The sequence below is a fragment of the uncultured Shewanella sp. genome (genome assembly GCF_947491715.1).
GTDB lineage: Bacteria > Pseudomonadota > Gammaproteobacteria > Enterobacterales > Shewanellaceae > Shewanella.
This window is the reverse complement of the sequence record NZ_CANLKR010000010.1, coordinates 57,672-115,342: the sequence shown is the minus strand read 5'-3', so window position 1 is coordinate 115,342 and position 57,671 is coordinate 57,672. Positions and strand designations below refer to the sequence as shown.

Sequence of the window (57,671 nt, the reverse complement as noted above, 5' to 3'; positions counted from 1 at the left end):
TTCCAGAAATTGAAAAGTTTGATCGTTTACCTGAACCCAGAGCCGATGGCCCCAGTGCCTTTGTTTCCATCATGGAAGGTTGCAGTAAATACTGCTCTTTTTGTGTGGTACCTTACACGCGTGGTGAAGAGGTCAGTCGTCCACTGGATGATATTATTCTTGAAATCGCTCAGCTTGCCGCTCAAGGCGTGCGTGAAGTGAATTTACTGGGGCAAAACGTTAACGCTTATCGCGGCGCCACCCATGATGACGATATTTGCTCTTTTGCTGAGCTATTACGTTTCGTCGCTGCCATCGATGGTATTGATAGACTGCGTTTTACCACCAGCCACCCCATTGAATTTACTCAAGATATTATCGATGTTTATGAAGATACGCCAGAACTGGTCAGCTTCTTACATTTACCAGTACAATCCGGTTCCGATCTGATTTTGACCCAAATGAAACGCGGCCATATGGCCATTGAATATAAATCCATTATTCGTCGTTTACACAAGGCCCGTCCCGGTATTCAGATTAGCTCTGATTTCATTATTGGCTTCCCAGGCGAGTCTAAGCAAGATTTTGCCGATACCATGAAGCTCATTGAAGATGTCGGCTTTGATCACAGTTTTAGTTTTATCTACAGTGCACGTCCAGGCACACCCGCATCAGATTTACCCGATGATGTGAGCCTCGAAGAGAAAAAAGAGCGCTTAGCCATCTTACAAGATCGCATCACACAACAGGCCATGCGTTATAGCCGGAATATGTTAGGCACAGTACAGCGTATTTTAGTTGAAGGTCCGTCAATTAAGAATCCAATGGAGCTTCGAGGAAGAACAGAAAACAATCGTGTCGTTAACTTTGAAGGCCAACCTAAGCATATTGGTAGCTTTGTGGATGTCGAAATTGTTGATGTATACACCAACTCATTGCGTGGCAATTTTATTCGCGGCGAAGATGAAATGGACTTACGTCGTGATTTACATCCCAGCGATATTTTAGCAAAACATAAGCAAGATGATGATTTAGGCGTAACACAATTCATTCCGTCATAAATATCCTCTTAAGTGATTAGAAAGGCAGCATCTTAATGCTGCCTTTTATTTTTCACCGCATTTGAGCCTAAAATAAGGTTAGCATTTCTGCCCATAGGCTCGTAAACTAATAGAATGACAATCAGTATTTGGAGTAATTTTTGTCAAATAAGTTAACGACTCTCAACTTGTACCTAGAACCCGCTGAAACACGTCGCCTTGCCTCACTTTGTGGCCCTTTTGATGACAATATCAAGCAATTAGAACGCCGGATCGGAGTTGAAATCAACTACCGTGATAACCATTTTCAAATTGTCGGTTTGCCCAAAAACTGCTTAACGGCCAATAATCTTCTCAAAGACTTGTACATAGAAACTCAAACCGTTAAAGGCAGCACACCGGACCTTGAACCCGATAGAGTCCATATTGCCATTCAAGAAGCCGTAGCGTTAGAGTTCGAGGCACCAAGTGATGATAAATCCCTGTATATCAAAACCAAACGCGGCGTGATCAAACCCAGAAACCCCAATCAAAGTGACTATGTCTCCCACATTAATGGACACGATATTACATTTGGTGTGGGTCCTGCAGGCACAGGTAAGACCTATCTCGCCGTAGCCGCTGCCGTGGATGCATTAGAACGCCAAGAAGTCAGGCGCATTCTATTAACTCGCCCAGCAGTAGAAGCCGGCGAAAAACTGGGGTTTCTGCCAGGGGATCTCAGCCAAAAAGTCGATCCATACCTTCGTCCTCTCTATGATGCTTTATTTGAAATGCTCGGATTTGAAAAAGTCGAACGCTTAATTGAGCGCAATGTCATTGAAGTGGCGCCATTAGCCTACATGCGAGGTCGAACCCTCAATGATGCTTTTATCATTTTAGATGAAAGTCAAAACACCTCAGTGGAACAAATGAAAATGTTTCTCACTCGTATCGGCTTTAATTCAAAAGCGGTAATCACTGGCGATATCACTCAGGTCGATCTGCCGAAACATCAAAAGTCTGGTCTACGCCATGCCATTGAAGTCTTAAGCCAAGTCGAAGAAGTCAGCTTTAACTTTTTCCAAGCAAAAGATGTTGTCAGGCACCCCGTTGTTGCCCGTATTGTCGAAGCGTATGAAGAGCATGAACTCAAACGTCAAAAACCTCAAGATACCAAAGACCACCAACATCAGTTGCAGGAAGTTAAACACAATGAGTCTTAACCTTATCCTCGACAGACAAATTGCGCTTGAAGACACATCAAACCTTCCCAGTCAAACGGAATTAAATTCATGGGTCACCGCTGTACTTGAAGGGCGTATGAATGAAGCCGAACTCACCATACGCATCGTTGACAACGAGGAAAGCCAACAACTCAATCATGATTATAGGGGCAAAGATAAACCGACGAATGTGCTGTCTTTCCCTTTTGAAGCCCCTCCAGAAATAGTCCTGCCGTTATTGGGCGATTTGATTATTTGTGCCCCAGTCGTAACACAGGAAGCCAAAGTACAAGATAAGACTTTGCAAGCACATTGGGCTCACATGGTTGTACATGGTACTCTTCATCTGCTAGGGTATGACCATATTGATGATGCCGACGCTGAAGAAATGGAGTCAATAGAGACTCAAATCATAACTCAGCTAGGCTTTGCAAACCCTTATCAGGAGCTGTAATAGACTCAAATGAGTCAGAGAAATACTATGAGTGATGACATCCCCCCGAGTACAAACGCCCCTAAGAAACGTTGGCTAGATAAAGTCAGTCAATTATTCCAGGGCGAACCACAAAACCGTGAAGAACTTGTCGATGTGATTAACGATGCAGAGCAGCGCGAAGTGATCACTGAAGACACGCGAGAAATGATTGAAGGCGTACTTGAGGTATCAGATCTTCGAGTAAGAGATATCATGATCCCACGCGCACAAATTGTGAGTTTAAACATAGATAATTCTGTCGAGGAATTGCTGTCTACAGTGATCAGCTCCGCTCATTCACGTTTTCCTGTTGTGAATGATGACAAAGATCATATTGAAGGCATATTATTGGCTAAAGACTTACTCAAATACGGTTTTAAAAATAATGAAATCCCGTTTACCTTAACACAAGTGATCCGCCCAGCTGTGGTGGTTCCCGAAAGTAAACGAGTCGATGTATTACTCAAAGAATTCCGCTCCCAACGTTACCATATGGCCATTGTTGTCGATGAATATGGCGGCGTATCAGGGCTCATCACCATTGAAGATATTTTAGAAGAAATTGTCGGCGAGATTGAAGACGAATTTGTACATGAATCCGCCGAAGAAACTGAAATACGCCAAGTGGCCAAACATGTTTACATGATTAAAGCATTAACACCTATTGATGATTTTAATGGTAAGTTTAATACCCACTTTAGTGACGAAGAATTTGATACTGTAGGTGGTTTAGTTTCACATGCTTTTGGGCATTTGCCCGCAAGAGATGAAAAGATTACCATTGATAATATTGAATTTAAAGTGGTCAGTGCAGATACACGAAGGCTTATTCAACTGAGTGTAAAACTCCCTACATCCAATATTGAAGAAAAAGTCACTTAACGCTTCTCTTCTATTTAAGTATCACTATGAGGCTAGCATGCTGAATACATTTCGGGCGTTAGCCCATCATTCTATCGGAAGGCTGATCTTAGCCTATCTTGCAGGTGGCGCCACCGCTCTGGCGTTCGCCCCTTATTTTTTATGGCCTGTTTATTTTATCGCCCTCACTTTTGTCTTGCACCAAAGTCAGCATTTATCCGCAAAATCCGCTTTTACTTACTGGTTAAGCTTTGGTTTTGGCTGCTTCTCCGTCGGGATCAGTTGGGTTCATGTCAGCATGGATCATTTTGGGGGACTCCCCATTATTGCCTCTCTAGCGCTCATGGCGCTACTAGCGCTCTATTTAGGCCTCTACGCAGGATTAACAGGCTATTTACTGCAAAAAATAACTCCTCATACCAGCATCTTACGTAATCTCATTTTGTTTCCAGCGCTATGGACGTTAACAGAGTGGGCAAGAGGCTGGGTACTCACAGGCTTTCCTTGGCTATGGGCAGGTTACAGCCAAACCCAAGGCCCACTAAAAATGCTCGCCAGTGTCATTGGCACACTAGGGCTCAGTTTTATCATTGCACTGCTGAGCGGCGCCTTAGCATTATGCATACAAAAACGTTGGAAAAGCATTGCCATTTTAATACCTGTGATCGCACTTTGTACTTGGCTTTCCATCAATAACTCAGCAATTTCCCCCACCCATAAAACCGTGAATGTGGTCTTAGTACAAGGCAATATTCCACAAAGTATGAAGTGGGAACCTGAAGCACTGTGGCCAACCATGCTTAAATACATGGATCTCACTCGCCCAGAATTCAATCCTATTGGGAATGTGTTTGATGTGAAGGAGCAAACGCCAAACACTAATACCCAGCCAGCGGCAAACGATGAGAATGACAAAAAAGAGACCCATGCCGATCTCATTATTTGGCCTGAAGCGGCGATCCCAGCACCTGAATATCTGGTTGAAGATTTTCTCACTAATGCCAATCGCGTTGCGAACTTGAACAACAGCGCCATCCTCACAGGGATTATTAGCCAACAAGGGGAGGACTTTTATAACTCGCTCATTGTGCTAGGTAATCATAACAACAAAATACAATCTCAGGCCGATTACCAAGGCAATGGTATCAATGAATATAAAAAGCATCATTTATTACCCATTGGCGAATTTGTACCTTTTGGCGCATTGTTAAGACCACTGGCACCGTTTTTCAACTTACCTATGTCTTCGTTTGCGCGGGGAGATTATCGTCAACCCAACCTCAAGGCCCTAGGTTACGATATTTTACCCGCTATTTGCTATGAGATTGCCTTTCCAGAACAAGTCAGAGCCAATTTTAGCAATAATACGGATTTACTGCTGACCATCTCTAACGACGCTTGGTTTGGACGCTCTAACGGCCCATTACAGCATATGGAAATGGCCCAGATGCGGTCGGTTGAATTAGGTCGTCCGCTGTTAAGAGCCACCAATACTGGCGTCACTGCGATCGTGGATGAAAAAGGCGTGATCACAAAAGAACTGCCTCAATTTGAAACTGGTGTATTAACCGCTAAAGTGCCCTTATTCACCGGCATGACCCCTTTTGCTAAATGGGGGGAATGGCCAATATTATTGCTCAGTGGGCTCTTCTTTATGATTGCACTGGTACTTCGAATTAAACAAAAAGAAGCTTAATCGTCATACACCCAAGTGAAATGAAAGTGCGAGTTTCACTTGGGTATTAGTCCTTTTCTCGCTGCCACTCATTACAGTATTAAAAAGGTTGATCCACTATCATCTGAACTTGCCCGCCCTCTTCTGACGTCGCAAAATCCATTCGTACCAGCATACCATTGACAAAGGCACGCATACCAACCCCCGCATTCCAACGCATATGCGAATGCAAGGTTTCTATCTCCCATTTGGGTGCCACACGACCCAATTCGGCAAAAACAGCCCATTGCCAGAAAGGAATTTTTAAACGATTAATCAATGGAATATGAGGAAAAGGATTCCACTGTGGGATCACTCGATATTCAACTTGATAATCAATCGCAGCCTTATCTTCGAAACGGTTCGCATTATAACCGCGAAAACGATCCCAGCCCCCTAAGCTTAATCCAGAGAAAGGAGGTGGCCGTTTAAACACGGTTTGCCCATTAATGACTGTCGTCTCATCCCAAGTGGGAATATCCAATGTCCATACATCAAATGCTAAAACACGCTGCTGAAAAAAATCACTCGCACCTAAACTCACGTATTTTGAAAAAGACGCTTCAATTGCAGACCATTCAACTGAATCACTTAAATTGCCCCAATCATGTTTAAATTCAGCTTGTAAGGTATAACCTCGACTGGGATTTATCGGCCAATCTCGATTATCAATATAAAACCCAAACCCCATTCCTGAAGTCGCAAACTCACCAATACCTTTTAAATCTTCTTTGCGATAAAATGGCCTAAGCTGTAAATAACTCCGCCCCGATACAAAGGGGTTCCACGACTCACCACCGCTGGCAGTCTCAGGTACTAAAAGCGCCCCATCTATTTCATAACGATCAATAATTTGTTTTTTACCATTTCCTATTGGTAACAAGTAATCTAGATTTAATCGATACCATTGATCGTCAGCACTAATGCCAATATAGTCATTTTCACTGGAGTCATTTGTACGATCAGTATAATAATCAACATCTCCCCAATGGCCCGCGAGTACTTTCATTTCTAAAAATAAGCGTCGATAAATCTGCACATCTTCGATTTGAAAATACGCAATTCTAGAATCATTACTCGAATATATAAAATTAGCAAAAGCAGTCGTTTGAGGTTGAAAAATCCCTTGACTGGCTAATACAACACCCGCAGTTGCAGATGTGACTTGACTATAATAAGGGTAAGGAATAAAAAAGTTTTTTTTCCCTAAGGTATTTGCCATACTGCCTTTCGCACCGATAACCTCATCGGCATTGTTAACTTGTATTGTTTCTTCGGCTTGGCAAGTAAAACAGCAAGCCGCCACCAATAGGTAACAATATTGATTCATACAAATTCCTTTTTATCTCTTCCCCCTTACTATCTTTAAACACAGTCCTCACATCAAGGGAGCATTGTTTTATGAGTAAACAACACATTATAAATATACCTTTGGCAGCCCTTTTATGGCGTTAACGCCTCACGGTAAAACTCATCATTATCACACTCTGGGCAATCAGGAATAAGACCTGGAAATTCAATGTACATTTTATGGCCACATGCGGTACACGCCAAGCAGCCTTGAGCAATGATCTCACCACTTTCATAAACACCTTGATGCTGAAAATCTTGTGTCAGCTCAGCCCATTCAAGCTGACTACGATCAGTTATTTCACTTAACCAATGCCAAAAAGTATTTTTGGCGGCAATGACAAAAGGACTATGACTCAAATCCGCATCATTCTTTTCCTGTAAAAAACTCGCAATATCTCTTTTTAAAAATTGTTCGACTAAAGCAAGCTCATCTTCCTTAATTTGTGCTTTCAGCGCCAAATATTCTTTACACTGTGACACTTCTTTAAATAATGTCTTGATAGTCATACTGTTATCATGTTCATGTTCCTTTTTTACATGTTCAAATAATTCAGCATATAGCTTTAATAACGCCTGACTTCGCTCACTCATAATAAATACTCCTCACATGATCCTTTTTAATAATGCACTTCTGGTTTATTCTATGCCCATATTTTACCCGCGCGACAATAGCGCTAGTTCCAATAATAGGCGGCATGGCCGGAAAATGATTGATGCAAGAGCAATATAATCCTTCAGCAGTTGAAGCAAAAGTGCAAGAGCACTGGAAAAATACCAAAACATTTGAAGTGACTGAAGACGAGAACAAAGAAAAGTTTTATTGTCTTTCAATGTTCCCTTACCCTTCTGGTCGCCTGCATATGGGCCATGTACGTAACTACACAATAGGCGATGTTGTTGCTCGTTACCAAAAACTACAAGGCAAAAATGTCCTTCAGCCTATTGGCTGGGATTCATTTGGCCTTCCAGCTGAAAATGCAGCGATAAAGAACAGTTCAGCGCCTGCACCTTGGACTTATGAAAATATCGACTACATGAAAAATCAGCTTAAAATGCTAGGTTTTGGCTATGACTGGAGCCGAGAAATAGCCACTTGTACACCAGAATATTATCGCTGGGAACAATGGTTTTTCACCAAATTATACGATAAAGGCTTAGTCTATAAAAAAACGGCTTCCGTGAACTGGTGCCCAAATGATGAAACGGTTCTAGCCAATGAACAAGTCATTGATGGCTGTTGCTGGCGTTGTGATACGGAAGTTGAGCAAAAAGAAATTCCTCAGTGGTTCATCAAAATTACCGAATATGCGGATGAGTTATTAAGCGATATCGATAAGCTTGAAGGCTGGCCTGAGCAAGTTAAAGCCATGCAGCGCAATTGGATTGGCCGCAGTGAAGGCATTGAAATGACCTTTCAAGTGGAAGGGCAAAATAGCAGCTTCGACATTTATACCACGCGTCCCGATACCGTAATGGGTGTGACTTATGTGGCAATTGCTGCCGCTCACCCATTAGCATTACAAGCAGCCAAAGGTAATGCCGAGCTCACCGCATTTATTGAAGAATGTAAAAATGCGGGTACCACAGAAGCCGAAATGGCCGTTATGGAGAAAAAAGGCGTTGCAACAGGCCTTAACGCTATTCATCCATTAACGGGCGAAGCCGTCCCGATTTGGGTGGGTAATTTTGTATTAATGAATTACGGTACGGGTGCAGTAATGTCTGTCCCCGCTCACGATCAACGTGACTATGAATTTGCCCATAAATATGGCATCGATATCAAAGGTGTCATAAAGCCCAACGAAGGCGAGCTTGATCTCAGTGAAGCCGCCTTTACTGAAAAAGGCATTTTATTTGACTCAGGTGAATTTAATGGACTGGATTTTCAAGCGGCATTTGATGCCATCGACGCCAAACTAACCGCAGAAGGTAAAGGAAAACGCCAAGTTAACTTCCGTTTACGTGACTGGGGAGTTTCTCGCCAACGTTACTGGGGAGCGCCTATCCCTATGGTCACGCTAGCCGATGGCAGTGTTGTTCCTACACCAGAAGATCAGCTACCCGTTGTTTTACCTGAAGATGTTGTCATGGACGGCATACAAAGCCCCATTAAAGCTGATAAGGAATGGGCAAAAACGCAAGTTAATGGTCAAGATGCACTACGTGAAACAGATACCTTTGATACCTTCATGGAATCCTCTTGGTATTATGCGCGCTATTGTAGTCCCCATGCTGATGCCATGCTCGATCCTGCAAAAGCCAACTACTGGCTACCGGTTGATCAATATATCGGCGGAATTGAACATGCTTGTATGCATTTACTTTACTTCCGTTTCTTCCATAAATTATTGAGAGACATTGGCCTTGTGGACTCAAATGAGCCCGCTAAGCGCTTACTGACTCAAGGGATGGTGTTAGCGGATGCGTTTTACTACACCAACGAAAAAGGGGCGCGTATATGGGTAGCCCCAACGGATGTCACCACCGAAACCGATGATAAAGGCCGTATTATCAAAGCCACTGACAGTGAAGGCCATGAGCTGGTTTACACTGGCATGAGCAAGATGTCCAAATCAAAAAATAACGGCATCGATCCTCAAGCTATGGTTGAAAAGTATGGCGCTGATACTGTGCGCCTCTTTATGATGTTTGCATCACCGCCAGAGTTAACACTTGAATGGCAAGAATCTGGTGTAGAAGGCGCACATCGTTTTATTAAGCGTTTCTGGAAACTTGCCCACGATCATATTAGTCAAGGTCCAAGCGTTACACTTGATGTGGCTAGCCTTAATGCCTCACAAAAAGCACTGCGCCGTGAACTGCACAAGACTATCCGTAAAGTTGGCGATGATCTAGGCCGTCGTCAAATGTTTAATACCGCGATTGCTGCAGTCATGGAGCTAATGAACCACCTGCAAAAAGCACCGCAAGACACAGAACAAGATAGAGCCTTGATGACCGAAGCCCTATCAGCACTGGTTCGCCTACTTTACCCGATCATTCCTCATGTTACATTTAACTTATGGAATGAATTAGGGCATACTGACGATATTGAAAATGTCCTTTGGCCTGAAGTTGACGAAGCTGCACTAGTAGAAGACAGTAAACTCATTATTGTTCAGGTTAACGGTAAACTACGCGCTAAAATCACTGTTGCAGCTGATGCAGATAAAGAAACTGTTGAAGGTTTAGCCATGAAGGAAGAAGGCGTGATCAAGCATACAGACGGAAAAACAGTACGCAAGGTGATTTTTGTTCCTGGAAAATTACTTAATATAGTTGCCAATTAATATAAAGTAGAAAGTCATTTAAGCTCATGCTTTAATTGATTTAAATAAACAAGCCAAGCCCATTGCAACATCAAATTCAATCGGCTTGGCAATTTGACTCTAGTAATAACCCATACAGCTATTGTTAATTTAGCTTTTAGCATCCATTATTGTTTCACAACAAATAGGACTTAACGCTATTATTGATACTATCAAGCATAGCTAACGAAGGAATAATCATCACTCCTATGCTCATTAAACGCATCATTACAACCATTTTTTCATTAATTATCCTACTAAGTGCAGGTTGTGGCTTTCGCTTGCAAGGTAACTATCAATTACCCACGCAGTTAGAAACCCTGAGCCTAACCAGTCCAGATCAATACAGCGAATTAACTCGGTTAATGAAAGAGAGACTACGCCTCAATCAAGTTAATCTTGTTCCACCTGCAAAAGATGTGGCCACATTACGTATTATTAAAGATTCACTTGAGCGTATGGTGTTATCAGTCTACCCAACGGGTAGCGTTGCTGAATACGATCTCACCTATACCGTATTTTACGCAGTACAACTTCCCGATGAAGAATCTCAGCCTTTCACCGTTGAAATTCATCGTGAATACTTAGATAATCCCAGTGCAGCACTCGCCAAAAGCCGAGAACGAAGCCTGTTGCTAAAAGAAATGAGAGTACAAGCCGCTGATCAAATCATACAACAGCTCTCTAGCATTGAAAGCAATTGATTTAAGCTGTAAAAATGGCGTATACCCGCAACTGAATAAGCCGACAATCAAGCCAGAGACCACTATGCTCTGAGCAGTATGAGACCCTACCAATGAGAGTTTACCCGGATCAAATTAATAAACATCTCTCACCATTAAAACAATGTTATATGGTGTTTGGTGATGATCCTTGGTTGTGTGAAATCACACGCAGTCAGATATTACAAAAAGCCAAAAGGCAAGGTTTTGATGAAACCATTCAATTAACTCAAGACAATCAATTTAATTGGGAAGAGCTACATGAGCAATGGCATACATTAAGTCTATTTTCTAGCCGCAGGATCATTGAACTGACTCTTCCACAAGTCAAACCTGGTGCACAAGGTAGTGCCATGCTGCAATCTGTGCTTAAGGCACCCAACCCAGATATTTTATTGTTACTCATAGGTCCTAAGCTGGCCATAGAGCAAACAAAGAGTAAATGGTTCAAATTCCTCGATGAAAATGGCATATTTATCCCTTGTCTAACACCTGAAGGACCACAATTTCAACGTTGGCTAACCGAACGTATTAACCATTTTCATCTGCAAATGGATAGTGATGCACAAAAAATGTTAACCAGCCTTTATGAAGGTAATTTATTAGCAGCAGATCAAGCATTACAACTACTCACTCTTCTCAGCCCAAATCAAGCCATTGACAGCCAACAGCTTGAACAATATTTTGTCAATCAGTCCCGTTTTAGTGTTTTTCAACTCATCGATGCCCTTTTATATAATAAACAAACAAAAGCACAGCACATACTCGTTCAGCTCAAGGCTGAAGGCATTGCCTTGCCAGTTGTGTTATGGCACCTATTTCAAGAGCTCAGCAAATTATCACAATTAAAAGCCGCCCAAGAGGATAAAAAGTCATTACAAGCCCTATGGGGACAGCTGCGTATTTGGGATAAGAAAAAATCGGCTTATCAAGCAAGCTTATCTCGACTGTCAGTCCCTCAAATCGATCATTTATTGGTAAAAACATCGGCATTAGAAATAAAACTAAAACAGCAAGGCCATGAAGATTGGGTTGCGTTAAGTCACCTGTGTTTATTATTTGATCCCCAAGCTCACTCCCATTTAGCCCATATAAAAATATAGTGTTTATATTGTTAACCTTAATATTATGGATAATCTTTTTTAGGAAAAATTTATGCACATAGGCATACTAGGCGGCACCTTTGATCCCCTTCATTTTGGACATATTCGCCCAGCACAAACGGTACTTAATGCATTAACACTTGATGAGATTTGGTTTATGCCAAATCATATTCCTCCCCATAAAGAAAAAACAGTCGTCACGACGCAAGATAGACTTAATATGGTCTATCAAACATGCCTCACCTTAAATCAATTCAAACTCTGCGATTTAGAAGCCAAACGTGAATCCCCTTCTTACACTGTCACTAGCCTCAGTCAGTTAATCAGGGCTTATCCTGAACATACATTTTATTTTATAATGGGGATGGACTCTTTTTTATCCTTGCCTCAATGGCACCAATGGAAGCGACTGTTCACTTTATGTCACCTCGTGGTTTGCCAGCGCCCTAATAGTAATTTAACTGAAAATGATCAAATATTTATTGAATATAAAAAGCGCTTATCTACAACAATCAAACCCCAACAAAAAAATGGACTCATTTACCATGTTGATATAGAGACTCAGCCTTACTCTTCAAGTGAAATTCGTCAACAAATTAAACAAAACATCATAGATGATTCAGCTATGCCAACACCTGTTTGCCATTACATCAAAACACATCACTTATATCAATAATATGATTAACAGTATTATAAAACCTAATAATTAACATAAATTAACTATATAAAACATCCATATCATAAACTGGCTTAGACTATAAATAAAAATTAAATCAAATCACGAAATAGCTAATGTTTGACAGAATTAAAGATAACTCAAACATGAAAATCACACTCATGAACAATAAATATGCTTCATCATTATGTTATATTGATATAAATGAAACCATCATGATCGATGTTTAATGCAATATGCATTGAATCAGAGTATATAAAGCATTACTCTTTCTGTACTTTAGATGGTGCTTTCATCAAAACGCCATTTTAAATATTCAATCTCAATGCTATTCCAAGAAGTATTTATATTTTGTCTATGTTTGACTGTATATACCTGATATTAATTTTATATTGAGATCATCAACCAGTGATTTCATCCTGTTGATACTACTCACAAATTACACGAAATAGTCAAGTATTCAGTACAAACATAGAAGACAATAGTCTTGAGAGCACATCGACATATCAAAAGATCAACTCTAATAGAGATGAGGTAACCCCCTTTCTCTATTCATTGCAGGGGAATGAGATGAGCGAAAACGGTCAAACAATAGCAGATACCACAGAAGACACTCAAAACACCGAAGATGAAACCACCACAGAAGACACTCAAAACACCGAAGATGAAACCACCACAGAAGATGGAAGTGGGGAAGAAGAAAGCAGCGAAAGTGAAGAAGAAAGCAGTTGGCAAGAACATAAAGATAAAACAGAGAAATCACTACTCGGATTAAAAATTGAGGTTGAAAATAGCAACACCACCGTTTTTGGTGATGAAACACTTCATATTTTTGGCAACGAAGCCAAAACCGTTCTAGGCGCTGAGGAATGGTATACTTTTGGCCTTGATATGCGTTTAAGAACGGGTGGCGCACTGGAAATTGATGTGGCTGAAGCAACCCTCAGTATCGGTGTTAAAAGTGGTGAGTTTGTCATTGAAGATGGTAAAGTGGTGTCAGAAGAAACAAAATTTGCCGCTGAAGTGACTGAAGTTATGGAGTCTAAAATCCATGCTATCGATGAAAATATTGAATTTAACAATGCTCTTATTCGCAATAATGTCAGTGAACTGGGCCTTATAGATAGCCAGGTCAGCACAATAAACGATCGCATCGATGTCACTGATACCTATTTAAATACAACGGCAACAAAATTAGAAGCTGTTGAAACAAAATTAGAAACGATTGATACTGGGTTGGAAGATATAGCCAACCGCGTTTGTACCGCTGGCGTTGTATTAAATGAATATAGTTCTGAACTCAATAATGGTGGTGTGTCACTTCAAGACGTAGGGCTTATCATGATGGGCTAGAAAATACTGCACACCTATACGTTCACATCCTCTTAGGCAATCACTTATCATCCTATGAATATTGATAAAGCCTAAATGGATGTGGGCAATTTAATCATCACCTCATATGACACAAGATCTTTCCATTCTAAATCCAACAATAAAACAATAAACAACTAAGGGAAGTATTCCATTTTAAGCTAAGATTAAATTCCCCCAGAATAAAATCATAAAACTAAACTGGTAAATAGATTTTAATGGATTGGAAGTGGATAAAAGATATGGTTCAGGGAAAAGAGACCGGTTATTTCCAGCGCACTACCGCAATAATGATTATCACAGTACTCAGTAAATATATAACGGTTTATGCCTTTAATGTTGGGCTCGCTCGCCTACTTTCTCTTGAAGATTATGGTGATTATAAAGTTGCAGAAACCTTTGTTAGCCTTGCCAGCATTCCTATAGTAATGGGAGTTGCAGGAGCCGCTGTCAAATTTTTACCCATCGCTTTTAAAGAGTCCAATCTCGAACTTATTTAGACATACACCCGTTTTTTCCTCATTACCGTCTTGACGCTTTCGTTTCTCTTAGCGATAGCAACAACAGCCAGTTCATTTTCACCTTTATTATACTGAGTATCATGGTTAAACGGCATTTAGGGGGTTATCCTTGGTCTAAGGCAAAATAGCCTCAAAACTCATCCTTAATATCGCCATTCCTTGGATAATTTGCTCATCACTCGCAGTCAAAGGAACGAGTAATCGTATCACATTACCAAAGGTTCCACAGGAGAGCAAAATTAAGCCTCGCTCCCTCGCTTCAATCAAGATTTGACGACAATAATCAGCCTTAGGAACTCCATCCTCCATTAACTCAAAAGCCACCATTGCCCCTAAACCACGAATATCTGCAATTTGCGGATTAATCGTTTGCATTTGCACTAAAGACTGCTTCATCATAGCGCCAATCTCATAAGAGCGAGACAGTAACTTTTCTTGCTTAAATACCTCCATCACCGCAAGCGCTGCAGCGCAGGCTATGGGATTACCGCCATATGTGCCACCCAAACCACCAGGTTGAATGCAATCCATAACTTTGGCCCTTCCCGTGATCCCAGATAAAGGAAAGCCACCCGCAATGGATTTAGCAAAAGTACAAATATCGGCGCATACTCCCATTTGCTCCATCGCAAAAAAAGTCCCTGTACGGCCAGCCCCCGTTTGCACCTCATCCGCAATAAGCACTATCCCTTCTCGATCACATAACGCTCTCAAACGTTGCATAAATGCGGGACTTGCAACATAAAAGCCCCCTTCTCCTTGTACTGGCTCAATAATAATAGCCGCAATGTCACTTGCCGCCGCATCATTTTTAAAGATCCGTTCAATGGAAGCTATAGCATCATCTTCTGACACACCATGTAAAGCACAAGGAAATTCAGCTCGATAAACAAAACTAGGCATCAAACCCATACCTTCACTATAAGGATTGACTTTACCCGTTAAGGCTAATGCTGCTAACGTACGTCCATGATAAGCAGAAGTAAATGCAATCACTCCCGCACGCTGAGTATAAGCACGCGCCACTTTAACTGCATTTTCAACCGCTTCAGAACCACTATTAAATAGGGCTGTTTTTTTATCAAACTGACCTGGCGCTAATTCATTCACTTGTTCACATACTTGAATATAAGACTCGTAACCAATTACCATAAAACAGGTATGTGAAAACCTGTCTAATTGTGCCATCACCGCCTGCTTAACTGTAGGATGCATATGCCCAGTATTGAGTACCGCAATCCCCCCTGAAAAATCGATAAACTCTCTCCCTTCCACATCCCATATTGTCGAGTTTTCCGCCCGTTCGACGTAAAAAGGGTGAATTTGAGCGACTCCATTAGCAACCGCCTTTTTTCGACGAGAGTTCAATTCATCATTGGTCATATTACAATCCTTAGTGGTTGCTAAACAGACATGCAAATATATTTTATTTCAAGATATTCATCTATCCCATGCTTTGAGCCCTCTCTACCCAGTCCTGATGACTTTATCCCACCAAATGGAGCAACTTCAGTTGAAATAAGCCCTGTATTTACGCCCACCATGCCATATTCCAAAGCTTCTGCAACCCGCCAAACAAGGGAAATATCACGCCCATAAAAATACGCCGCTAATCCAAATTCTGTATCATTGGCTTGATGGATCACATCATCGATATCACTAAATTTAAACAAAGGAGCAATGGGCCCAAATGTTTCCTCTGTTGCAAACAACATACGACCATCAACATGAGTCAAAACACAAGGGGATACAAAGTTTCCACCTAAATCAATTGCATCATGTGTTTGTACATGTTTAGCCCCTTTAGCCAGAGCATCGTTAATATGGTGCTTAACTTTCTCAACGGCCGCTCTGTTAATCAAAGGGCCAATTGTCACACCCTCCTCGGTCCCAGCTCCCACTTTTAATTTAGTCACAGCAGCAGCAAATTTTTCAACAAAAAGATCATAGACTCCCTCTTGAACATAGAATCGATTAGCACACACACAGGTTTGTCCAGCATTACGATATTTTGCAATCATTGCCCCTTCAACAGCCGCATCAATATCCGCATCATCAAACACAATAAAAGGTGCATTCCCTCCCAATTCAAGAGACATTTTCTTAAGCGTTGGCGCACATTGCTGCATTAACTTCACCCCCACGGGCGTCGACCCCGTAAAAGACAGTTTTCTTACATTTGAACTCATACAAAGTCGCTGACCAATCTTAATTGAATCACCTGTTACCACATTAAAGACGCCTGCAGGTATACCCGCTCTATGAGCAAGCTCCGCGAGCGCTAACGCCGTTAACGGTGTATCCGGCGCAGGTTTCACCACCATAGTGCAGCCCGCTGCTAAAGCAGGAGCAGCTTTTCTCGTGATCATAGCCGCAGGAAAGTTCCAAGGCGTAATGGCAGCTGTCACACCAACGGCTTGCTTAATCACAATCAAACGTTTATCAACTTGATGACCCGGTATCGTTTCTCCGTAAACTCGCTTAGCCTCCTCAGCAAACCATTCAATAAAAGAAGCCGCATAATCCACCTCTCCTCTTGCCTCTGCGAGCGGCTTTCCCTGCTCAGTTGTCATCAATAATGCTAAATCTTCTTTATGCTCGATTAATAGTGAAAACCAAACTTTTAATTTTATGCTCCGCTCTTGGGCGGTCAACACCCGCCAAGAAATTAGCGCATCAGTTGCAGCATCTATTGCTCTTTGTGTTTCCACTTCTTCCATAATGGGCACATGCGCGATAACCTCATTATTTAATGGATTCACTACGGATTGACGGTTTTTATTATCTGCATCCTGCCAAAAACCATTGATATAGCATTGCTCACGCAACAATTTTGGATCACGTAATTGCACAAGTTTCTCCTTAAGTGAATAATCAATATAGCTTAGCTCAAACCCACCTAAAACGTATTAATTGAATGTCCATAACGAGAAATAGAGAGAGGGTTAAGAACAAAAAAGCCCGATATTTTTTGTAGACACTTTATCTGATTAAGATACTCTGTATATACTCAAATCATTTAAAAATGTCGCTCGATTATATTCAATAAATAACGCCAAACAGACGCTAATACAGTAAACAACATGATAAAGTCAAAAGGAAACGACAATGACCCTTACCATACTAAAAATTGCTTTTGTTTTACTTGGAGTCTCCCTTATTTACTTACTGATCTTTAGTGGTAAGAAAGGGTTAGTTTTATTCGAAATGCACTTTAAAGAAGGTCGCCTAACATCCCACAAAGGTAAAATACCAGAAAAATTCGAGAAAGAATGTCGCAGCATGGCAAAATCAGAAAAACTCACTTGCACCATTCGATGTGAGCGGTTAAACAGTGTTAGGCTACACATTTCAGCCAATGTCAGTAGTGCTACCAGCCAAAAAATAAGAAATTTATTTCCTTTTGAGTATTACGACAAAAAACAAGTCGATCATAGTAAAAAGTCGAGTTAACTAAAGATTGTTGATAAAGTGCTCTGCAGCCCATTAAAACGCATAACGAAGCTTTAAACTCTCCGGATGAGGGTTTAGGTACACTTGATTTTCAATATAATCACTAGGGTGCTCTCTTAAATAGTGATTAATCAGAGTAATCGGCACAAGGATAGGCTGCAGACCTTGGTGATATTTCAAGATCATTTCACTCAACTCTTTCTTTTGCTCTTTCGTTAAATGCTTTTTAAAATAACCTTGTATATGTTGTAACACACTCGTATGGTTTTTACGTGTCGCCTTAATTTTCAAGATATCCATAAACCTTGCTAAGTAAGTCTGGGAAAATAAATCAATATCTTTGGGTATATCCGATAATAAAGGACCCAATAAACGATAATGCTTAGGACTATGTGCCATCAATAGGTATTTATACCGAGAATGGAATGCAATGAGCTTATGTTTAGTTAATCCAGATAAATGCATACAGCACCAATCATGGTAGGCATAGATACGAGTAAAAAAATTCTCACGGATCCTCAAATCGTGTAACCGCCCTTCTTCTTCCACGGGTAAGTATGGATATTTATCCATTAAAGCACGAGCAAAAACCCCCACACCCACTTTACTGCCATTATTACTGCCCAATTGATATTCAATCACGCGCTCCATTCCACAAGTGGGCGACTTAGCACATAAAATATAGCCTCCTAAAAAACCCAGTTGCTCCACTTTATTCTCGCTAAACTCAATCAGCTTATCGGTGACATCCAGACTCGCATCTTGACTTCGAACATAAAGATTTTCATTGTCTCTGATTAATCTAATCGACTTTCTCGGCGCCCCCATGCCTATGGCCATTTCGGGACAAACAGGCACAAAATCAAAGTGCGGCTTAAGCTCTTTTTTACAATATTGAGAAGCCTTATGACCGCCATCAAAACGCACTTTCTCACCTAATAAACAAGCGCTAATACCAATTTGAATTTTTTCTGGATTGAAGACCATACTCACTACTCCTACTCAGTCAATTCCCCCTCAAAGCATAGCGTTAATATCCGCTTATTTCCCTGCCAAACAAAAAAGACCCGAATAAACGGGCCTTTAAAAGCTCAACACTAAACTGAATTTACTCAACTACTGTTGCGTGTTTTGCAGCAAATCGCTCTAAGCCCCAAACTAATAAAATACCCGCTAACATGGCCACGAATGCCCATAACATCAGTGCATTTTGGCCCGTTAATTGTTCAAACTGCATAGGTGATAAGTTACGCTCGACCAAAGCAACCATGTCACCTTTAGAATTCTCGCGCCAAGTTAACGTTTCTTTCCAAGGCCAAATTTTACCTAATGTACCTAACATGAGTCCCGTTAAGAACACCAAGGTTGCATCATGATATTTACGTAGTAATAAAGAGAGTAAATGACTAAAACTCAATAAGCCGACCACAGCGCCTGATATAAAAGTGAGCATCACAGAAATATCAAAGTTTTTAACGGCGCCTAACACACCACTGTATAGACCTAATAATACAAGAATAAAACTACCTGAAATACCGGGTAGCAACATAGCCGTAATCGCAATACAGCCCCCTAAAAAAATATTAAAGCGAGTCAATTCCAACGCCACAGGGTTAATCATAGTGATCCCCCATGCAACAGCAACACCAAGAACAAATAATACAAAACGTGCCACGGAAAAACCTTGCACTTGTTTTAGCATATGCACGACAGAGATTAAAATCAGCCCAAAAAAGAAAGACCATACAGGAATGGGGTGAGTCACTAATAAATAAGAAATCACCTTGGCTAATGTTAATATGCTGGTTAATATTCCCGCAAACAAACACAATAAAAAGGGCCCATTGATATGAAGAAAAGCGGCTTTAATTCCCTTATGTCTAATCACACTGAAAAGTGAAAAGTTAATACTACGAATACTATTAAGCAAGGTATCTAGGATACCTGTGATAAACGCAATCGTCCCCCCCGAGACACCCGGCACAACATCTGCAGCCCCCATGGCAAGGCCTTTTAAATAAGTAATGAGGTATTTCACTTTTTATCCTTACAATAAACTGATTGTTGGCTAGTATACGTGGGAGAGGCTACATAAAGGAAATGAAACTTACTCCTTTTTCGCTTCCTATATATCCTCAATCATGGGCTTTGAAATCGGGCATTTGAGCGGTTCTGAAACTTGCACCTTCATTTCACTGGGGTATGATCATATCAACGCTAGATAAAAAAATAGGCTCAGCCACATTAAACTAGCCACTGACTAAAGAAAAATGCTAGTCTAACAAAAAAGACATCCGACCAGACGTACTATCTCCCTATAATCACACTAGTACCTCTAGTCTCTATAAAAATAACAAAAGGAATTCGAGCATGCAGATTGCGAAACCGACTAAAGTAATGTCAATTTACAATAAGATGAGTCGTTTTTCTTTTGGTAATAAACTCTTTTCAATGTTTATCAGCCGAATGGCCCCTTATTTTGCAACCATTAACCCCCTCATTACCGATTTACGGCCACATCGCTGTGTCTGTTTAGTCAAAAAAAGGCGCGCCGTTCATAATCACATCAAAACAGTCCATGTTATTGCCATTTGTAATGGATTAGAGATGGCCATGGGAACAATGGCTGAAGCATCGATTCCAGCTCATCTACGTTGGCTTCCTAAAGGGATGAGCTTAGACTATACCGCAAAAGCAAACAGCGATATTCGTTGTGTCGCAGAAGTCCAACCTGAACAATGGGTACCTGGTGATTTATTGGTTAATGTCACCGCATATGATAAAAATGACATTGTCGTTGTAAAAGGGACCATCAAGCTGTGGATCACAGAAAAGCCGACTAAGTAACCTGCTCTCAGAGTGAAGTCTCACCCACTTCAATACTGAAAAGCCTTATCTCTTCTCTATAAGGCTTATTACTCTACTTTTGAACACACAATAATCCTTATCAATCAAGATAGCTACCCGTATTGATATTTCAATGTTAATCTAAAAACTCATTCATTTAACACACAATCTTTATGATTTTCGCTATTTTTTTTCTTTGCTTGCTCATCGCAATCCACTTACTTGGCTTTATTTCACTCAAAATAGTGCTTTTATACGCCATCATGAGCTTAGTGACCTTTTGTGCCTTTGCCATTGATAAATCTGCAGCACGCAAATCGAAATGGCGTACAAAAGAGCGCACATTGCATTTATTATCTTTATTGTGCGGCTGGCCAGGAGCACTCATTGCCCAAAAATTACTACGCCATAAAACACAAAAGCAGCCCTTTAAAAAAGGGTTATTTTTTGTCATTATTATCAATTTATTATGCATGTACGCCCTTTTATACCCGTGATACTTGAAGATGCCTGTTTTCAGAGCCTGTAAAAGTGCCTAATTCAAGGCGTATTATTGCAAGAATGCTTATTGCCTTTTAAGGTGATACAACGCAGAAGTAGGTGATTTTACAGACTCCCAAAGGGCTGGTTTAAAAGCCTTTTATACTGCGTTATTGAACATCAGCTTAGAATGACTAAGCACGCTGTTCAAAGCCTTGCCTAAAAGGCTTTTAATTCCAGCTGAATCCTGCATCTTCAGGTATCACGGGTATATTCACTCCCAATTTACTGCAGGCTTTATAAAATGGAACGGTGATAAACGAATAACCCTATATCAATTACCAAGGAACACAGAATGAAAGTCTTACTCGCCATTATCTTAATCGCTGGGGTGATTTTTTACTTTTACAGCTCAAGAAACAACCAAACCGAAGTCAAAGAGCAGAACGCTCAAGGGCAAGCATTTTTAACCGAAAATAAGACGCTTCCACAAGTGAAAACCACTGCATCTGGCTTGCAATATCAAGTATTGACTCCAGGCAGTGGTACACAGCACCCTAAATCAACAGATACTGTCACAGTTAATTATGAAGGTCGCCTTATCAATGGTGACGTTTTTGATAGCTCTTTTGAACGGGGAGAGCCTATTTCATTTCCATTGAATCGTGTCATTAAAGGCTGGACTGAAGGGTTGCAGTTAATGGTTGTCGGTGAAAAAGCCCGCTTTTTTATTCCGAGCAAGTTAGCTTATGGCAATCGAAGTGCAGGACAAATTCCTGCAGGCGCAACACTCATTTTTGATGTCGAGTTAATCAGCATAGATTAAGCCTCCATGGCATTCGCCCCTTCTTTAGATAACAAATAAGACTAAAGAAGGGGGTCATGTTAACATTACGGCCATATTATTCCTTTTGACGTCATCCATCACCACTATCCACTTGGGAGCCTTATGTCATCACTCATTGCCACTCGCCTTAGCGCTATTAGAACTGAAATGGCCAAGCATGATCTCGACGCTTTTATTGTCCCTAGAGCCGACGAATATTTAGGGGAATACGTCCCCCCCCAGAATGAACGTTTACACTGGGCAACTGGATTTACAGGCTCTGCAGGCATGGCTATTATCCTAAAAGACAGTGCAGCGATATTCACCGATGGCCGCTATACAGTGCAAGTTCGCCAGCAAGTTAATGCTGAACTATTTGAATATTTAAGCCTCACAGACACACCACAAATTCAATGGCTAATCGAAACACTGCCCAGTCACTCTCGAATTGGTATCGATAGCCGACTACACAGTTTAAGCTGGTATCACGCTGCACAATCAGCGTTTAATAACGCCGACTTATCACTTGTCACACTCGATAGTAACCCGATTGATATGTATTGGGAGAACCGCCCGCCAGCGTCAAGTTCACCCGCTATCTTATTCAGTAATGATTACGCTGGGGAAACGAGCCTCAATAAACGCACAAGGATCGCCTCAAAAGTTCAACAGGCTGGCGCAAATGCCGCCTTGATTACCGCCTTAGATTCTTTTTGTTGGTTACTCAACCTCAGAGGTCAAGATGTGCCTCGACTTCCCGTTATTCTGGGCACCGCGCTATTATACCAAGATGGCAATGTTCAACTCTTTACCGATATCACCAAATTGCCTAAAGGGATTAATGAACATGTTGGATTGGGGGTATCGTTTTTACCTGAAACAGCATTAAAAGAAGCATTAGCAACCCTTTCTAATACCATCTTACTTTGCGATCCTAACGCCAGCAATGCTTGGACACAACTCACAGCCAAAACCGCAGGAGTCACCTTACTGGCCGCAAGCTGCCCTATCGCATTAGAAAAAGCACAAAAAAATCCAGTTGAATTAGCTGGCTTTAAAGCGTGCCATATTCGAGATGGCGTCGCAGTCAGTCGATTTTTAGCTTGGCTTGATACTGAAGTCCAAGCAAATCGTTTATATGATGAAGCCAAGCTTAGCGATAAATTGGAAAGTTTTCGCTTACAAGATCCGCTTTATCAAGAGCCCAGTTTCGATACCATTTCAGCCCTCGGCAGTAACGCCGCCATGTGCCATTATAATCATAACAATGGCACGCCAGCAAAAATGACACTTAATAGCTTATACCTTGTAGATTCTGGCGCGCAATATTTCGATGGCACCACTGATGTCACTCGCACTATTGCTATTGGTGAGCCCAGTGACGAGCAAAAAAAGATGGTCACCTTAGTATTAAAGGGGCACATCGCATTGGATCAAGCTAAATTTCCATTAGGCACCACAGGCCAACAACTCGATGGGTTTGCCAGACAGTTCTTATGGCAGCACGGCTATGATTACGATCATGGTACAGGTCACGGTGTGGGCCATTTCTTAAACGTCCATGAAGGCCCGCAGCGTATCGCCAAAGCAGGTCAAAGCGTTGCATTATTGCCCGGCATGATAGTCTCCAATGAACCAGGCTATTATCGAGAAGGTGAGTTTGGGATCCGACTTGAAAACCTAGTCGCAGTCCAAAGCTGTCAGTCCTTAGCTGGGATTGAACGAGACATGTTAGAATTTAAATCACTCACCCTCATTCCAATGGATAACCGCCTTATCGATAAAAATTTACTGACAAAAGAAGAAATATCTTGGCTCAATGACTATCATCAACAAGTCTTCGAAACTTTAGCTCCTTTAATACATGGCAGCGATTTAATTTGGCTAACAAATGCAACGACAGCAATTTAGTCAATGAACACACTTGCTTTTACCCCTTATTGTTCAATCAGTTGTAAAAGCAAGTTCAGCCTTATCTTATATAAGTGAGGAAAAGTGATGAAATACCCAATAACCGCAGCATGCCAATGTGGTCAAGTGAGCTACACACTCGCTAAAAAGCCAATAAAAGTATTAGCCTGTCACTGCCAAGAGTGCCAAAAACTGTCGTCGAGTCCTTTTAGTATTACTGCTGTTGTCACAAAAGAGGATATCCACTTTCAAGGTGAAATGAAACATTGGAGCCGACTGGCTGAGAGTGGTAACCAAAACCATGCTAAGCTTTGCCCCACTTGCGGCACCCGTATCTATCATTACAATCCCGAACAACCCGATCTTATTAAGTTGAAATTAAAACCCGTTGGCGCCTCAGTCGATAAGGATTTCGCCCCCATGATCCACGTCTGGAGCAGTGAAAAACCAGCATGGTATCAAATCCCAACCGGTGTTGAAGCATTAGCAAAACAGTAATCCCCAGCCGCAGACTTCAATTCAAAGCGACGCATGTTTTAATTCCAACTGAATGCTGCATCTTCAAGTAATTTGGCTTATAGATGACAGAAGATTAATCCCCTTTTGAGCTCATGTCACATCGAAAGGGGATGACCATACCGCTAAAAACAACACATTTACAAATAACCCTAAAACCTCATCTCAATCTTTGCTATACTCCGCCGCCACGCTTAGCCTACTCAACCGTTTAGCGTGCATAAGCTAATATTACAAAATAACTTGATGTGAATGACGAATAACAGGACCCCATAATGAGATTTGAATCTTTTAGTTTTGCTCCCGAGATTTTACGTGCTATCTCAGAATGTGGTTATCAGAAAATGACGCCAATTCAGCAGCAAGCTATTCCAGCGATTAGACGTGGCCAAGACGTCTTAGCCAGTGCCCAAACAGGCACAGGCAAAACCGCTGCCTTCGCTTTACCTATTTTACAAAAAATGCTCGATAATCCTAGCGACACGCATCGCTCAAATACCAAAGCACTCATATTAACGCCAACAAGAGAACTTGCTGCACAAGTTGCTCAAAATATTAGCGATTATAGTAAGCATCTCAATATAAGTATTATCACACTTTATGGCGGAGTTAAGATGGACTCTCAAGCCGTAAAGTTAAAGCGCGGTGCCGATATTATCGTTGCGACCCCAGGTCGATTGCTTGAACATTTAACCTCTTGCAATCTTAGTTTATCTAATCTTGATTTTCTGGTATTAGATGAAGCCGATCGCATGCTCGATATGGGATTTAGTCAAGATATCCAAAAAATTCTTCAAGTCGCTAACAGCAAACGACAAAACCTACTCTTTTCTGCCACTTTTTCTAGCGCTGTCAAAAAGTTAGCCAACGACATGCTGATTAAACCCAATGTGATCAGCGCCGATAAACAAAACACCACAGCAGCAACAGTGAGTCAAGCCATTTACCCTGTCGAGCAGCGCCGTAAACGTGAATTACTCTCTGAACTCATTGGCACGAAAAACTGGCAACAAGTCCTCGTTTTCACCGCCACTCGAGATGCAGCAGATGTATTAGTTAAAGAACTCAACTTAGATGGCATTCCTTCTAGTGTCGTTCATGGTGAAAAAGCACAAGGCAGTCGTCGCCGTGCATTACGTGAATTCAAAGAAGGTAAAGTGCGTGTTCTCGTCGCCACCGAAGTCGCCGCTCGCGGCTTAGACATTCCCGATTTGGAATATGTGGTGAATTACGATCTGCCTTTCTTAGCCGAAGATTATGTTCACCGCATTGGCCGCACAGGCCGAGCCGGTAAAAGCGGCGTAGCAATCTCATTTGTGAGCCGTGAAGAAGAGCGCACTCTTGCCGATATCGAAAAACTCATTGGTCAAAAACTGCGTCGTATTACTATTCCGGGCTATGAAGTAGGTAGCCGAGATCTCCTCATTAAGCAGTTGCAAAAACGCCGTAGCTTCGCTAAAAAACAACAGCGAGATGATAATGCAGGCGCTCAAGTCATTGCCGAGCGAAAAATGAGTGGTCGTAGAGTCAAAGTCAAAAACGCCTCTCCCGCGAAAATTAAAAAATTAAAATAGTCATCTGAAAGGAGGAGGAGAAACACTCTCCTCCTTCTGTTAAACAACATTAGCAATAATGATTATACTCATCCCCATCCTTCCCTTAATACCTGCTCAATCCTATAAATTATATCTAAAATCATTTTGGTATTATTAACAAATATAAAGTGGGTATAATAGTCACTCAGTTTTTCACAAGATCTTTTAATAGCATCATTACCTTGGTAAATAAACTGTGATTAACACACCTTTATCGCGGACATCAATTATCCACGAAAGATCAACTTCCCCTAGAATAATAAGGTTAATATTATGCGCTTATTAGAGGTTGCCACTCATTATCGCTCTTCTCTCATTTTAATATTAGCACTGGCTATTGGGGCCATAACTGGGATCTATTTTCCTGCTATCGCTCATGGGCTTGCCCCAATTGGCCAGATTTTCATTAACTTACTGTTTATGATTGTAGTGCCTTTAGTCTGTTTAAGCGTCACTTCATCCATCGCCAGCATGACAGATTTAAAGAAACTTGGCGTGATATTATTAGCCGTCATTGGTGTGTCCGCTATGATGGCCATTATTCCTTCGCTCACAATGATCGGTCTTGCCAGCATTTTTGATCCCGCTCAAGGCGTCACGCTTAACCTAAAAAACCCTATCAGTGACGATGGCGGGCACATGGACTTCGTCAAAATGTTAACCACGAATGACTTTGTTGGATTATTATCCAAGTCCAACATTCTTGCCTTGGTGATTATGTCGATTATTGCAGGCATTGCCATTGGGCAATCGGGAGAGCACGGAAGAAAAGTCGCAGCAATGCTACAGAGTTTGAATGTGGTTACCATGAAAATCGTCTCTATGATTATGATTGTGGCGCCAATAGGATTAGGCTGCTATTTTGCCTCGACCATGGCCAACCAAGATCCTGATTTGCTCACGTCTTTTGCTCGGGCTATTTTGCTCTTTTTGGTTGCCGCTCTGCTTTATTTTATATTCGGTTCAACTTTTTATGCCGCTCTAGCAGGTGGACGTCCAGCCATAGCGAGCTTTTGGCGTAATGTCTTCCCCTCAGCCACCACAGCATTAGGAACCAGCTCATCTCTGGCCACTTTACCCGTCAATCTTCGCAGTGCACAGAAGATGGGATTAAAAGAAGAGGTTGCCGATATCTGTTTACCCTTATTGGTCAATGTTAATAAAGGCGGCGCAGCGATGACAGCCACACTGAAAGTGGTGTTTATTTATGCCGTGCTTGGATTAGACTTTACTCCTGAAGTCTTTTTTATGACTCTCTTGCTTGCTACGCTTTACGCAGTAATCGTAAGTGGCGTTCCTGGTGGCGCCTTTTTAGGTGAAATATTTATTGTCACATCCCTAGGACTGCCAATGGAAGTCATCCCTATGCTGGTTGTCATTGGCGCAACTACAGATGCCATGGCCACCGTGATCAATGTTACCCACGACTTAAGTGCCACTCAACTTATTGAGAAAATACTAGGCAAACGATTAACCTTTTATTCCGGTAAAAATCAAATTCCAACGAATATAGATTAACATAACCCACTCACCTTGGAATAAATGCAGTATAATGCCCAGTGGTTTTGCATCAAACAAAGCCACTTTATATTTTCAGCCACTGCTAGGATAAACATCATGGCCCGCAAGATCACCTATAAATATAAAAACCAACGAAAAGAAATCAACTTTGCTTATGATGTCTATCACGATATGTATGAAGCCATTGCTGCTGAAGAGGGCATTGATCTTACTAATTATTTAGCAATGGAACAACAAATCGCCATGACCTCAAAAGGTGGCGCCGCTGTAAAAGATTTTAGAACAAAAGAATTTGCCCGATTTGGTTTCAGTGATATTTATTTTGTCAAAGATGACCCACACACGAATGAATAGAAGTCACAATTATGAAAAAGATTAAAGCCAATCCCCCACCACAAACCATTAGGGGAAATAGCGAACATGCTAATTTTCCCAGAGCCAGTTTCTTTAGACGCTTAGGTGCCATCATTTATGACGCACTTCTGGCCGTTGCCGTCTATATGATTGCAGGCGCTATCGGTTTTGGCATTTTTACCGGACTTGTTTCACTTAACTTGCTCGACATGAAGGGGTTTGAACATGTTTCCGATCTACTCAATGGCACTGATTTATATAAAAGCCTCTACCAGTTTTGGTTAGTACTTTGCGTCAGTCTTTTCTATATCTGCTTTTGGAGCTATGGCGGTCAAACTTTAGGCATGCGAGCTTGGCGCCTTAAAGTACAACATCCCAACGGCCAAAGTTTAAGCATGATCACCGCCAGTGCTCGTTTAATTTACTCTCTATTGGGATTGGGTAACCTTTGGATTTTGCTTAACACCGACAAATTAGCGCTACAAGACAGCATGACACGTTCAGAGATAGTCGTATTATCAATTGAAGCCAATCAATTACGCAATTGGCGCGGCGTTTAAGCTCACCTTTCCAATAAAAAATGGCATCGATATGATGCCATTTTTTATCGCGATAATAGATTTTATTTTCGAATAAAATATAACGCACCTACACTGAAAATAAGCGCTGGCATACCCGCACTCAAATAAGCGGGTAAGCCATAAACAATACTGAGAGGGCCAAAAATTTCGCTGCAAATATAAAAGCTAAATCCAGCCACCACACCTAATAAAACACGCGCTCCCATAGTCGCTGTTCTCAGCGGCCCAAATACAAACGATAGCGCCACTAACATCATAACAGCAACCGTAACGGGCTGCATTAGCTTTCGCCATAACGCTAATTCATAACGCTCAGCCGCTTGATGGTTTGTCTTTAAATAGTCTAAATAGCCTAACAAGCCTTGAATGGATAATGATTCAGGCTTTACTGAGACAACGGTTAATTTATCAGGAGTTAAAGTCGACCGCCAAACATCGTTATCCTCATGATTAACTTTAATTTTATCTGCAGTAAAAGAGGTTGTTTCAACGTCATGTAACTGCCAAAGATTATTAACGTAAGTGGCAGTCTGCGCATTAACCGTCCGAATTAAATGTAAAGTATCATCAAATTGATATAAGGTCACATTACTTAATTTATCTACATCAACCACTTGACCAATATTCACAAACAAGCCGTCATCTCGCGCCCAAATACCTTGTTTAGATTTGATAAAACTCCCCCCTGATGTTTTGATTGCTTGTCGTTCCTTCGCTTTAAGCTCTGCTGCTGGGGCACCCCATTCACCTAACATCATCACCAATACCATTAACGGGATTGCCGTCTTCATGGCCGACATGGCAATTTGCAAACGAGATAAGCCCGACGACTGCATCACCACAAGCTCAGAATTCGATGCCATCATCCCCATACCTATAAGGGCACCTAATAGTACTGCCATAGGGAAAAACATCTCGACATCGCGAGGAATAAGGTAAAGTACGTAAATCCCCGCATCAAGCATAGTATATGTGCCACGCCCGACAAGTCTAAGTTGATCAACCCATTTAATAATGCCTGATAAACCCGTTAAAATAAGCAGACAGAGTGCCGAACTGCTAATAATAGTTCTCGCAATATAAAAATCTAGAATTCTCATGCAGTCGCCTTTTTACGTTTAAAATAGGCTAACAACTTACTGCCCCATGGCCTTTCCTTACTCAATAATATTAACCCAATAAATAAGGCCGAAGCATGGATCCACCACATGCCTAAATATGCAGGAATAACATCATCTTCTAGTGCTTTTCTGCCCGCAACCATCAAGCCAAAATACCCTAAATATAACAAAATAGCAGGTAACATCTTGGCAAACTTACCTTGACGATTGTTCACCCTCGACATAGGAACGGCGATTAAGGTCATTAACGGAATAGCCAGTGGAATCGCCAATCGCCAATGAAACTCAGCCGTTGCTTGCGGGGAGTCTATCGCCATTAATTTCGCTAATGGTAAAGACGAAAGCTTACGACGACGCTGATCCACTTCTTGCTCTTTAATCTGCATTTGATAACCACCAAAATCCGTGACTTGATAGTCAAGCGCTTTTGGACTGCCTTGGTAACTCACCCCATCGGATAACTCTAACCGCTGAGCGCCGCTCGCGTCTTCAATCACACTGCCACTTTTTGCCACCACCACATTACTCGTTCCGGTGTCATCATTTTTTTCAGGAAGCTGCGCAACAAACACTTTACTCAGTGAATTATCTCGGCCAATCTTCTCAACAAATAACACTGCTCGTCCATCTGGGCTGGTCTGAAAACGCCCTGCCGTCAATGCCGCTAATCCAGCTTCGGATTGCGCATGTTCTAGCACTTGGTTCTGTTTCTCCTCGGCCCAAGGCGTGACATAAAGTGACAAAAAGCCAGTGATAATAAGATTCACTAAAGCGATTAATAGTGTCACTCGAGTGATATACCATTCGCTTACTCCGACGCCATGAAAAATAACCATTTCATTTTCAGAGTACATTCGCCCATGTGCAAGCAAGATCCCCAAAAATAAACTTAACGGAATAACCAACACCGCTAAGAAAGGCATATTAAGCCCTAATAAAGTTGCCACTAGGGAGGCAGGAAAATCACCATCAGAGGCATCCGCCAGCACGCGAACAAACTGTTGACTAATAAAAATAGCCAGCAAAACGAGCAATACGGCTATCTGTGCTTTTAAAACTTCGCTAATCAAGTATCTAAGTACAATCACAAGTAGGATACACTCTCTAAACTTTCATTTATGCTGGTATCAACCCAACTTTCATGTAGACTGTCTACTTTTAGTCGTTTTGCAACCAACAATGGCTAAACGTGGTCAACAATACACCAGAGAAAATCACTTTTGGTGTGCCATATTTAGTCCCCATTTTGGGGCACAAGCAGACATTATCCAATAAATAATAAAATTTGTCTTTAAGAATCTAGGAGAGCTCATGGAGTTTAGTGTAAAGAGCGGTAGCCCAGAGAAGCAACGCTCAGCTTGTATCGTTGTCGGCGTATACGAACCTCGACGTTTATCAGGTATTGCCGAGCAACTGGATAAAATCAGTGAAGGTTATATCAGTAACCTATTACGTCGTGGGGACTTAGAAGGTAAGCCAGGGCAAATGCTCTTATTACATCACGTGCCAAATGTACTCAGCGAACGAGTATTATTAGTGGGGTGTGGTAAAGAAAGAGAGTTAGACGAACGTCAATATAAGCAAATTATTACCAAAACCATTAATACCCTAAATGAAACGGGCTCCATGGAAGCAGTATGTTTCCTGACCGAGTTACATGTAAAAGGGCGTGATACATACTGGAAAGTACGTGAAGCCTTAGAAACAACACAAAATAGTCTATACAGTTTTGACACATTAAAAACCCGCAAAGGGGAAACTCGCCGTCCGTTACGTAAGCTTGTTTTCAATGTTCCCACACGAAGGGAGCTGACTGTTGGAGAGCGTGCCATTGAGCATGGTCTCGCCATTTCAAGCGGTATGCACTTATGTCGAGACGTGGCCAACATGCCACCGAACATTTGTAATCCTGCTTATTTAGCCTCTCAAGCACGCCAATTGGCAGAAACCCATGAAAGCTTAACCGTCTCCACCATAGGTGAAGAGCAAATGGCTAAGTTAGAAATGAACTCATACTTGGCCGTAGGTCGCGGCAGCCATAATGAATCCATTATGACCATTATGGAATACAAGGGCGCTGTAAAAAGTGATGAGAAACCTATCGTCCTCATTGGCAAAGGGCTAACCTTTGATTCAGGCGGTATTTCATTGAAACCTGGCGAAGCCATGGATGAAATGAAATATGATATGGGCGGCGCAGCAGGTGTCATTGGCACCATGAAAGCACTGTGTGAAATGAAGTTACCCGTCAATGTGATTGGTATTCTTGCTGGATGTGAAAACATGCCATCCAGTAATGCTTATCGTCCAGGTGACGTACTCACCACCATGTCAGGGCAAACGGTTGAAGTGTTAAATACTGACGCAGAAGGTCGGTTGGTATTGTGTGATGTATTAACTTATGTTGAACGCTTCGATCCCGAACTCGTTGTCGATACAGCAACGTTAACGGGCGCTTGCGTTGTCGCATTAGGTAAACATGCATCAGGCCTATTCTCCAGCCATAACCCCCTCGCTCATGAATTACTCAATGCCGGTGAACAAAGCGGTGATAGAGCGTGGCGTATGCCATTATGGGATGAGTATCAAGAGTTACTGGAAAGTCCTTTTGCTGATATGACTAACTTAGGTGGGCGAGCAGCAGGTTCCATCACAGCAGCATGCTTCTTGTCCCGTTTCGCCAAGAAATACCATTGGGCGCATTTAGATGTGGCAGGAACGGCTTGGAACAGTGGTGCCAATAAAGGCTCAACTGGACGACCTGTGCCATTACTAAGCCAGTTTTTAATTAACCGCGCTGGTATCGAACAAGGCGGCGAGTAATCACGCCTTTATTGAACATAAAATCATGGCGTTGATTTTAACTTAACGGTTTTATTCCCGAACTGATTGAAAGCCTATATTTTAATCAGTACGGGAATAAATACTGACCAAAAGGCAAAATTGAAGCACGTGATACTTCCCAATAAAAAATGTGTTGAAAATAAAAACACTTTTGGGAACCTCTCAATTTTCAGTGTACAATACCCCGTTAACCCTTAATCCCAATAGAATGCACTCCAATGACCCAAGCGCTGTTTTACTTGTTGCCACCGCCATCATCAACGGGCTCGATAGACCTTAATCCTGTCTATCACTTAGCTTGTGAATTGGCTCAGCACACTTTCAAAAAACAACAAAGCGTCTATATTCATTGTGATAACAAAGAACAAGCTTATGCCATTGATGAATTACTTTGGCAATATCCCCCAAGTAGCTTTGTTCCGCATAATCTAAAAGGTGAAGGGCCAGCAACGGGCGCGCCCGTTGAAATCGGTACCGATCCTATCGGCCCCAATAAAAATCGCCATCAATTGATCAATCTTGCAGACCAAGTCCCCTCATTTGCGGTAAACTTTGGCCAGATTGTCGATTTTGTTGCCAATGATAAAGCCCATAAGGCACAAGCCAGGCTAAGATACCATCAGTATCGTACCTTGAATATCGCACTGGCGACCCAAGATTTAGCAACACACCCCCTTAATTTAGTTTGAGAAGCACACGAACCCATGGAAAAAACATATCACCCGCAGTCCATTGAACAAGCTCTTTATCAGAACTGGGAAGAGCAAGGTTACTTTAAACCTCAGGGCGACGCGTCCCAAGGTCACTATTGCATCATGATCCCGCCACCAAATGTGACAGGTAGCTTACACATGGGGCATGCTTTTCAAGACACCATAATGGATACGCTGACCCGTTATCAGCGTATGAAAGGTAAAAAAACACTGTGGCAAGTGGGTACCGATCATGCAGGTATTGCCACTCAAATGCTGGTTGAGCGTAAGCTTGCCAACGAAGAAGGTAAAAGTCGTCACGATCTTGGACGTGAAAACTTTATCGACCGTATTTGGGACTGGAAAGCCCAGTCTGGCGGCACCATAACCAAACAATTACGCCGCTTAGGCGCCTCGGTTGATTGGGATCGCGAACGTTTCACTATGGATGACGGCATGTCAGCCGCCGTGCAAGAAGTGTTCGTCAGACTATATGATGATGAACTCATTTATCGCGGCAAACGTTTAGTTAACTGGGATCCTGCATTACACACTGCCATTTCAGACTTAGAAGTCGAAAACAAAGAAAAACAAGGCAGCATGTGGCACTTCCGTTACCCCCTCGCCGAAGGGGCGTTAACCAGCGATGGCAAAGATTACCTTGAAATTGCCACAACGCGTCCTGAAACCCTATTAGGTGACAGTGCGGTTGCCGTTCACCCTGATGACGAGCGCTATCAATCACTGATTGGTAAATTTGTTCACCTTCCCATCGTTAACCGCCTCATTCCTATTATTAGCGACGATTATGTCGACATGGAATTTGGCACAGGTTGTGTCAAAATTACTCCTGCTCATGATTTTAACGATTACGAAGTCGGTAAACGTCATGCATTACCCATGTTTAATGTATTGACGATTGATGCGGCCATTCGCAGCAGTGCCGAAGTCGTCAATACCGATGGCAGCAGCAACAATACACTGGATAACTCACTGCCTGAGCAATACGCAGGCCTTGATAGATTTAAAGCCCGTAACTTAGTCATAGAAGAACTCGACACCTTAGGTTTACTGGGTGAAATCAAACCTCACGGGTTAAAAGTGCCTTATGGCGACCGTTCAGGTGTCGTCATCGAACCGCTGTTAACCGACCAATGGTACGTCTCTGTTGCCCCTATGGCCAAAACCGCCATGGAAGCCGTCGACAATGGCGATATCAAATTTGTGCCTCAACAATATGAGAACATGTACAACTCTTGGATGCGCGATATTCAGGATTGGTGTATTTCTCGCCAGCTTTGGTGGGGACACCGCATTCCTGCTTGGTACGATGAAGCAGGCAAGGTCTATGTGGGCCGCGATGAAGATGAAGTGCGCACTAAGTATAAGCTTGAAAGCCATATCGTGTTGCGCCAAGATAACGACGTACTCGATACTTGGTTTAGCTCAGCCTTATGGACCTTTGCTACGTTAGGCTGGCCTGAGAACACTGACGATTTAAAAGCATTTCATCCAACCGATGTTTTGGTCACAGGGTTTGATATTATTTTCTTCTGGGTCGCCCGCATGATCATGATGACTATGCACTTTATCAAAGATGAAAACGGTAAACCTCAAGTCCCCTTTAAAACGGTTTATGTCACTGGGCTTATCCGTGATGAAGCGGGCAACAAGATGTCAAAATCCAAAGGCAACGTGCTCGATCCTCTCGACATGATTGACGGCATTGATCTTGAAGCCTTAGTGGAAAAGCGCACCGGTAATATGATGCAGCCTAAGCTTGCTGCAAAAATTGAAAAAAGTACCCGCAAAGAATTTAGCGAAGGCATTGAAGCCCACGGAACTGACGCCCTGCGCTTCACCTTAGCCTCTATGGCCTCAACGGGCCGCGACATTAACTGGGATATGAAACGTCTTGACGGATATCGCAGCTTCTGTAATAAAATCTGGAATGCTTCACGTTATGTATTAATGAATACCGAAGGTGAAGATTGCGGTATTGATGATAGGGGGGATCTAAGCGGTGAACTGACTTTGTCACTGGCTGATCGCTGGATCACAAGCTTATTTAATCAAACGGTCAAAGCTTTTGAAGAACACATGGCCAATTACCGCTTTGATTTAGCCGCCAATACCTTGTATGAGTTCACTTGGAACCAATTCTGTGACTGGTATTTAGAGCTAACTAAACCCGTTATGCAAAATGGCAGCGAAAGTGAATTGCGTGGCACACGCCACACATTAATCACTGTACTTGAAGCCATGCAGCGTTTGATGCATCCGATCATGCCTTATATCACTGAGACCATTTGGCAACGGGTTAAACCACTTGCTCTAGGTAAACAGGCTTCGAAAGCCAGCATTATGCTCAGTGCTTTTCCTGAATATCAAGCTGACCTTGTTGATGAAGCAGCAATGCAAGATATTGAATGGGTCAAACAAGTGATTATCGCTGTTCGTAACATTCGTGCAGAATTGAACATTGCTCCGTCAAAACCATTAAACGCATTACTCAAAGGCGTCAGCGCTCAAGATAAAGCACGCTTGAATGCAAATCAGACCTTCTTCACTACGCTTGCAAAACTTGAGTCAATGACAGTACTGGAAGCTGATGATGTCGCCCCAATGTCAAGCACTCAACTTATTGGTAATATGGAACTGCTTATTCCAATGGCAGGTCTTATTGATGTCGCGGCTGAAATGGCCCGTATTGATAAACAGCTGGATAAAGCCGCTAATGAATTTGCACGTATCGATAAAAAACTTTCAAACCAAGGGTTTGTGGCTAAAGCGCCTGCTGCCGTCATTGAAAAAGAGCGCGCAAAGCAAGCTGAATATCAGCGTGATATCGATAAGTTGACAGAACAAAAAGCAGAACTGGCCAAATTAGAAAGTTAAAGTAGATGGTTTAAAAATAAAACGAAGTATGACGCCAAACTGCTATCGTTAACCGATAAAAAGTAACACACAAAAACCTGTGATATCTTAATATCACAGGTTTTTATTATTTACAGCTGAGTAAAATACAGCTGTAAAGCTGTGAATAAAAGAGAATACTGAAACTTCCAATGCAGAAATTAACGAAGCTCCCCTCTCCCCCCAAAAATAGCCACCTACACAATGACGTACTCATCTGGCTATAGCTAACAGGACTTGATGACTCGCCCTGCCAGCAGCCAAAGTTAGTGTTTTCGGTAAAAATTAGGTAAAGTAACCAACCTAAAACAAAAAAAACACATCATCCCTCAAACGTTAACACTTATTCAATCAATCGCAACCTGTCATCAGGTCGATGAGGATAAATCCGTTTTGAGATAATTTGGGGTAAGACAAGATGAGTCAAAGTATTTCCCACTCAGGTAATGATCTGCGTGAAGTCAAACAACTGGGCATGTGGGCATCCATTGCCAGCTTAAGTTATATTTTTTGGATGGTCGGTGGCATGGAGCTCATCGAACGTATTGCTTACTATGGAGTGAAAGCCAGTGCAGGCCTGTATGCCAAAGCACCCAGCTCTGCAGGTGGTCTAGGGATCAGTTTAAGTGATTATGGCGTGATCATTTCAGCTTGGGCACTCATGCAAACCTTTATTCCTGTCTTTACCGGCGGTATCTCCGATAGAGTCGGCTACAAAGAAACCATTTTTGTCTCTACTTTGATTAAAATCTCAGGCTATTTAGTCATGGCCTTTTTCCCCAGTTTTTGGGGATTTTTAATCGGCGCCATGTTACTCGCTGGGGGAACGGGTATTTTCAAACCCGGCATTCAAGGCACCCTTGTCCTTTCCACCAATCGTAATAACTCATCAATGGCATGGGGTATTTTCTATCAAGTGGTCAATATCGGCGGATTCTTAGGCCCTCTAGTGGCGGTTCATATGCGCCAATTGTCTTGGGACAATGTATTTTTTGCCTGCGCTGCAATCATTTCATGCAACCTTTTATTGTTACTGGCTTATAAAGAGCCTGAAAAAGCCGAAAGATTAGCCCGCAACGCCAAAATAAAATCAGGTGAGCTTAAACAAGAGGTGCTCTGGAAAGATGCTTTAAATGAACTCAAAAAACCTGTCGTAATCTACTACATGCTCGTTTTTGCCGGTTTCTGGTTTTTATTTAATGCCTTATTTGATGTGCTCCCCATTCACATTGCCGAGTGGGTGGATACCAGTGTGATTGTCACTAGCTTATTTGGCGAAACGGGCACCAATAATGGCTTCTTACAATTTTGGTTAGGTCTAGATAATGCCGGCACCAAAGTGATGCCTGAAGGTATGCTCAACCTCAATGCCGGCATGATCATGACCAGCTGTTTTCTCATTGCAGCCTTAACCGCTAAATACCGTATTACCAGCGCCATGTTAGTGGGCTGTTTATTCAGTATTCTCGCCTTTGTCTTTATTGGAGCGACTAATGCTGCGTGGATGATAGTGCTCGCCATCGCCTTATTTTCCATTGGTGAAATGATGATAAGCCCGAAGAAAAACGAATTCATGGGTAATATCGCGCCAGAAGGTAAAAAAGCCATGTACTTAGGCTTTGTCATGTTACCTCAAGGTATAGGCTGGGGGTTAGAAGGTTATTTTGGCCCTAAACTGTACGAGCATTTTGCTTCCAAAGAGCGTTTTTCAAGAGAACTGTTAGCCGAGCGAGGAATGAGTGACAATGCCATTACTGCCATTCCACAAGGGGAAGCCTTTGATACCTTAGTCGCCTATACCGGTGAACCCGCTAAGCAATTAACACAGTTACTTTATAATACCCATGATATCGGCATGGCTTGGTATATTATCGGCGCTATTGGTGCCATTTCAGCGGTTGGGATCTTCTTATACGGCCAATGGCTGTATCGCTTACAAAAACAACAAGCCTAATTTAATATCAGTCTCTGTCAGGCGCTCCCTTTTAAGGGAGTGCCTTAAGCGCAATTTCTGGGCTAGTGAGTTTTCGATAATGCCCCGCGGGTAAGTGACTATCTAAGACTATCTCCCCAACCGATATTCGATGTAATGCAACGACAGGATTGCGAAAACGACCAAACATGCGCTTAATTTGATGATACCGCCCTTCTATTAAGGTCACTTGTGCGACATGCTCACTAATGATTTCCAACTCAGCGGGTAACGTCGTGATATCCTCATAGGCAAAATACATCCCCTGTGCAAAGGCGGCAATATAGTCAAGGGTTAGCGGATTTTTTAATGCCACTCGATATACTTTTTCCACTTTATTCTCAGGTGACATCAATGCGCTAGACCAACGACCATCATTGGTTAATAGTAACAGCCCAGAAGTGTTGAGATCTAATCGCCCCACAATATGAAGATCGGTAATATTCATATTACTTGTATTTAACTCAGGGGCCGCTAAACAATCAATCACGGTGCGATGTTGCCTATCCCGCGTTGCACTAACCACGCCGACAGGTTTATGCAACATGATATAACTCGGCAGGTTCCGTTGCAGCGTTTCTCCATCCACACAAATATGAGAGAATTCATCAATGGGAAAATCCCTTGCTATAACGGCATTACCGTCAACCCAAACTTGCTTTTTAGCTAGCATGACTTGAACTTGTTTAATACTCACCTGCAATTTTTTACTGATAAACCGGTCTAAACGGCCTCGCTTCGACTGCATGAAAACCTCTGAACACTCCAATAATCACCCTAAATAGGTACTATTTTATAAGCACAGCGCCTAGCGCCTTCAATAATGTGCTCTTCTCGGCTCACGGTGGCACAACCTTCAAATAACCGCTGAAAAAGCTGTAGCTCAGAGCGACAAAAGTTTAAACATTGGCTCGCCGCAGCGCAAATAGGACAATGATTCTCTAACAACCATAAAATATCTTCCTCTTGCTCAATACTAGCCATATAACCTTCATCTGTCCGCAACTTCTTGAGCACTTCTAGCTTTTCAATTAAATCGGTTTTGCTGTCCATCGCGCTAAGGTACAGCTCCAAAGACGCCAACTCTCTGTGCTCAATGAGTTGCTCTAACCCTTGCTCACCAAAAATCGTTTTAACCGAATCAATTAATTGCACTGTTAGTTCTGGATGGCGGTCCGTAAAATGGTTATTGCTTTGCTTCGTGAGAGACCAAAAACGGGTAGGTCGGCCTCTTGCCGCTTTTTTATCTTCAAAAATAACATCGCCACTGTCTTCTAAGCCCTGTAAATGCTGACGCACCCCCATGGTCGTTAACCTTAACTCCTCTGCTAATACTTTTGCTGTCAATGGTCCTTGAGTTTTTAACATTTGTACTATTTTTTCACTGGTTTTCACTTCCGCCCTCCTTTATTACTTTATCCATCAATACTGAATATCCATCATATTACTCGCCCACTATTATTACTGATATGCAAATTAAGTAAACTTTTTTCTTTACTTTATTAAGTAAAGCATTTACTTTATATAACAGAAGTAAACAAAAGGAATAACGAAAAATGAAATTACTCATTGTCAGTAGCAGCCAGCGGGAAGGCTCACAAAGTGCCAAAGTAGCACAGTACTTATATGATAATAATAAAGATTTTAATGAGGTTAGCCACTTAGAACTGTGCCGCTACGCACTCCCTTTTTGGGATGGAGAAAGCCAAACAAAATCACAAGATAGCAGTACTTGGCCTTTCATTAGCCAGCAAGTTAAACAAGCCGATGCTCTGATTTTAATTACTCCAGAATGGGGCGGTATGGCATCACCACTGCTAAAAAACTTTCTGCTCATGTGTGACAACCAAGATACTGCGCATAAGCCGGCTTTATTAGTGTCGGTAGTGAGTGGCATAAGTGGCGCATATCCGATTGCAGAGCTGCGCATGAACGCATTAAAAAACAACAAACTGGTGGCCACGCCTGATCATTTAATCATTCGCAATGTCATAGAAGTATTAAATGCTCAGGCAATCACAAGCGAAAGAGATAAATCATTAAGAGAAAGAATCGATTACAGTACGCATATGCTGCACCAATATGCCAAAGCACTGTTCTCAATCCGACAACAACACAGCGCTACGCCTTTTCCTAAACAGCAAGAATATGCTTACGGTATGTAAGCCGTATTAACAAACCAGTTCAATCAATATTAAACAGTAAAATAGATTTTAAGGAGAAAGTCATGATCCAACTCGAACACATTAATCTTGTCGTTAAGGACATTTCAACATCACTGCACTTTTATCAAGCCATTTTTCCACATTGGCGTATACGCGGCGGTGATAAAGGGAGTTGGTACGGAAAACCGAGGAATTGGGTCCACTTCGGTGATGATTATCAATACTTAAGCCTCAATGATAGTGGTGAAGGTGAGAACCGTAATCTCAGTGGACATCAAGTCGGCCTAGCTCACTTTGCGTTTGTCACTCACGATCTACAAGGGATCATCAATCGATTAAAAGCCATTGGCTATGACGTCGACAAAGAGGGCGCTGACAACCCTCACCGAGAAAACGTTTACTACATCGATCCCGATGGCTACGAAGTGGAATTTGTACAATATAAAAGTGATGTACCTAGTGAACGTAATCAATACGATTAATAACACAACCTCTATCGAGACCCTTCTGTCCCTAAGCCAACAAGCGATGGCTTTAGGATAGAAGTTTTCCTTACGCTAACTCATATTTTTCAAAAATCGAGCAGGAACAACACGGACTAACCATTGCATCCACGCCCATGGCCAGCTTGGTGCGTAACAAATGGCTTTTTCAGCCTCAATTCCTTTAACTATCGCTCGACATCCCGTTTCTGTATCAACAATAAAAGGGACTTTTTTCACTTTTTCATTCATTTCACTGCGAATGAAACCGGGATGTACACAAGTGACATTAATAGGGGTCCCCATGCAATCGATTCGAATCCCCTCAGTTAAAGAAGATAACGCCGCTTTCGTTGCTGCATAAACAGTAAGGGCACGCCTAAAGCCTCTTAAAGCGCTAAATGAAGAAATTGTCACTAGATGACCTGCATTTTTCTCTCTAAAGATTTCCATCGCGGCTTCAGCTTGCGCTAATGACGCAATAAAATTGGTTTCAGCCGTTTGTTTGTTAATATTAAAAGAGCCACTCCCTATGGTCACCCCTTTACCAATTCCAGCATTAATAATAATACGATCAAGTCCTGATAACACATTATTACATTCATTAAAAACATCAAAAACTTGATTATGTTCAGTAACATCCAATTGCTTGACGACTACCTTAATATTGGGGTTCAAGTTAAGTAAAGTTTGTTTTAACTCTTCAAGCATCTCGATACGTCTTGCACATAAGGCTAGATTTCGCCCTTTTTTGGCAAACTCAATAGCCATTCCTCGCCCCAAGCCTGAACTTGCCCCTGTAATCAAAATATTCTGTCGCATGCCTATATCCTTGTGCTCACTGATAAATAAGCAGACTAATAATAATGAGATAGAATGTAAATCAACTTAACCACATATACCCGTGATACTGCAAGCTGCAGGATTCAGCTGGAATTAAAAGCCTTTTAGACAAGGCATTGAACATCGAGCCTAGTCATTCTAAGCCGGTGTTTAATAACACAGTAATAAAAGGCCTCGCTTTTACATATAAAGAGGCCAGCCCCTTGGGAGTGTGTAATAGCACCGACTTCTACGTTGTATCATCTTAAAAGGCAATAAGCATTTCGGCAATAATACGCCTTGAATTAGGCACTTTTACGCACTCTGAAAACAAACATCTTGCAGTATCACGGGTATAACAATTGGTTTATCCTTTCTCCTTCGTTACACTATTCAATGTCAAGAACTATGCCGAGTAAAGTATGACTTCTGTAAATGAATTTACCTGCCAATATAAGCTGGATAAACAGTATTTTATCGAATGCTATGAGCAATCCACAACAACAACCTCAACATCAATAAAAAAATACAATAAATCATTATTTTTTATCATTGTAGGCACTGCAATGCTACTGACTCAGCTAAACTCATATGCATCATGGTTCTTAATTGCGCTAGGAATACTTGAAGCATTAAGTGTCAAATTTCAAAAATCTTGGTGGCTAATGCGACAAATGTTCAGTAAAGCCGCTAATAGCGATATTCGACTGACAATCAATGAGCAGCATATTCAAATTCATTCTTATTATGTCAACAAGACCCTCCCTTGGAGTGAGGTCAGTCAAGTGATAAAAACAGAAAAAGGCTTCATTGTTTTCCATGGTAAAGCACGTCATTATCTATCTAACCAACATCTCAATAACGTCATCATTAAATTTATCAGCAATAAAGTGAAAAAATAAGCTAAAGATGAATAGAAACTGAATGTGCAGTTCTCACTTCGTGATTACAACACTCACTTTCGGTTTCTACCTTTAATTAACAATATTTTCAGAACATTTCCAGACAAGCTGTATCACTTTGCATCAATGCCCATATAAACACTACTGAATTACCCTAGAAATGGTATTCTAAAGCCTACGGATATCGGTTCTATGGTAGGCGAGAAAAAACAAATTCATAAGCTCCTTATTTTGTCTGTAAAACAAACAAATCGGATAAATAAGGATTAAACTTATAACGTTACTTATGAATATGCTCATTTTAATGTTGCAATCAGTCATATATGTTTATTAAACCAGACAACTCCGACTAAATAACCAGCAAATGATAGCAAGATCACCCCCTCTTCAAGGCATATGTTGATCAAAGATAAAATATCTTTCTTTCCCAAGCCCTTTTTGATCCGCTTTCTTTCTATCAATGACAATTTTCGATTAAGGACTAAACTAAAAGAATGACACCTTAACATTTAACATATAAACCTTGTCATAGACAAGCATGATGATTTTATTTAAACACTGTCAGAAATAGGTTTTACAATAAGTGCAACGATCTATCATTAAATTAATATACGTCACTTTTAACACTCATGCTCTGATGTGTGGAGAAGCTAATGCAGCTAAAAACAAAAACCTACCCATATTACAACTTTTCCCAGAACTTTGTATTACATCAACAAGGCAACTTCTTTGTTATTTGCAAGTCGAAATAAAGTGTAAACTTAACATTTTTAAACCAACATATATTTTATCAAGCTATCATGAAATCATACAATGGTGTAAAAGCTCACCCGTAAGTAAGTTATTAACACTCAACGATAGAAGAATAAAAGTTAATATATTCAAAATGATAGATAAAGAAACAAATAAAACACTAGTAGGTACTGAATGTAAAGACAGTCCTACTTCTATGTCACATTTAAGGCGACTATTTCGCAACGCATGGAGTCTATTCTAATGACCCTCCCCCAATCTAATCATAGAGTCCTATTAGTAGAAGACGATATCCGTCTCGCTAACTTAATTGTGGATTATTTAAAGTCACATGGCATGCACGTGGAAGTTGAACGTCGAGGTGACACCGTCTTAAAACGCTTAATCCATTACAAACCTGATATCATCATTCTTGATATTATGCTGCCAGGAATGGACGGATTAACTTTATGTGAAAAATTGCCTGATTATTTTTCAGGCCCCATTTTGTTAATGAGTGCCCTTGCATCCAATGAAGATCAAATTAAAGGACTGGAAATGGGGGCTGATGACTATATCGTTAAGCCTATCGATCCTGCTCTATTATTGGCGAGAATTAACAATTTATTAAAAAGAAAACTTCAACCCCAAAAAACTGAATCTCACTGTTTAAGCTTTGGAAAGTTGAGTATTGATCCTCATACTCAGGTAATTCGTCTAGGGCAAACGGAAATAGATCTTACCAATCATGAATTTGAGTTGTTGTGGTTACTCGCTTCTCAAGCCGGTCAAGTATTAAGCAGGCAATACATCTATCAATATCTACTCAATATTGATTTTGATGGCAAAGATAGAAAAATCGATGTCAGAATTTCACGTTTAAGAAAAAAACTGGGTGATAATATTGAAACACCTTTTAGGATCAAAACAGTATGGGGACAAGGCTATTTGTTTGCCCCAGAAGCTTGGAATAACTGATCCTAGGTTGATAAAGTGAAACGTCTTTTTATCAGCTTTTATCTTCTGCTCAGCCTAAGCTTTCTTGGCATAGGCTGGACATTAGATTATCTTTGGCAAGATCAGACAAACCAAAAATCCATTGAAAACGCTTCTTTCATAGTATTAGCACAAGTTTTATCCCAATTACCTGAATACGAACGTATTTTATACCTAAGAAATAGTACCCATTTTGCTAATTTGCCATTAACACTTGTGGATATCAATAAAGTCACTTTAATCAATAAAGAGCAACTGAAAAGTGACGCAATTCTTAGTGTGTCGACTAAGACAGATAATGAACTGCATTTCATCTCGGTAAACAATCAAGTTTTAGTGATTGGCCCCCTTACTGTAACCAAAAATGAGACACTAAAAAACATTTTCAATTTATTTTTATTCCTATCAATAATTGTCATTCTATTCATATTGATTTGGCCTTTATCAAAAGATTTAACCAAACTCAAAGCCTCAGCAAAACAATTAAACAAGGCCAAATGGGATACTCGCACTACGTTAACAAATCGCTCTCAAGTCAATGATTTAAGTCTTACTTTTAATAAAATGGCACATCATATTACCCAACTTATCGATAATCAAACTCATCTCCTGAATGCCGTATCCCATGAGATCCGTACCCCGTTATCTCGATTAAAGTTTGCCCTTGCACTCATATTACAATATGCAAAACCCTATCTGCCAAATCAAAACCAACTGGTTGAGAATACCAACCATGATATTGATGAAATTGAAGCCCTGTTAGCAGAGTTGTTAAGCTACACCAGCCTAGATCCTCAATTTCAGCAACCCAAATTTGAGTCAGTTGAGCTTAACCAATTAGTCGAAAAAACAATCAAAAGATTGCAAGCTCATCAAAAAAACATCATCTCTTTTATTCCTCATAAAAGCCCTGTCATTGCCACCATCAATGCTATATTAATCGATAGAGCCCTACAAAATTTAATCACGAATGCCCAAAAGTTTGGCCATAAGTCCGTTATCGTTGAAGTCAGGCAAAATGAAAAAGAGATTGAAATATCAGTCACTGATGATGGTGAAGGCATTCCACTTACAGAACGAGAAAGAATATTTGAACCTTTCTATCGAAGTCAAGAGAAGCAAAAACAAGGCCCAAGGGGGTACGGACTGGGACTGGCTATTGTTAAACGTATAATGGATAAACACCAAGGCAATGCCACATTAAAAAGTAGTCAAGGCCAAACGACATTTAGCTTACACTTACCTCACTCTGCCGAATCAAAATCAAACTCTCCATTTGAATAAGCCTTTTCCCCGCTAGCCTTTATTTTCCTTGCGTTTAACACCGCTAATTCTCGACGGCGCTTTCTTTGTTTACACAATCTTAGAATGAGTTGCTTTTGATGTTCAGAATAATCCAGCCAATAAAAGCGTTCATCACGACTGCGAAAACAGCCCAAGCAATAGCCTCGAGCATCACTTTGACACACGTTGATACAAGGGCTAGGTATGGTAAAAAACTCTAACTGCTCCATAAATTAAAGATAACTGAAATCAGAATAAAACGTTAAATGATTTAAAAGTCATCCACTATTACTTTTAAATATAACCAAGTAAATTAACAACAAAAACAACAGATTAAATTTGAAATTTGACTGATTTTCTTCCCTAAACTACAGTTAAATATTAAAAAGTTAAGCCATATCTCTATCACAAAATCTGTGATTTTTCAGCAGGAGTACAAACATTATAAGCAATGTCGATAGTTGAAACGAATAGTCATTCTTAGTTTTGATTCAAACATCACCCACCTTTTAAAACTATCAAGGAGAAGTAATGAGTGTGGATCATGATATACAGGCCGCAAGGTTAAATTCAAAAGATATCAAAAATAACTTTACCGATATTCACCCTGCTCTAACAATGAAACAAGCCTTAGTCGCTAGCGAACGTTGTTTATTTTGCTATGACGCCCCTTGCATTCAGGCTTGCCCAACACAAATCGATATTCCTTTATTCATAAAAGAAATCAACACAGATAATGTTCATGGTGCAGCAAAAGAAATTCTCTCAGCCAATATTTTAGGGGGCAGTTGCGCCAAAGTTTGCCCAACTGAAACCTTATGTGAGCAAGCCTGTGTCAGAAACCTGAAAGAAGAAGCGCCTGTTGATATCGCATTATTGCAACGATATGCCATTGATCATTTAGACAGTACACAAGCCTATCCCTTTTCAAGAGAGCAACCTACAGGTAAACATATCGCCATTGTCGGAGCGGGACCAGCAGGCCTTGCCTGTGCCCATAGACTGGCTCAGAAAGGACATAAGATCACCATTTATGAAGCCGCAAAAAAAAGCGGAGGACTTAACGAATATGGCATAGCCCAATACAAGTTAGTGGATAATTATGCCCAAGAAGAAATAGATTTTGTATTAAAAATAGGAGGAATAAAAATACAACATGAAACCGCTTTGGGTAAAGACATCAGTTTAGCATCGCTGCGAAACACCCATGATGCCGTCTTTATCGCAATCGGCTTAAATGCAACAAATTCACTCAATATACCAGGGGAAGAGCTAAAAGGTGTCGAAGATGCTATCGATTATATTAGTGAATTGAGGCAATCGAAAGACATGACAAGGCTACCAGTAGGCCGCCGAGTGGTGATTATCGGCGCAGGCATGACAGCGATTGATATTGCAGTACAAAGTAAAAAACTAGGCGCGGAAGAAGTCAGCATAGTATATCGACGCGAACAACAAAGCATGGGGGCATCAATGTATGAACAAGAGCTTGCTTTAACAAACGGTATACGGTTTATTTTTAATGCACAGCCATATCAAATACGCGGCAATAAACAAGGCGCTACACATATACAGTTTAAAGAAACCACGCAAGATAAATCGGGAAAAATGACCACCACAGACAAACTGATAGAATTACCCTGTGATGTTATTTTTAAAGCCATAGGACAACAACTCAATACATCAATATTTGCACATAACGCCGACCCCATTCCTAAATTCGATAAACGAGGAAGACTTAAAGTGGATCAGCAATTTCAAACATCCATAGAAAAGGTTTATGCCGGAGGCGATGCAATTGATGGATTAGATCTTGTCGTTGAAGCCGTTTCTCATGGCAACCATGCAGCAGCCGCTATTCATCAACAACTCAAAGACTAAAAGGCACTATATATGGCAAATTTGGCATGCGAGTTTATCGGTATAAAATCCATTAACCCTTTTTGGCTTGCTTCCGCGCCTCCTACAGACAAAGCCTATAATGTTGTTCGCGCTTTTGAGGCTGGCTGGGGAGGAGTCGTTTGGAAAACATTAGGTGAAGATCCTAGTGCCATTAATGTTTCCTCCCGTTATGGTGTTCATTACGGACAAAATAGACAGGTTATTGGCTTTAATAATATCGAACTCATCACAGATCGACCTTTACAAATAAACCTCGATGAAATCACTCAAGTCAAAAAAGACTGGCCTGATAGAGTGATTATCGTCTCCTTAATGGTGCCATGTGAAGAAACCCCTTGGAAACGCATACTCAAGAAAGTTGAAGCAACAGGTGCTGACGGTATTGAACTCAACTTTGGCTGTCCACATGGCATGCCAGAAAGAGGGATGGGGGCTGCTGTTGGTCAAGTACCTGAATATATTGAAATGGTCACACGTTGGTGTAAACAACATTCTTCACTTCCGGTCATAGTCAAACTCACACCGAACATCACCGATATTCGCGCTCCTGCTGAAGCCGCGATAAGAGGTGGCGCCGATGCGGTAAGCTTAATCAATACGATTAATTCTATCACTTCGGTCGATCTTGATACTATGTCACCAGAGCCCAGTGTCGATGGAAAAGGCACTCACGGCGGCTACTGCGGACCCGCAATTAAACCCATAGCACTTAACATGGTTTCAGAAATTGCCCGCCACCCGACAACGGCCAATATTCCTATCTCTGGCATAGGCGGTATATCAAATTGGCGTGACGCCGCAGAATTCATTTCATTAGGCGCTATGAATGTACAAGTTTGCACCGCAGCCATGTTATTTGGTTTTAAAATTATCAAAGAATTGTGCAGTGGACTCAGTGATTGGATGGACAAACAAGGCTATTTAACCATTAATGATTTCAGTGGCGCCGCCATAGCCAACACCACTGACTGGAAGTACTTAAATATGAATTATAAGCGTATCGCCCTTATCAACCAGGAACACTGTATTCAATGTGGGCGCTGTTATGCGGCTTGTGAAGACACATCGCATCAATCTATTGCTATCACTGAAAAAGCAAACTCTAAACAATATACCATCATAGAAGAAGAATGTGTGGGCTGTAATTTATGTCAGATCACTTGCCCTGAGCCGCAAGCCATTTCGATGATAGACATCGATACAAGCCAGCCTTATCTTAATTGGACCCAAGATCCTCGCAACCCACACAGAGAAAAATCATAATCAAGATCTTCCCCCTTTGATGTCCAGATAGTAAAGGGGAAAACCAATCTTATACTACTTGGTTATGTAAAATTTCCCCATTTGTATATGCCGTCAAATTCATCACCGTAATATCTAACAATGTCTGGCGAGCTTCCAAAGTGGCCCAAGCATTATGGGGAGAAAGTGCAATATTATTGAGATTAAAAAAAGGATGATCATTTGCAGGAGGCTCTGTTGATAGCACATCAAGGCCCGCAAAAGCCAATGTCCCATTAGCAAGTGCAGCGGCTAAAGCCATTTCATCAATCAATTCTCCCCTTGCAGTATTGATCAATACCGAACTGGGCTTCATCTTCGCTAAACACTGAGCATCAATTAACTGATACGTTTCAGATGTTAAAGGGCAATGTAATGATAAAAAATCCGCAGCCTCTATCACCCCATCAAAACACTGCCAACTCACACCTTCAGGCAAATGCTGTGGCTTAGTACGTGAATACACCCTCACCAGCATGTCAAATGCAAGTCCTATCTGAGCGGCCTTTTGAGCAATATGGCCAAAGCCTATGAGGCCAAGCACCTTATTTTTAAGAGAGTGTAGCGGAGATAGCGTCAATGAGAAATCTCGACATGCTCCCCAAGCTCCACCTTTAACCGCTTTATCGTGTTCTGCAACTTGCTGACTGAAATGCAATATATGAGCGAAGACCATTTGAGCAACAGAATCTGACGCATAATTCGGTGCATTCGTCACAACAATACCTCGGGCTGCAGCCGCATCCAAGTCGATAACATTAACGCCTGTAGCCAACACCCCTATATAGCGTAACTGAGGCAGCATAGACAAAATTTCAGCGCTTAATTTAACCTTATTCGTTAAAATAACATCAGCCTCTTTGGCTCGTGAGATCACTTCATGACTTGCTGTTCTATCATAACAAGTTAATTCACCTAACGCCGTTAAACCCTGCCAGCTCAAATCGCCTTTGTTCAAGGTATAAGCATCTAAAATAACAATTTTCATTGCGGCTCCATCAGAAGGACATTATCGCATTCGACGTTCGCTTTTCACTTTATCATAAGCCGTTTGAATATCTTGTGCTTTATTCTTAGCCAGCTCCATCATCTCTGGTGGTAACCCTTTCGCTACCAGTTTATCAGGATGATGTTCATTCATTAATTTACGGTATGCCCGTTTCACATCTTGGTTGGATGCACTTTGCGATAAACCAAGAATAGAGTAGGCATCTTCGATTGTTGTCTTATTGGTACTGCCACCATTTTGATGAAACTTGAACTCAGCTTGCCATCGCGACAATAAGGCATCCAATTGAGCACGTGAGCAACCTAACTCCTGCGCAATAACTAAGAGAACGGCATGCTCACTGGGTTCTAATTTAGCATCAGACAAAGCTGTTTGAATTTGAATTTCCAAAAACATTTGTACCAGCTCACGCCGCCCCATGGCTATCATTCTAAATGTTTTTAGCTTCTCTTTTACATCAAAATCATCTGCTTTTCCTTCACGAAAAGCCGCTTGTGCTTCTTTTCTTGCTTCACCTTGTAACTGCATTTGATCCATAAGCGCAGTGGCAATGCGAATATCGTTTTGAGTCACTTGGCCTGACGCTTTGGCGACATGTCCCATAACAGCAAAAGTGGTATTAAAAAAAAGCCGCTGCCGCTGAGCCGCATTCGCAAACAATGATCCGCCACCTTGGCTGCGATCATAAACATGCCCTAGCCACAACCCTAATAGACCACCAACAAGACGGCCCAGCATGAATCCAATAATAAAACCAAAAACCTTACCAAAAATCCGCATTAAATTGCCTTTGAAATATAAAATTACTTATCAACATGACTGTGACCTGCTCAATCAAGCATCAACTGCCAATCTTTTTTCTAATGCATCCAATCTATCAATGGTTCCCACATCGCACCAAAAAGTTGTCATATGAGTACCTAAAACAGTATTTTGCTCCATTTTTTTCCTCAATAAGGGCCCCAATGGAAATGAGTTATCTTCACACTGTGAGAAAAATGAAGGACAATATAAACCTATTCCCGAAAAAGTCAGCATATTGTAACCGCTAGTCTTCACTTTCTCATTAACTAGACAAAAATCCCCCCTTGGATTATGAGTTGGATTATCCACTAACCACACATAGGCTTGTTGCTCCTGTTTAAGCGCAGGGAGGCTTGGCAGCTCATCAATAAAAATATCACCATTTATCACCAAAAAGGGCGCATCACCCAACAAAGGTAATGCATGCTTAATCCCACCACCTGTATCTAATGCCGTTTCTTCTTGACTGTAATGTAATCTCACGCCCCACTGCTCTCCTGAGCCTAACGCATGAATAATTTTATCACCTAACCAAGCTAGATTAATCACAATATCTTGTACACCAATACGTGCCAAATTCTCTATATGATATTGAATTAATGATTTTTCATTAACTTTGACTAAAGGTTTGGGCACATGATCCGTTAATGGCCTCAACCTCTCCCCTCTCCCTGCCGCTAAAATCATTGCTTTCATATTACTTGCTCTACCGAATCCATAAACTGGGGAATAAGCACCAATTCTACCCAAGAACCAAAAGCCGCTAGTTCTGGATAAGATAATGCCACATCTCGAATGTAACTTAAGGTTAATGGAATGTCGGCTAAATATGCTGACTTTCTATCTCTATGATGTAATCGAGCAAAAATTCCCACTGCTTTGATGTGGCGTTGCAGCCCCATTAAATCAAACCAACGACGATACTGCGCCAACGTGATATGACTGGCAATCTCACCTCTTTGCTTGATTGCCTCATAATGCTCGCCCATCAAATGATCAACCAATTTATCAGGCCAGCGTATATAACAGTCTCTCAACAAGGACACCACATCATAAGTGATAGGACCAATAACCGCATCTTGAAAATCAATAATATGCAGTTCATCATTTTTCAGCATAATATTGCGACAGTGATAATCTCTATGCATACCAACCAGAGGCTGCTCAAGTGCATTGTGTACTAAATGCTCAAAGGTCTTCGATAACATACCGCATTGCTCATGGCTCAATGTGATAGAAAGATGACACGTTAATAGCCAATCTGTGAATATATCAAGTTCTCGCTGAACAAAAGCCCTATCATATAAAGGTAAATCACCTTCATTTGTCTTCTTTACTTTTGTAATATCACTCAGTAAAGCGAGCGCAGTTTTATAATAATCTTCAACATTCTCAATATTTAGCATTGAGAATAATGATGTATCTCCCAAATCGGTTAGCAACATAAATCCATTTTGCGTGTCTTTCGCAATAACCTCTGGTACATTAATGCCTACCTGAGCATAGGCATTTGCAATATCAATAAATTGTTGCAAAACTACTTGTTTGGGTGGTGAATCAACTACTATATAAGAAACATCATTGATCAGCACACGAAAATAACGTCTCACACTGGCATCACCAGAAATCAGTATGGGTGATAAATCGAGTGAAAAATGGTCACTTAGCCACGTTGTAAGCTGAATAAATCTAGGATCTGACAAAGGATGCCTCATGGCTCTTCGGTAAAAATTGCTTTATTATAACGAAAAAAATGAAATTGCTAGAAAAATAGACATAAAATATTTAGTAAAGTTGCCCAAAGATGAACGGTTTCTTTACCCTCTTTCAACCGATTTGACGAAAAAAAAGTAACTAACTTAAGATGCAGATCCGTTATTTTCTGGCCTTGAGCCTATTTCCAACACTCGTTTTAGCTGATAATTCGACAGCAGAGCCTTCTTCCAGTTCGGTATGTATTATCGAGCCTAAACTGCCACGTCAAATCCCCACGTCGCCTTCTTCAGCTATCCAAGATCCATCCGAAGTCACCATTACATCCAATGACTCACAGGCCCAACTCGGCCAAAAAGCCATTTTTAACGGTGACGTATCATTTATTCAAGGTTCACGTAGTATTGCTGCTGATGAAGCCATTGTTGATCAGCAGCAACAAAGTTTATCAGCAAATGGTGACTTAGTTTTTTCCGATAGCAGCTTCATCGTTACAGCCGACTCACTCGTCGCTCAAATGCGAAGCAATACCGCCACACTACAAGGCACCAGTTATTGGTTAAAAGGCCAACAAGCCCATGGTACTGCTGGCACGCTTGAAATTACCAAAGACAATGACTTAATATTGTCTCAAGCAACCATTACCACCTGTCCAGATCCTCAGCCAGATTGGGTGCTTGAAGCCAATAAAATAAAAATTGACAGTAATGAAGAGTGGGGAGAAATTTGGGGGGCCAAATTAAGGGTCGCCGACATCCCAGTATTTTACTTACCTTATATGACCATTCCTGTGTCAAATAAACGAAAATCTGGATTTTTGTTTCCTTCTTTTAGTTCCAGCACAAAAAATGGACTCGAATTTACAGTTCCCTATTATTGGAATATCGCCCCTGAATATGACTTAACTTTAACGCCAAATTACATGTCGAGTCGCGGTCTCTATACTAAAAGTGAGTTTCGCTATCTCGCAGGAAATGACAGCTCACCACAATCGGGCCAAATCAATTTAGAATATTTAGGGAACGATCAATATGAAACCAACCATTCTGATCGCTACCTTTATCATTGGCAACAACAAGGCAGTATAGGACAAAATTGGCGTATCATGGGCAATTACACCGATGTCTCGGATGATAATTACTTTAATGATCTTAGCTCAGACATTAGTACATCAAGTAATAATCAACTCATTCGCGTTGGTGAAGCCAGCTATTTAGAGGAAAACTGGGACTTAACCACTAAAGTACAAGATATCAAAGTGTTAGGTGAAAGTGACCAGCCTTATCAGGTCATGCCTCAATTGGACTACAATTACCGAGCACCGAATGCCCTCAAAGGTATCGATTTTGATCTATTCAGTGAAGCCACTCAATTTAAAGATCAAAACACAGGCAATTACTCATCAGCCACTCGTGTGCATTTAGAGCCGAGCCTATCCTACCCTATTCAAGGACCCGCCGGCTCGCTTACAACACAGCTAAAATTACTGCAAACTAATTATTCACAACAAGATAATACGGGAGCGGGCCTCTCAGATAGTGTCAGTCGAACCTTGCCCGAAGCACGTGTTTCGGGGCAAATTAATTTTGAACGCTATACAAATTACTTCAATCAAAATTACAGACAAACACTGACCCCACAATTCCAGTATCTTTATATTGGTTATCAAGATCAATCTGATATCGGTATTTATGACACCGCAGAGTTACAAAATGACTATTACGGCTTATTTAGAGATAGACGCTATTCTGGGTTAGATAGAATCGCCGATGCAAATCAAATGACTGTCGGAATCACAACGAAACTTTTTAATACCCAGAACAGAGAAGTGTTTAAATTTAGTCTGGGGCAAATTATTTATTTTCAAGATAGCCGCGTCATTTCTGAATATAGCAATACAACAAACACGGCCACAACCAGTTCCACATTAGCATCGGATCTCTCGGCCCAACTTTATAATGATTGGTTTATCAGTGGCTCTGTTCAATACAATACTGAAGATAATTCCAATACCAAAAATGAAGTGTCACTGGACTACCGTCCAGCGCCCAATAAGTTATTGCAAGTCAGTTATCGATATGTGCCTGATCTTGTAAATACAAATACGGGAGTGACATCTGATATTTCTCAAACAGGTTTTCGAGGCGCATGGCCAATCACAGACAACATCTCCCTTGTCGGTAATTGGTATTATGACTTAAGTGAAAAACAAAGCGTTGAAACCTACACGGGCTTTCAATATGATACCTGCTGTTGGGCCGTTAGGGTAACTTATCATGATAGAATAAAAACCTCTTATAGTAATAACACCTCAAGTGCATATTTCCAAAGTGGTGTGTACATAAACTTCATTATCAATGGATTAGGTGGTTCAACAACATCGAGTAGCTCAAGCTCCTCGGGAAGCTCAAGCGGTGGCTCATTGAATGCATCAAGTATGCTAAATGATGGATTATTTAATTATCGAAGTCCGATATATATGAATAATTAACCTAAACCAAACGCGTTCATAATGAACCTCAACATGAACTCGTAGTCCAAACAGGATAGAAAAGATCATTTCAACGATAAAATGTATCGAAAATGACATTAACAAATGCCAAGGATTTTTGTGGATGAACACTTGTAAACGAGTAATTTTAGCTTTTTTTGCACTCATATTATTGAGTCAACATGTGATCGCAGCACCAACACCACTGGATAGAATCGCTGTACAGGTCAATCAAGGTGTGATTTTAGAAAGTGAAATCACAGACATGATGCACACAGTAAAAGATAATGCAAAAAAGAACAATCAATCACTTCCTTCAGATAACGCTTTGCGCACTCAAATTATTGAAAGACTGATTTTAACACGTCTACAAATGCAAATGGCTGAACGTATTGGATTGCATATTGGCGATCTGCAATTAGATCAAACCATTGCCAATATCGCTAAAGAGCAAAAGATAACTGTAGAACAAATGAAGCAGCAACTGGAAAGCGAAGGTACCTCTTTTGCCGAATATCGCGAGCAATTGCGTCAAGAAGTCACCATAGGTGAAATTCAACGTATTCAAGTCCAACGCCGTATTCAAGTCTCTCCACAAGAAATTAATGGCCTTGTTGAGTTGATTAAGCAACAAGGACTCAAAAATGTCGAGTTTCAAATCGGTCATATCCTTATTGATGTTCCCAATAATCCAACAAGCGAACAATTAAAAGAAGCCAGCAATCGCGCAGCAATCGTATTAAAGCGTCTCAAAGAGGGTGCCGACTTCAAACGCACAGCAATCGCATCCTCATCAGGCCCTAAGGCGCTAGAAGGTGGAATATGGGATTACATGAATATCAATGAGATGCCTACCTTATTTGCCGAAGTGGTCAAAGATGCCAAAAAAGGTGATATCATAGGACCCATTAAAAGCCCATCTGGTTTCCATATCATTAAAGTAATGGATGTCAGAGGCATGGAAACGAAAGAACTGGATGAAGTCAAGTCACGTCATATCCTAATCAAACCTTCACCGATTTTATCGGAAGAAAGAGCCAAAGCGATGCTGGAAAAATTCCTTGTCGAAATACGCTCAGGAAAAGCAAAGTTTGAAGATCTGGCAAGACAGTACTCAGAAGATCCTGGGTCGAGTGCAAAAGGCGGAGAATTAGGTTGGGCCGATCCTAAAATTTATGTCCCCGCTTTTGCTCAAGAGCTTGCGAGTTTAAAGGTCGGTGAAATAAGCGAGCCCTTCCGTTCCAGCCATGGCTGGCATATTGTTCAGTTGGAAAAACGACGAAAAACAGATGCGACCGATCAATTTAACACCAATCGTGCTCATCAACTTATTTTCCGTCGTAAATTTAACGAAGAGTTACAAAATTGGTTAGATGAAATGCGAGCTGAAGCTTACATTGAAGTCTTTGAACCTAAAAATAATCGAGGTTAATCATATTGACGATTAAGCGAATTGCTATCACCCCCGGTGAGCCTGCTGGGGTTGGACCAGAACTCGTTATTCAACTCGCTCAGCAGGCATGGCCTGCTGAGCTTGTTGTTTGTGCTGATCCCGAGTTGTTACTCAGCCGCGCTAAACAAATTGGTCTCCCGCTTCAATTACGGCCTTATCAACCAAAACTAGCCCCTAAAGCACAAGAAGCGGGCACCCTCACCATATCGCCTTTTACACTCAATGAGCCTTCACTTTGCGGTGAACTCAATGAAGCAAACAGCCATTATGTAGTTGACACCTTAAGTTACGCAGGTGAAAAAAATATGAATGGTGAGTTTGACGCCATCGTCACAGGCCCCGTTCATAAAGGCATTATTAATCAATCGGGTATATCATTTAGTGGCCATACTGAGTTTTTTGCCCATCAAGCTAACTGCCAAGATGTCGTCATGATGCTTTCTGCACCGGGATTACACGTGGCTTTAGTGACCACACATATCCCTTTAGCTTATGTCGCCAAAGCCATTACACGTGACCGTTTACATCAAATAATTAAAATATTACACCATGATCTCATTAAAAAGTTTGCCTTAAGCAGCCCTCGTATTTATGTTTGTGGGCTCAATCCTCATGCGGGTGAAGACGGTCATTTAGGTAGGGAAGAAATAGATATTATCATTCCAGCCTTAGATGAACTAAAAGAAGAAGGCATCGATATTGTTGGTCCACTGCCTGCAGACACCTTATTTCAAGCCAAATACTTAGATGATGCCGATGTGGTATTAGCCATGTATCACGATCAAGGTTTACCTGTGCTAAAATCCATGGGATTTGGCAATTCAGTGAATATCACTTTGGGGTTGCCATATATACGTACATCCGTTGATCATGGTACGGCCCTCGAGCTTGCAGGAACAGGAAAAGCCGATACTGGCAGTTTTATCTGCGCCCTTAACACCGCCATAGAGTTGGCTACAAAAACAAGTAAATAGCAAAATACATGAGTAATAAAGTACATTTAGGTCATACCGCGAGAAAACGTTTTGGACAAAACTTTTTAACCGATCAAAATATTATTAACAGCATTGTTGGCGCCATCGCTCCTGACAATGAGCATGTTATGGTCGAAATTGGTCCCGGTCTTGGTGCCTTAACGGAGCCCGTTGCTGACAGCATTGAAAAGCTCACCGTTGTTGAATTAGATAAAGATCTCGTCGAAAGGTTAAAAATACACCCAAGCCTCAAAGACAAACTCGATATTCATCAAGGTGACGCACTACAGTTTGACTTTAGTCAATTGGTTCAGAAAGATAAACAGTTAAAGGTCTTTGGTAACTTGCCTTATAATATCTCAACCCCATTGATGTTTCATTTGTTCGAATTTTCTCAATACATCAAAAACATGCATTTTATGCTGCAAAAAGAAGTGGTCTTGAGATTATCAGCCAGTCCAGGAACGAAAGCTTACGGACGCCTTACTGTTATGGCACAATATTTTTGCCAAGTCATGCCAGTACTTGAAGTGCCCCCCGGATGCTTTACCCCTGCTCCTAAGGTTGACTCTGCGGTTGTTAGATTAGTCCCATTTAAAACAAAACCTTACCCTTGTAAAGATGTTGAAGTACTTCGCCAACTTACCATGACAGCTTTTAATATGCGTAGAAAGACCTTAAGAAACAACTTAAAGCAACTCATT

General features: G+C 41.3%; 53 protein-coding genes (2 of these 53 cut by a window edge). 37 read left to right on the top strand and 16 right to left on the bottom strand.

What is annotated here, in order from left to right; genetic code table 11:
- The 5 genes from miaB to lnt form a co-directional block, all read left to right on the top strand.
- A protein-coding gene (gene miaB, locus Q0779_RS09585) for a tRNA (N6-isopentenyl adenosine(37)-C2)-methylthiotransferase MiaB (protein ID WP_298772022.1) crosses the window boundary here: on the top strand, positions 1-1,040 show its 3' portion. The gene continues 388 nt to the left of window position 1, outside the view; only the last 1,040 of its 1,428 coding nucleotides appear in the window; its start codon lies off the left edge, out of view; it ends in the stop codon at positions 1,038-1,040.
- Between the two features lie 140 nt (positions 1,041-1,180).
- Positions 1,181-2,224 (top strand): PhoH family protein, encoded by a 1,044-nt coding sequence (locus Q0779_RS09580; RefSeq protein ID WP_298772020.1) that lies wholly within the window; start codon positions 1,181-1,183, stop codon positions 2,222-2,224.
- On the top strand, positions 2,214-2,678 hold the full coding sequence (gene ybeY, locus Q0779_RS09575) for an rRNA maturation RNase YbeY (RefSeq protein WP_298772018.1): 465 nt from the start codon (positions 2,214-2,216) through the stop codon (positions 2,676-2,678). Before Q0779_RS09580 ends, ybeY begins: the two co-directional genes overlap by 11 nt.
- 27 nt (positions 2,679-2,705) lie before the next feature.
- Positions 2,706-3,581: a CNNM family magnesium/cobalt transport protein CorC gene (gene corC, locus Q0779_RS09570; protein ID WP_298772016.1), complete on the top strand. Its 876-nt coding sequence runs from the start codon at positions 2,706-2,708 to the stop codon at positions 3,579-3,581.
- 37 nt (positions 3,582-3,618) lie between these two features.
- Positions 3,619-5,256, top strand: coding sequence for an apolipoprotein N-acyltransferase (gene lnt / locus Q0779_RS09565; protein WP_298772014.1), 1,638 nt, complete (start codon positions 3,619-3,621; stop codon positions 5,254-5,256).
- A gap of 79 nt (positions 5,257-5,335) precedes the next feature.
- Here lnt and Q0779_RS09560 read toward each other — a convergent pair whose 3' ends face one another.
- Together Q0779_RS09560 and Q0779_RS09555 are read right to left on the bottom strand one after the other, a co-directional pair.
- Positions 5,336-6,604: a BamA/TamA family outer membrane protein gene (locus Q0779_RS09560; protein WP_298772012.1), complete on the bottom strand. Its 1,269-nt coding sequence runs from the start codon at positions 6,602-6,604 to the stop codon at positions 5,336-5,338.
- 113 nt (positions 6,605-6,717) lie between these two features.
- Positions 6,718-7,218 (bottom strand): zinc ribbon-containing protein, encoded by a 501-nt coding sequence (locus Q0779_RS09555; RefSeq protein ID WP_298772010.1) that lies wholly within the window; start codon positions 7,216-7,218, stop codon positions 6,718-6,720.
- Positions 7,219-7,340: 122 nt separating this feature from the next.
- Here Q0779_RS09555 and leuS point away from each other — a divergent pair, with 122 nt between their 5' ends.
- The 6 genes from leuS (at position 7,341) to Q0779_RS09525 (ending at position 14,307) form a co-directional block, all read left to right on the top strand.
- Entirely contained in the window at positions 7,341-9,917 is a 2,577-nt protein-coding gene (gene leuS / locus Q0779_RS09550) for a leucine--tRNA ligase (protein ID WP_298772008.1), read from the top strand.
- A gap of 227 nt (positions 9,918-10,144) precedes the next feature.
- Positions 10,145-10,639 (top strand): LPS assembly lipoprotein LptE, encoded by a 495-nt coding sequence (gene lptE / locus Q0779_RS09545; protein WP_298772006.1) that lies wholly within the window; start codon positions 10,145-10,147, stop codon positions 10,637-10,639.
- A 92-nt stretch (positions 10,640-10,731) separates the two neighbouring features.
- Positions 10,732-11,760, top strand: coding sequence for a DNA polymerase III subunit delta (gene holA / locus Q0779_RS09540; RefSeq protein WP_298772004.1), 1,029 nt, complete (start codon positions 10,732-10,734; stop codon positions 11,758-11,760).
- Between the two features lie 52 nt (positions 11,761-11,812).
- On the top strand, positions 11,813-12,436 hold the full coding sequence (nadD, locus tag Q0779_RS09535) for a nicotinate (nicotinamide) nucleotide adenylyltransferase (protein ID WP_298772002.1): 624 nt from the start codon (positions 11,813-11,815) through the stop codon (positions 12,434-12,436).
- Between the two features lie 570 nt (positions 12,437-13,006).
- Positions 13,007-13,789, top strand: a complete 783-nt coding sequence (locus tag Q0779_RS09530; RefSeq protein WP_298772000.1) for a hypothetical protein — start codon at positions 13,007-13,009, stop codon at positions 13,787-13,789.
- Between the two features lie 236 nt (positions 13,790-14,025).
- The gene (locus Q0779_RS09525; RefSeq protein WP_298771996.1) at positions 14,026-14,307 is read left to right on the top strand and encodes a hypothetical protein; all 282 of its coding nucleotides are present in this window, start codon (positions 14,026-14,028) and stop codon (positions 14,305-14,307) included.
- Positions 14,308-14,442: 135 nt separating this feature from the next.
- Here Q0779_RS09525 and gabT read toward each other — a convergent pair whose 3' ends face one another.
- Positions 14,443-15,711 (bottom strand): 4-aminobutyrate--2-oxoglutarate transaminase, encoded by a 1,269-nt coding sequence (gene gabT, locus Q0779_RS09520; RefSeq protein ID WP_298771994.1) that lies wholly within the window; start codon positions 15,709-15,711, stop codon positions 14,443-14,445.
- 20 nt (positions 15,712-15,731) lie between these two features.
- Positions 15,732-17,180: an NAD-dependent succinate-semialdehyde dehydrogenase gene (locus tag Q0779_RS09515; protein WP_298771990.1), complete on the bottom strand. Its 1,449-nt coding sequence runs from the start codon at positions 17,178-17,180 to the stop codon at positions 15,732-15,734.
- 256 nt (positions 17,181-17,436) lie between these two features.
- On the opposite strand from Q0779_RS09515, the gene Q0779_RS09510 reads away from it, so the two are divergent.
- The gene (locus Q0779_RS09510; protein WP_298771988.1) at positions 17,437-17,781 is read left to right on the top strand and encodes a DUF3634 family protein; all 345 of its coding nucleotides are present in this window, start codon (positions 17,437-17,439) and stop codon (positions 17,779-17,781) included.
- Between the two features lie 33 nt (positions 17,782-17,814).
- Here the strand turns inward: Q0779_RS09510 and Q0779_RS09505 are convergent, their stop codons facing one another.
- Together Q0779_RS09505 and Q0779_RS09500 are read right to left on the bottom strand one after the other, a co-directional pair.
- Positions 17,815-18,768 (bottom strand): DUF523 and DUF1722 domain-containing protein, encoded by a 954-nt coding sequence (locus tag Q0779_RS09505; protein ID WP_298771986.1) that lies wholly within the window; start codon positions 18,766-18,768, stop codon positions 17,815-17,817.
- A 121-nt stretch (positions 18,769-18,889) separates the two neighbouring features.
- The gene (locus Q0779_RS09500; protein WP_298771984.1) at positions 18,890-19,819 is read right to left on the bottom strand and encodes a DUF368 domain-containing protein; all 930 of its coding nucleotides are present in this window, start codon (positions 19,817-19,819) and stop codon (positions 18,890-18,892) included.
- A gap of 332 nt (positions 19,820-20,151) precedes the next feature.
- Here Q0779_RS09500 and Q0779_RS09495 point away from each other — a divergent pair, with 332 nt between their 5' ends.
- The 9 genes from Q0779_RS09495 to Q0779_RS09455 all read left to right on the top strand — a co-directional run bounded on the left by Q0779_RS09495 (position 20,152) and on the right by Q0779_RS09455 (position 28,391).
- Positions 20,152-20,628 carry a hotdog fold domain-containing protein gene (locus Q0779_RS09495; protein WP_298771982.1) on the top strand — a complete coding sequence of 159 codons (477 nt, stop codon included), beginning with the start codon at positions 20,152-20,154 and terminating at the stop codon, positions 20,626-20,628.
- A gap of 173 nt (positions 20,629-20,801) precedes the next feature.
- A complete protein-coding gene (locus Q0779_RS09490; protein ID WP_367180804.1) occupies positions 20,802-21,125 on the top strand; it encodes a DUF1294 domain-containing protein in 324 nt (107 codons plus the stop codon).
- 338 nt (positions 21,126-21,463) lie between these two features.
- Positions 21,464-21,934 (top strand): FKBP-type peptidyl-prolyl cis-trans isomerase, encoded by a 471-nt coding sequence (locus Q0779_RS09485; protein ID WP_298771980.1) that lies wholly within the window; start codon positions 21,464-21,466, stop codon positions 21,932-21,934.
- A 123-nt stretch (positions 21,935-22,057) separates the two neighbouring features.
- Entirely contained in the window at positions 22,058-23,845 is a 1,788-nt protein-coding gene (locus Q0779_RS09480) for an aminopeptidase P family protein (protein WP_298771978.1), read from the top strand.
- A gap of 87 nt (positions 23,846-23,932) precedes the next feature.
- Positions 23,933-24,343: a GFA family protein gene (locus Q0779_RS09475; RefSeq protein ID WP_298771976.1), complete on the top strand. Its 411-nt coding sequence runs from the start codon at positions 23,933-23,935 to the stop codon at positions 24,341-24,343.
- Positions 24,344-24,636: 293 nt separating this feature from the next.
- Positions 24,637-25,935 (top strand): DEAD/DEAH box helicase, encoded by a 1,299-nt coding sequence (locus Q0779_RS09470; protein ID WP_298771974.1) that lies wholly within the window; start codon positions 24,637-24,639, stop codon positions 25,933-25,935.
- A gap of 294 nt (positions 25,936-26,229) precedes the next feature.
- Positions 26,230-27,474, top strand: a complete 1,245-nt coding sequence (locus Q0779_RS09465; RefSeq protein WP_298771972.1) for a dicarboxylate/amino acid:cation symporter — start codon at positions 26,230-26,232, stop codon at positions 27,472-27,474.
- A gap of 99 nt (positions 27,475-27,573) precedes the next feature.
- Positions 27,574-27,831 carry a DUF2960 domain-containing protein gene (locus Q0779_RS09460; protein WP_298771970.1) on the top strand — a complete coding sequence of 86 codons (258 nt, stop codon included), beginning with the start codon at positions 27,574-27,576 and terminating at the stop codon, positions 27,829-27,831.
- A gap of 11 nt (positions 27,832-27,842) precedes the next feature.
- Entirely contained in the window at positions 27,843-28,391 is a 549-nt protein-coding gene (locus Q0779_RS09455) for an RDD family protein (protein WP_298771968.1), read from the top strand.
- Positions 28,392-28,453: 62 nt separating this feature from the next.
- On the opposite strand, the gene lptG is transcribed toward Q0779_RS09455, so the two are convergent.
- Together lptG and lptF are read right to left on the bottom strand one after the other, a co-directional pair.
- Positions 28,454-29,512: an LPS export ABC transporter permease LptG gene (lptG, locus tag Q0779_RS09450; protein ID WP_298771966.1), complete on the bottom strand. Its 1,059-nt coding sequence runs from the start codon at positions 29,510-29,512 to the stop codon at positions 28,454-28,456.
- On the bottom strand, positions 29,509-30,621 hold the full coding sequence (gene lptF / locus Q0779_RS09445) for an LPS export ABC transporter permease LptF (protein ID WP_298771964.1): 1,113 nt from the start codon (positions 30,619-30,621) through the stop codon (positions 29,509-29,511). Before lptF ends, lptG begins: the two co-directional genes overlap by 4 nt.
- 223 nt (positions 30,622-30,844) lie before the next feature.
- On the opposite strand from lptF, the gene pepA reads away from it, so the two are divergent.
- From pepA to Q0779_RS09425, 4 genes are all read left to right on the top strand, one after another.
- Positions 30,845-32,356 carry a leucyl aminopeptidase gene (gene pepA / locus Q0779_RS09440; protein WP_298771963.1) on the top strand — a complete coding sequence of 504 codons (1,512 nt, stop codon included), beginning with the start codon at positions 30,845-30,847 and terminating at the stop codon, positions 32,354-32,356.
- A 239-nt stretch (positions 32,357-32,595) separates the two neighbouring features.
- Positions 32,596-33,066, top strand: coding sequence for a DNA polymerase III subunit chi (locus Q0779_RS09435; RefSeq protein WP_298771961.1), 471 nt, complete (start codon positions 32,596-32,598; stop codon positions 33,064-33,066).
- Positions 33,067-33,081: 15 nt separating this feature from the next.
- On the top strand, positions 33,082-35,967 hold the full coding sequence (locus Q0779_RS09430) for a valine--tRNA ligase (protein ID WP_298771959.1): 2,886 nt from the start codon (positions 33,082-33,084) through the stop codon (positions 35,965-35,967).
- 436 nt (positions 35,968-36,403) lie between these two features.
- Positions 36,404-37,939 (top strand): MFS transporter, encoded by a 1,536-nt coding sequence (locus Q0779_RS09425; protein ID WP_298771957.1) that lies wholly within the window; start codon positions 36,404-36,406, stop codon positions 37,937-37,939.
- Between the two features lie 31 nt (positions 37,940-37,970).
- Here the strand turns inward: Q0779_RS09425 and Q0779_RS09420 are convergent, their stop codons facing one another.
- A complete protein-coding gene (locus tag Q0779_RS09420) occupies positions 37,971-38,705 on the bottom strand; it encodes a pseudouridine synthase (RefSeq protein ID WP_298771955.1) in 735 nt (244 codons plus the stop codon).
- Positions 38,706-38,734: 29 nt separating this feature from the next.
- Positions 38,735-39,352, bottom strand: a complete 618-nt coding sequence (locus Q0779_RS09415; RefSeq protein WP_298771953.1) for a metalloregulator ArsR/SmtB family transcription factor — start codon at positions 39,350-39,352, stop codon at positions 38,735-38,737.
- A gap of 161 nt (positions 39,353-39,513) precedes the next feature.
- Between Q0779_RS09415 and Q0779_RS09410 the strand changes: the two genes are divergently transcribed.
- Positions 39,514-40,122, top strand: a complete 609-nt coding sequence (locus Q0779_RS09410; RefSeq protein ID WP_298771951.1) for an NAD(P)H-dependent oxidoreductase — start codon at positions 39,514-39,516, stop codon at positions 40,120-40,122.
- Positions 40,123-40,184: 62 nt separating this feature from the next.
- Entirely contained in the window at positions 40,185-40,604 is a 420-nt protein-coding gene (locus Q0779_RS09405; protein WP_298771948.1) for a VOC family protein, read from the top strand.
- Positions 40,605-40,679: 75 nt separating this feature from the next.
- Here Q0779_RS09405 and Q0779_RS09400 read toward each other — a convergent pair whose 3' ends face one another.
- Complete coding sequence (locus tag Q0779_RS09400; RefSeq protein ID WP_298771946.1) at positions 40,680-41,426, bottom strand: SDR family oxidoreductase; 747 nt, start codon at positions 41,424-41,426, stop codon at positions 40,680-40,682.
- Positions 41,427-41,848: 422 nt separating this feature from the next.
- Here Q0779_RS09400 and Q0779_RS09395 point away from each other — a divergent pair, with 422 nt between their 5' ends.
- The 4 genes from Q0779_RS09395 to Q0779_RS09385 all read left to right on the top strand — a co-directional run bounded on the left by Q0779_RS09395 (position 41,849) and on the right by Q0779_RS09385 (position 45,340).
- On the top strand, positions 41,849-42,328 hold the full coding sequence (locus Q0779_RS09395) for a YcxB family protein (protein WP_298771943.1): 480 nt from the start codon (positions 41,849-41,851) through the stop codon (positions 42,326-42,328).
- Between the two features lie 637 nt (positions 42,329-42,965).
- On the top strand, positions 42,966-43,325 hold the full coding sequence (locus Q0779_RS24000) for a DUF3019 domain-containing protein (protein ID WP_367180807.1): 360 nt from the start codon (positions 42,966-42,968) through the stop codon (positions 43,323-43,325).
- Positions 43,325-44,038: a response regulator gene (locus Q0779_RS09390; RefSeq protein WP_298771942.1), complete on the top strand. Its 714-nt coding sequence runs from the start codon at positions 43,325-43,327 to the stop codon at positions 44,036-44,038. The genes Q0779_RS24000 and Q0779_RS09390 overlap by 1 nt, the downstream gene beginning before the upstream one ends.
- A gap of 15 nt (positions 44,039-44,053) precedes the next feature.
- Complete coding sequence (locus Q0779_RS09385; RefSeq protein ID WP_298771940.1) at positions 44,054-45,340, top strand: ATP-binding protein; 1,287 nt, start codon at positions 44,054-44,056, stop codon at positions 45,338-45,340.
- On the opposite strand, the gene Q0779_RS09380 is transcribed toward Q0779_RS09385, so the two are convergent.
- Complete coding sequence (locus tag Q0779_RS09380) at positions 45,301-45,570, bottom strand: DUF1289 domain-containing protein (RefSeq protein WP_298771939.1); 270 nt, start codon at positions 45,568-45,570, stop codon at positions 45,301-45,303. The two genes, Q0779_RS09385 and Q0779_RS09380, sit on opposite strands and share 40 nt — an antisense overlap.
- 301 nt (positions 45,571-45,871) lie before the next feature.
- Here Q0779_RS09380 and Q0779_RS09375 point away from each other — a divergent pair, with 301 nt between their 5' ends.
- Together Q0779_RS09375 and preA are read left to right on the top strand one after the other, a co-directional pair.
- A complete protein-coding gene (locus Q0779_RS09375; protein ID WP_298771937.1) occupies positions 45,872-47,221 on the top strand; it encodes an NAD(P)-dependent oxidoreductase in 1,350 nt (449 codons plus the stop codon).
- Between the two features lie 12 nt (positions 47,222-47,233).
- Complete coding sequence (preA, locus tag Q0779_RS09370) at positions 47,234-48,505, top strand: NAD-dependent dihydropyrimidine dehydrogenase subunit PreA (protein ID WP_298771935.1); 1,272 nt, start codon at positions 47,234-47,236, stop codon at positions 48,503-48,505.
- Between the two features lie 49 nt (positions 48,506-48,554).
- On the opposite strand, the gene Q0779_RS09365 is transcribed toward preA, so the two are convergent.
- The 4 genes from Q0779_RS09365 to Q0779_RS09350 are packed head-to-tail and all read right to left on the bottom strand — an operon-like array spanning position 48,555 to position 52,039.
- Complete coding sequence (locus Q0779_RS09365) at positions 48,555-49,511, bottom strand: D-2-hydroxyacid dehydrogenase (protein ID WP_298771933.1); 957 nt, start codon at positions 49,509-49,511, stop codon at positions 48,555-48,557.
- A gap of 21 nt (positions 49,512-49,532) precedes the next feature.
- Positions 49,533-50,312: a co-chaperone DjlA gene (djlA, locus tag Q0779_RS09360; protein ID WP_298771931.1), complete on the bottom strand. Its 780-nt coding sequence runs from the start codon at positions 50,310-50,312 to the stop codon at positions 49,533-49,535.
- Between the two features lie 54 nt (positions 50,313-50,366).
- A complete protein-coding gene (murU, locus tag Q0779_RS09355) occupies positions 50,367-51,032 on the bottom strand; it encodes an N-acetylmuramate alpha-1-phosphate uridylyltransferase MurU (RefSeq protein ID WP_298771929.1) in 666 nt (221 codons plus the stop codon).
- Complete coding sequence (locus Q0779_RS09350; protein ID WP_367180803.1) at positions 51,029-52,039, bottom strand: aminoglycoside phosphotransferase family protein; 1,011 nt, start codon at positions 52,037-52,039, stop codon at positions 51,029-51,031. Before Q0779_RS09350 ends, murU begins: the two co-directional genes overlap by 4 nt.
- 161 nt (positions 52,040-52,200) lie before the next feature.
- Between Q0779_RS09350 and lptD the strand changes: the two genes are divergently transcribed.
- The 4 genes from lptD to rsmA all read left to right on the top strand — a co-directional run.
- Positions 52,201-54,540 (top strand): LPS assembly protein LptD, encoded by a 2,340-nt coding sequence (gene lptD / locus Q0779_RS09345; protein WP_298771925.1) that lies wholly within the window; start codon positions 52,201-52,203, stop codon positions 54,538-54,540.
- Between the two features lie 124 nt (positions 54,541-54,664).
- The gene (gene surA, locus Q0779_RS09340) at positions 54,665-55,972 is read left to right on the top strand and encodes a peptidylprolyl isomerase SurA (protein ID WP_298771923.1); all 1,308 of its coding nucleotides are present in this window, start codon (positions 54,665-54,667) and stop codon (positions 55,970-55,972) included.
- Between the two features lie 5 nt (positions 55,973-55,977).
- Positions 55,978-56,967, top strand: a complete 990-nt coding sequence (gene pdxA, locus Q0779_RS09335) for a 4-hydroxythreonine-4-phosphate dehydrogenase PdxA (RefSeq protein WP_298771921.1) — start codon at positions 55,978-55,980, stop codon at positions 56,965-56,967.
- A gap of 8 nt (positions 56,968-56,975) precedes the next feature.
- Positions 56,976-57,671, top strand: the 5' portion of a protein-coding gene (gene rsmA / locus Q0779_RS09330; protein WP_298771919.1) for a 16S rRNA (adenine(1518)-N(6)/adenine(1519)-N(6))-dimethyltransferase RsmA. It continues 108 nt past the right edge of the window; 696 of the gene's 804 nt are visible here — the first part of the coding sequence; the start codon lies at positions 56,976-56,978; its stop codon lies off the right edge, out of view.

Excerpts from the sequence above, each read along its gene's own strand:
- Q0779_RS09425 (WP_298771957.1), top strand. The coding sequence starts at position 36,404 with ATGAGTCAAAGTATTTCCCACTCAGGTAATGATCTGCGTGAAGTCAAA.
- Q0779_RS09405 (WP_298771948.1), top strand. The coding sequence starts at position 40,185 with ATGATCCAACTCGAACACATTAATCTTGTCGTTAAGGACATTTCAACA.
- Q0779_RS09480 (WP_298771978.1), top strand. The coding sequence starts at position 22,058 with ATGTCATCACTCATTGCCACTCGCCTTAGCGCTATTAGAACTGAAATG.
- Q0779_RS09410 (WP_298771951.1), top strand. The coding sequence starts at position 39,514 with ATGAAATTACTCATTGTCAGTAGCAGCCAGCGGGAAGGCTCACAAAGT.
- Q0779_RS09460 (WP_298771970.1), top strand. The coding sequence starts at position 27,574 with ATGGCCCGCAAGATCACCTATAAATATAAAAACCAACGAAAAGAAATC.
- Q0779_RS09455 (WP_298771968.1), top strand. The coding sequence starts at position 27,843 with ATGAAAAAGATTAAAGCCAATCCCCCACCACAAACCATTAGGGGAAAT.
- Q0779_RS09375 (WP_298771937.1), top strand. The coding sequence starts at position 45,872 with ATGAGTGTGGATCATGATATACAGGCCGCAAGGTTAAATTCAAAAGAT.
- gabT (WP_298771994.1), bottom strand. The coding sequence starts at position 15,711 with ATGACCAATGATGAATTGAACTCTCGTCGAAAAAAGGCGGTTGCTAAT.
- Q0779_RS09505 (WP_298771986.1), bottom strand. The coding sequence starts at position 18,768 with ATGGTCTTCAATCCAGAAAAAATTCAAATTGGTATTAGCGCTTGTTTA.
- Q0779_RS09510 (WP_298771988.1), top strand. The coding sequence starts at position 17,437 with ATGACCCTTACCATACTAAAAATTGCTTTTGTTTTACTTGGAGTCTCC.
- Q0779_RS09555 (WP_298772010.1), bottom strand. The coding sequence starts at position 7,218 with ATGAGTGAGCGAAGTCAGGCGTTATTAAAGCTATATGCTGAATTATTT.
- Q0779_RS09395 (WP_298771943.1), top strand. The coding sequence starts at position 41,849 with ATGACTTCTGTAAATGAATTTACCTGCCAATATAAGCTGGATAAACAG.
- lptD (WP_298771925.1), top strand. The coding sequence starts at position 52,201 with ATGCAGATCCGTTATTTTCTGGCCTTGAGCCTATTTCCAACACTCGTT.
- murU (WP_298771929.1), bottom strand. The coding sequence starts at position 51,032 with ATGAAAGCAATGATTTTAGCGGCAGGGAGAGGGGAGAGGTTGAGGCCA.
- Q0779_RS09490 (WP_367180804.1), top strand. The coding sequence starts at position 20,802 with ATGATTTTCGCTATTTTTTTTCTTTGCTTGCTCATCGCAATCCACTTA.
- leuS (WP_298772008.1), top strand. The coding sequence starts at position 7,341 with ATGCAAGAGCAATATAATCCTTCAGCAGTTGAAGCAAAAGTGCAAGAG.
- Q0779_RS09465 (WP_298771972.1), top strand. The coding sequence starts at position 26,230 with ATGCGCTTATTAGAGGTTGCCACTCATTATCGCTCTTCTCTCATTTTA.
- ybeY (WP_298772018.1), top strand. The coding sequence starts at position 2,214 with ATGAGTCTTAACCTTATCCTCGACAGACAAATTGCGCTTGAAGACACA.
- Q0779_RS09530 (WP_298772000.1), top strand. The coding sequence starts at position 13,007 with ATGAGCGAAAACGGTCAAACAATAGCAGATACCACAGAAGACACTCAA.
- Q0779_RS09390 (WP_298771942.1), top strand. The coding sequence starts at position 43,325 with ATGACCCTCCCCCAATCTAATCATAGAGTCCTATTAGTAGAAGACGAT.
- Q0779_RS09485 (WP_298771980.1), top strand. The coding sequence starts at position 21,464 with ATGAAAGTCTTACTCGCCATTATCTTAATCGCTGGGGTGATTTTTTAC.
- corC (WP_298772016.1), top strand. The coding sequence starts at position 2,706 with ATGAGTGATGACATCCCCCCGAGTACAAACGCCCCTAAGAAACGTTGG.
- Q0779_RS24000 (WP_367180807.1), top strand. The coding sequence starts at position 42,966 with ATGTGTGGAGAAGCTAATGCAGCTAAAAACAAAAACCTACCCATATTA.
- preA (WP_298771935.1), top strand. The coding sequence starts at position 47,234 with ATGGCAAATTTGGCATGCGAGTTTATCGGTATAAAATCCATTAACCCT.
- surA (WP_298771923.1), top strand. The coding sequence starts at position 54,665 with ATGAACACTTGTAAACGAGTAATTTTAGCTTTTTTTGCACTCATATTA.
- Q0779_RS09380 (WP_298771939.1), bottom strand. The coding sequence starts at position 45,570 with ATGGAGCAGTTAGAGTTTTTTACCATACCTAGCCCTTGTATCAACGTG.
- Q0779_RS09420 (WP_298771955.1), bottom strand. The coding sequence starts at position 38,705 with ATGCAGTCGAAGCGAGGCCGTTTAGACCGGTTTATCAGTAAAAAATTG.
- lnt (WP_298772014.1), top strand. The coding sequence starts at position 3,619 with ATGCTGAATACATTTCGGGCGTTAGCCCATCATTCTATCGGAAGGCTG.
- Q0779_RS09365 (WP_298771933.1), bottom strand. The coding sequence starts at position 49,511 with ATGAAAATTGTTATTTTAGATGCTTATACCTTGAACAAAGGCGATTTG.
- pepA (WP_298771963.1), top strand. The coding sequence starts at position 30,845 with ATGGAGTTTAGTGTAAAGAGCGGTAGCCCAGAGAAGCAACGCTCAGCT.
- nadD (WP_298772002.1), top strand. The coding sequence starts at position 11,813 with ATGCACATAGGCATACTAGGCGGCACCTTTGATCCCCTTCATTTTGGA.
- Q0779_RS09435 (WP_298771961.1), top strand. The coding sequence starts at position 32,596 with ATGACCCAAGCGCTGTTTTACTTGTTGCCACCGCCATCATCAACGGGC.
- Q0779_RS09470 (WP_298771974.1), top strand. The coding sequence starts at position 24,637 with ATGAGATTTGAATCTTTTAGTTTTGCTCCCGAGATTTTACGTGCTATC.
- lptG (WP_298771966.1), bottom strand. The coding sequence starts at position 29,512 with ATGAGAATTCTAGATTTTTATATTGCGAGAACTATTATTAGCAGTTCG.
- Q0779_RS09475 (WP_298771976.1), top strand. The coding sequence starts at position 23,933 with ATGAAATACCCAATAACCGCAGCATGCCAATGTGGTCAAGTGAGCTAC.
- Q0779_RS09560 (WP_298772012.1), bottom strand. The coding sequence starts at position 6,604 with ATGAATCAATATTGTTACCTATTGGTGGCGGCTTGCTGTTTTACTTGC.
- lptE (WP_298772006.1), top strand. The coding sequence starts at position 10,145 with ATGCTCATTAAACGCATCATTACAACCATTTTTTCATTAATTATCCTA.
- Q0779_RS09525 (WP_298771996.1), top strand. The coding sequence starts at position 14,026 with ATGGATTGGAAGTGGATAAAAGATATGGTTCAGGGAAAAGAGACCGGT.
- Q0779_RS09430 (WP_298771959.1), top strand. The coding sequence starts at position 33,082 with ATGGAAAAAACATATCACCCGCAGTCCATTGAACAAGCTCTTTATCAG.
- holA (WP_298772004.1), top strand. The coding sequence starts at position 10,732 with ATGAGAGTTTACCCGGATCAAATTAATAAACATCTCTCACCATTAAAA.
- Q0779_RS09495 (WP_298771982.1), top strand. The coding sequence starts at position 20,152 with ATGCAGATTGCGAAACCGACTAAAGTAATGTCAATTTACAATAAGATG.
- Q0779_RS09400 (WP_298771946.1), bottom strand. The coding sequence starts at position 41,426 with ATGCGACAGAATATTTTGATTACAGGGGCAAGTTCAGGCTTGGGGCGA.
- djlA (WP_298771931.1), bottom strand. The coding sequence starts at position 50,312 with ATGCGGATTTTTGGTAAGGTTTTTGGTTTTATTATTGGATTCATGCTG.